This window comes from Variovorax davisae (assembly GCF_030316845.1).
Classification (GTDB): domain Bacteria; phylum Pseudomonadota; class Gammaproteobacteria; order Burkholderiales; family Burkholderiaceae_C; genus Variovorax; species Variovorax davisae.
In genome coordinates, this window is the sequence record NZ_JASZYS010000024.1 from 1 (window position 1) to 56,423 (window position 56,423).

Annotated in this window: 45 protein-coding genes and 1 pseudogene (1 of these 46 running past the window's edge); 23 read left to right on the forward strand and 23 right to left on the reverse strand. The window is 70.4% G+C overall.

Annotation, left to right across the window (positions count from 1 at the left end):
• Nucleotides 1-446, forward strand: a pseudogene (locus QTI33_RS33650) (hypothetical protein); the annotation flags it as partial.
• A 43-nt stretch (nucleotides 447-489) separates the two neighbouring features.
• On the opposite strand, the gene QTI33_RS33655 reads toward QTI33_RS33650, so the two are convergent.
• Nucleotides 490-1,194: a nucleotidyltransferase family protein gene (locus QTI33_RS33655; protein WP_286510986.1), complete on the reverse strand. Its 705-nt coding sequence runs from the start codon at nucleotides 1,192-1,194 to the stop codon at nucleotides 490-492.
• A gap of 14 nt (nucleotides 1,195-1,208) precedes the next feature.
• A complete protein-coding gene (locus QTI33_RS33660; protein WP_286510942.1) occupies nucleotides 1,209-1,598 on the reverse strand; it encodes an S-adenosylmethionine decarboxylase family protein in 390 nt (129 codons plus the stop codon).
• 101 nt (nucleotides 1,599-1,699) lie between these two features.
• Here QTI33_RS33660 and tkt point away from each other — a divergent pair, with 101 nt between their 5' ends.
• A complete protein-coding gene (gene tkt / locus QTI33_RS33665) occupies nucleotides 1,700-3,751 on the forward strand; it encodes a transketolase (protein ID WP_286510943.1) in 2,052 nt (683 codons plus the stop codon).
• A 41-nt stretch (nucleotides 3,752-3,792) separates the two neighbouring features.
• Nucleotides 3,793-4,794, forward strand: a complete 1,002-nt coding sequence (gap, locus tag QTI33_RS33670) for a type I glyceraldehyde-3-phosphate dehydrogenase (RefSeq protein ID WP_286510944.1) — start codon at nucleotides 3,793-3,795, stop codon at nucleotides 4,792-4,794.
• A gap of 54 nt (nucleotides 4,795-4,848) precedes the next feature.
• Here the strand turns inward: gap and QTI33_RS33675 are convergent, their stop codons facing one another.
• The 3 genes from QTI33_RS33675 to QTI33_RS33685 all read right to left on the reverse strand — a co-directional run bounded on the left by QTI33_RS33675 (nucleotide 4,849) and on the right by QTI33_RS33685 (nucleotide 6,827).
• Complete coding sequence (locus QTI33_RS33675; protein ID WP_286510945.1) at nucleotides 4,849-5,973, reverse strand: ATP-binding protein; 1,125 nt, start codon at nucleotides 5,971-5,973, stop codon at nucleotides 4,849-4,851.
• Between the two features lie 65 nt (nucleotides 5,974-6,038).
• Nucleotides 6,039-6,347 (reverse strand): putative quinol monooxygenase, encoded by a 309-nt coding sequence (locus QTI33_RS33680; RefSeq protein ID WP_286510946.1) that lies wholly within the window; start codon nucleotides 6,345-6,347, stop codon nucleotides 6,039-6,041.
• 60 nt (nucleotides 6,348-6,407) lie between these two features.
• Nucleotides 6,408-6,827 carry a VOC family protein gene (locus QTI33_RS33685; protein ID WP_286510947.1) on the reverse strand — a complete coding sequence of 140 codons (420 nt, stop codon included), beginning with the start codon at nucleotides 6,825-6,827 and terminating at the stop codon, nucleotides 6,408-6,410.
• A gap of 97 nt (nucleotides 6,828-6,924) precedes the next feature.
• On the opposite strand from QTI33_RS33685, the gene QTI33_RS33690 reads away from it, so the two are divergent.
• A complete protein-coding gene (locus QTI33_RS33690) occupies nucleotides 6,925-7,572 on the forward strand; it encodes a TetR/AcrR family transcriptional regulator (protein WP_286510949.1) in 648 nt (215 codons plus the stop codon).
• Between the two features lie 81 nt (nucleotides 7,573-7,653).
• Nucleotides 7,654-8,001: an FHA domain-containing protein gene (locus tag QTI33_RS33695; protein ID WP_286510950.1), complete on the forward strand. Its 348-nt coding sequence runs from the start codon at nucleotides 7,654-7,656 to the stop codon at nucleotides 7,999-8,001.
• A 17-nt stretch (nucleotides 8,002-8,018) separates the two neighbouring features.
• Here the strand turns inward: QTI33_RS33695 and QTI33_RS33700 are convergent, their stop codons facing one another.
• Nucleotides 8,019-9,821 (reverse strand): NAD(P)/FAD-dependent oxidoreductase, encoded by a 1,803-nt coding sequence (locus QTI33_RS33700; RefSeq protein WP_286510951.1) that lies wholly within the window; start codon nucleotides 9,819-9,821, stop codon nucleotides 8,019-8,021.
• 5 nt (nucleotides 9,822-9,826) lie between these two features.
• On the opposite strand from QTI33_RS33700, the gene QTI33_RS33705 reads away from it, so the two are divergent.
• The 3 genes from QTI33_RS33705 (at nucleotide 9,827) to QTI33_RS33715 (ending at nucleotide 15,823) form a co-directional block, all read left to right on the forward strand.
• Nucleotides 9,827-14,302: a DEAD/DEAH box helicase gene (locus QTI33_RS33705; protein WP_444814924.1), complete on the forward strand. Its 4,476-nt coding sequence runs from the start codon at nucleotides 9,827-9,829 to the stop codon at nucleotides 14,300-14,302.
• Between the two features lie 26 nt (nucleotides 14,303-14,328).
• Complete coding sequence (locus QTI33_RS33710) at nucleotides 14,329-14,748, forward strand: Lrp/AsnC family transcriptional regulator (RefSeq protein ID WP_286510988.1); 420 nt, start codon at nucleotides 14,329-14,331, stop codon at nucleotides 14,746-14,748.
• Between the two features lie 64 nt (nucleotides 14,749-14,812).
• Nucleotides 14,813-15,823, forward strand: coding sequence for an aldo/keto reductase (locus QTI33_RS33715; protein ID WP_286510952.1), 1,011 nt, complete (start codon nucleotides 14,813-14,815; stop codon nucleotides 15,821-15,823).
• A gap of 12 nt (nucleotides 15,824-15,835) precedes the next feature.
• Here the strand turns inward: QTI33_RS33715 and QTI33_RS33720 are convergent, their stop codons facing one another.
• Complete coding sequence (locus tag QTI33_RS33720) at nucleotides 15,836-16,843, reverse strand: bile acid:sodium symporter family protein (protein ID WP_286510953.1); 1,008 nt, start codon at nucleotides 16,841-16,843, stop codon at nucleotides 15,836-15,838.
• A gap of 70 nt (nucleotides 16,844-16,913) precedes the next feature.
• Between QTI33_RS33720 and QTI33_RS33725 the strand changes: the two genes are divergently transcribed.
• Nucleotides 16,914-17,819: a LysR family transcriptional regulator gene (locus tag QTI33_RS33725; RefSeq protein ID WP_286510954.1), complete on the forward strand. Its 906-nt coding sequence runs from the start codon at nucleotides 16,914-16,916 to the stop codon at nucleotides 17,817-17,819.
• Nucleotides 17,820-17,823: 4 nt separating this feature from the next.
• Here the strand turns inward: QTI33_RS33725 and QTI33_RS33730 are convergent, their stop codons facing one another.
• Entirely contained in the window at nucleotides 17,824-18,759 is a 936-nt protein-coding gene (locus tag QTI33_RS33730; RefSeq protein WP_286510955.1) for a LysR family transcriptional regulator, read from the reverse strand.
• 104 nt (nucleotides 18,760-18,863) lie between these two features.
• On the opposite strand from QTI33_RS33730, the gene QTI33_RS33735 reads away from it, so the two are divergent.
• Both QTI33_RS33735 and QTI33_RS33740 read left to right on the forward strand, forming a co-directional pair.
• On the forward strand, nucleotides 18,864-20,285 hold the full coding sequence (locus QTI33_RS33735; protein WP_286510956.1) for a M20 family metallopeptidase: 1,422 nt from the start codon (nucleotides 18,864-18,866) through the stop codon (nucleotides 20,283-20,285).
• 13 nt (nucleotides 20,286-20,298) lie between these two features.
• Nucleotides 20,299-21,282, forward strand: coding sequence for a tripartite tricarboxylate transporter substrate binding protein (locus tag QTI33_RS33740; RefSeq protein ID WP_286510957.1), 984 nt, complete (start codon nucleotides 20,299-20,301; stop codon nucleotides 21,280-21,282).
• 6 nt (nucleotides 21,283-21,288) lie between these two features.
• Here the strand turns inward: QTI33_RS33740 and QTI33_RS33745 are convergent, their stop codons facing one another.
• Together QTI33_RS33745 and QTI33_RS33750 are read right to left on the reverse strand one after the other, a co-directional pair.
• A complete protein-coding gene (locus QTI33_RS33745) occupies nucleotides 21,289-22,356 on the reverse strand; it encodes a pirin family protein (protein ID WP_286510958.1) in 1,068 nt (355 codons plus the stop codon).
• A 126-nt stretch (nucleotides 22,357-22,482) separates the two neighbouring features.
• Nucleotides 22,483-22,962 carry an FKBP-type peptidyl-prolyl cis-trans isomerase gene (locus tag QTI33_RS33750; protein WP_286510959.1) on the reverse strand — a complete coding sequence of 160 codons (480 nt, stop codon included), beginning with the start codon at nucleotides 22,960-22,962 and terminating at the stop codon, nucleotides 22,483-22,485.
• A gap of 398 nt (nucleotides 22,963-23,360) precedes the next feature.
• On the opposite strand from QTI33_RS33750, the gene QTI33_RS33755 reads away from it, so the two are divergent.
• The 3 genes from QTI33_RS33755 to QTI33_RS33765 all read left to right on the forward strand — a co-directional run bounded on the left by QTI33_RS33755 (nucleotide 23,361) and on the right by QTI33_RS33765 (nucleotide 33,819).
• On the forward strand, nucleotides 23,361-30,011 hold the full coding sequence (locus tag QTI33_RS33755) for an autotransporter-associated beta strand repeat-containing protein (protein WP_286510960.1): 6,651 nt from the start codon (nucleotides 23,361-23,363) through the stop codon (nucleotides 30,009-30,011).
• Nucleotides 30,012-30,194: 183 nt separating this feature from the next.
• Nucleotides 30,195-31,493, forward strand: a complete 1,299-nt coding sequence (locus QTI33_RS33760; protein ID WP_286510961.1) for an NRAMP family divalent metal transporter — start codon at nucleotides 30,195-30,197, stop codon at nucleotides 31,491-31,493.
• A 37-nt stretch (nucleotides 31,494-31,530) separates the two neighbouring features.
• Entirely contained in the window at nucleotides 31,531-33,819 is a 2,289-nt protein-coding gene (locus QTI33_RS33765; RefSeq protein WP_286510962.1) for a helicase C-terminal domain-containing protein, read from the forward strand.
• Between the two features lie 118 nt (nucleotides 33,820-33,937).
• Here QTI33_RS33765 and QTI33_RS33770 read toward each other — a convergent pair whose 3' ends face one another.
• Nucleotides 33,938-34,117, reverse strand: a complete 180-nt coding sequence (locus QTI33_RS33770; protein ID WP_286510963.1) for a hypothetical protein — start codon at nucleotides 34,115-34,117, stop codon at nucleotides 33,938-33,940.
• 89 nt (nucleotides 34,118-34,206) lie between these two features.
• Here QTI33_RS33770 and QTI33_RS33775 point away from each other — a divergent pair, with 89 nt between their 5' ends.
• Both QTI33_RS33775 and QTI33_RS33780 read left to right on the forward strand, forming a co-directional pair.
• Entirely contained in the window at nucleotides 34,207-35,409 is a 1,203-nt protein-coding gene (locus tag QTI33_RS33775) for a M20 aminoacylase family protein (RefSeq protein WP_286510964.1), read from the forward strand.
• Between the two features lie 36 nt (nucleotides 35,410-35,445).
• The gene (locus tag QTI33_RS33780; RefSeq protein ID WP_286510965.1) at nucleotides 35,446-36,417 is read left to right on the forward strand and encodes a tripartite tricarboxylate transporter substrate-binding protein; all 972 of its coding nucleotides are present in this window, start codon (nucleotides 35,446-35,448) and stop codon (nucleotides 36,415-36,417) included.
• A 6-nt stretch (nucleotides 36,418-36,423) separates the two neighbouring features.
• On the opposite strand, the gene QTI33_RS33785 is transcribed toward QTI33_RS33780, so the two are convergent.
• A complete protein-coding gene (locus QTI33_RS33785; protein ID WP_286510966.1) occupies nucleotides 36,424-37,338 on the reverse strand; it encodes a c-type cytochrome in 915 nt (304 codons plus the stop codon).
• A complete protein-coding gene (locus tag QTI33_RS33790; RefSeq protein ID WP_286510967.1) occupies nucleotides 37,335-38,267 on the reverse strand; it encodes a VOC family protein in 933 nt (310 codons plus the stop codon). The genes QTI33_RS33785 and QTI33_RS33790 overlap by 4 nt, the downstream gene beginning before the upstream one ends.
• Before the next feature lie 97 nt (nucleotides 38,268-38,364).
• On the opposite strand from QTI33_RS33790, the gene QTI33_RS33795 reads away from it, so the two are divergent.
• Nucleotides 38,365-39,027: a TetR/AcrR family transcriptional regulator gene (locus QTI33_RS33795; protein WP_286510968.1), complete on the forward strand. Its 663-nt coding sequence runs from the start codon at nucleotides 38,365-38,367 to the stop codon at nucleotides 39,025-39,027.
• Here the strand turns inward: QTI33_RS33795 and QTI33_RS33800 are convergent.
• The 5 genes from QTI33_RS33800 to QTI33_RS33820 all read right to left on the reverse strand — a co-directional run bounded on the left by QTI33_RS33800 (nucleotide 39,024) and on the right by QTI33_RS33820 (nucleotide 41,619).
• The gene (locus QTI33_RS33800) at nucleotides 39,024-39,344 is read right to left on the reverse strand and encodes a hypothetical protein (RefSeq protein WP_286510969.1); all 321 of its coding nucleotides are present in this window, start codon (nucleotides 39,342-39,344) and stop codon (nucleotides 39,024-39,026) included. The two genes, QTI33_RS33795 and QTI33_RS33800, sit on opposite strands and share 4 nt — an antisense overlap.
• A 91-nt stretch (nucleotides 39,345-39,435) precedes the next feature.
• Nucleotides 39,436-39,606 (reverse strand): hypothetical protein, encoded by a 171-nt coding sequence (locus QTI33_RS33805; RefSeq protein WP_286371840.1) that lies wholly within the window; start codon nucleotides 39,604-39,606, stop codon nucleotides 39,436-39,438.
• A 35-nt stretch (nucleotides 39,607-39,641) separates the two neighbouring features.
• A complete protein-coding gene (dbpA, locus tag QTI33_RS33810; protein WP_286510990.1) occupies nucleotides 39,642-41,051 on the reverse strand; it encodes an ATP-dependent RNA helicase DbpA in 1,410 nt (469 codons plus the stop codon).
• A complete protein-coding gene (infA, locus tag QTI33_RS33815) occupies nucleotides 41,048-41,317 on the reverse strand; it encodes a translation initiation factor IF-1 (protein ID WP_028249914.1) in 270 nt (89 codons plus the stop codon). Before infA ends, dbpA begins: the two co-directional genes overlap by 4 nt.
• Before the next feature lie 53 nt (nucleotides 41,318-41,370).
• Nucleotides 41,371-41,619, reverse strand: a complete 249-nt coding sequence (locus tag QTI33_RS33820) for a hypothetical protein (protein ID WP_286510970.1) — start codon at nucleotides 41,617-41,619, stop codon at nucleotides 41,371-41,373.
• 390 nt (nucleotides 41,620-42,009) lie between these two features.
• Between QTI33_RS33820 and QTI33_RS33825 the strand changes: the two genes are divergently transcribed.
• Entirely contained in the window at nucleotides 42,010-43,086 is a 1,077-nt protein-coding gene (locus tag QTI33_RS33825; protein ID WP_286510971.1) for a S1C family serine protease, read from the forward strand.
• On the opposite strand, the gene QTI33_RS33830 is transcribed toward QTI33_RS33825, so the two are convergent.
• On the reverse strand, nucleotides 43,083-44,138 hold the full coding sequence (locus QTI33_RS33830; protein ID WP_286510972.1) for a sugar phosphate isomerase/epimerase family protein: 1,056 nt from the start codon (nucleotides 44,136-44,138) through the stop codon (nucleotides 43,083-43,085). The two genes, QTI33_RS33825 and QTI33_RS33830, sit on opposite strands and share 4 nt — an antisense overlap.
• 165 nt (nucleotides 44,139-44,303) lie before the next feature.
• Between QTI33_RS33830 and QTI33_RS33835 the strand changes: the two genes are divergently transcribed.
• Nucleotides 44,304-45,185: a gamma-glutamyl-gamma-aminobutyrate hydrolase family protein gene (locus QTI33_RS33835; RefSeq protein WP_286510973.1), complete on the forward strand. Its 882-nt coding sequence runs from the start codon at nucleotides 44,304-44,306 to the stop codon at nucleotides 45,183-45,185.
• An 18-nt stretch (nucleotides 45,186-45,203) separates the two neighbouring features.
• On the opposite strand, the gene QTI33_RS33840 is transcribed toward QTI33_RS33835, so the two are convergent.
• Both QTI33_RS33840 and QTI33_RS33845 read right to left on the reverse strand, forming a co-directional pair.
• Complete coding sequence (locus QTI33_RS33840; protein ID WP_286510974.1) at nucleotides 45,204-45,377, reverse strand: hypothetical protein; 174 nt, start codon at nucleotides 45,375-45,377, stop codon at nucleotides 45,204-45,206.
• An 11-nt stretch (nucleotides 45,378-45,388) separates the two neighbouring features.
• On the reverse strand, nucleotides 45,389-48,319 hold the full coding sequence (locus QTI33_RS33845) for a DNA topoisomerase III (RefSeq protein ID WP_286510975.1): 2,931 nt from the start codon (nucleotides 48,317-48,319) through the stop codon (nucleotides 45,389-45,391).
• Nucleotides 48,320-48,569: 250 nt separating this feature from the next.
• Between QTI33_RS33845 and QTI33_RS33850 the strand changes: the two genes are divergently transcribed.
• The 4 genes from QTI33_RS33850 to QTI33_RS33865 are packed head-to-tail and all read left to right on the forward strand — an operon-like array spanning nucleotide 48,570 to nucleotide 54,256.
• A complete protein-coding gene (locus QTI33_RS33850; RefSeq protein ID WP_286510976.1) occupies nucleotides 48,570-49,175 on the forward strand; it encodes an SET domain-containing protein in 606 nt (201 codons plus the stop codon).
• A gap of 2 nt (nucleotides 49,176-49,177) precedes the next feature.
• Nucleotides 49,178-49,975: a biotin--[acetyl-CoA-carboxylase] ligase gene (locus QTI33_RS33855; RefSeq protein ID WP_286510977.1), complete on the forward strand. Its 798-nt coding sequence runs from the start codon at nucleotides 49,178-49,180 to the stop codon at nucleotides 49,973-49,975.
• Nucleotides 49,976-49,980: 5 nt separating this feature from the next.
• Entirely contained in the window at nucleotides 49,981-50,163 is a 183-nt protein-coding gene (locus QTI33_RS33860) for a sporulation protein (RefSeq protein ID WP_286510978.1), read from the forward strand.
• A 55-nt stretch (nucleotides 50,164-50,218) separates the two neighbouring features.
• Nucleotides 50,219-54,256: a Pls/PosA family non-ribosomal peptide synthetase gene (locus QTI33_RS33865; protein ID WP_286510979.1), complete on the forward strand. Its 4,038-nt coding sequence runs from the start codon at nucleotides 50,219-50,221 to the stop codon at nucleotides 54,254-54,256.
• A 13-nt stretch (nucleotides 54,257-54,269) separates the two neighbouring features.
• Here the strand turns inward: QTI33_RS33865 and QTI33_RS33870 are convergent, their stop codons facing one another.
• Both QTI33_RS33870 and QTI33_RS33875 read right to left on the reverse strand, forming a co-directional pair.
• Nucleotides 54,270-55,688 carry a sensor histidine kinase gene (locus QTI33_RS33870; RefSeq protein WP_286510991.1) on the reverse strand — a complete coding sequence of 473 codons (1,419 nt, stop codon included), beginning with the start codon at nucleotides 55,686-55,688 and terminating at the stop codon, nucleotides 54,270-54,272.
• A 78-nt stretch (nucleotides 55,689-55,766) separates the two neighbouring features.
• A protein-coding gene (locus QTI33_RS33875) for a response regulator (protein ID WP_286510980.1) crosses the window boundary here: on the reverse strand, nucleotides 55,767-56,423 show its 3' portion. 18 nt of this gene lie beyond the right edge of the window; the window shows 657 of its 675 coding nt (coding positions 19-675); its start codon lies beyond the right edge, outside the window; the stop codon is at nucleotides 55,767-55,769.

Sequence of the window (56,423 nt, forward strand, 5' to 3'; positions counted from 1 at the left end):
CGAACGCCCTGACGGAGGTGGGCACGGTCACGGGCATCGGCCGCAATCCGACCTCGATCGCCAACTCCAAGGGCGAGCCGAGCGGCAACACGCAGACCCAGGTGCTGGTGAACTCGCGCACCGACCGCAAGGTCTCGTGGGTGCGTTTCTCGGGCAACAGCGGCAGCATCGTGCGCACCTTGCAGGACACGCGACTGGCCGACCCGATCGCGATCGAGGACGCGGACAACTTCGCCACCATGGGCTACGTGGTGAGCGTGGCCGACTATGCCGGCAAGGCGCTGCGCAACTACCGCTACGGCCCGGTCATCTTCACCGACGGCAAGGCCTGCGCGACCGCCACCAGCTGCCCGGTGACGCCAACCGGCGGCGTGGCGATCGAGTACGGCGGTGCGATGGCCTTCGAGGGCAAGCCCTTCCAGGTGAAGACCAGCAACGTGCCCTGATCGGCAGACTCTGGCCCTCGGCCAACGCCGCGAACGGCCCGCTTCAAGCGGGCCGTTTTTCTTGGTTCAGCGCCGCGAGCCGCTGTGGTGTCCCGACGTCGGTCCACGGCCCGTCATACAGCTCGGCGCTGATGACGCCCGCCGCCATGCCGGCGCGCAGCAGCGGTGCCAATGCGGCCTTCGTGCCACCGGGGTTGCCGGGCGGCATGGCGCAGAACGGCGGTGCGAACAGGCCGGCCCGGTACAGCGCGATGGTCGAGAAAGTGTGCTTGTGCGCCGCCTCCGACAAGGCGCTGCCGTCGGCGGCGATGCCGAAGTCCCCCAGCGGGTTGTGCGCCGGATTCGCGACCAGCCACAGGTGCGCGAGCCGGCCGCTGGCCGCAAAGCGCTCGACCGCCTGGGGGGTGAAGGCGAAGCCCGGGGCGAACACGTCGCCCGCCACCACCCAGAACACCTCGCCGAGCATCGGCAGCGCCCGCACGATGCCGCCTGCGGTCTCGAGCGCGCCGCCGAAGTCCCGCCCTTCGTGCGAGTAGCGCAGCGTCGAGCCCTCGTGCCGGGCGCCGAAGCGTGCTTCGATCTGCTCGCCCAGCCAGGCCGTATTGACGACCACGTCGCCGAAGCCGCCGGCGGCCAGCGCTTCCAGCGGCCACTGCATCAGCGGCCGGCCATGCACCTCCAGCAGCGGCTTGGGCACCTGATCGGTCAGCGGCCGCATGCGCTCGCCGCGCCCGGCGGCCAGGATCATCGCCTTGACGGGACTCATGCGGCGACCGCGCCGATCTGCCCGCGCAACAGGCTGTGCCGCTCGGCGCGGCCGGGCAGGAACAGCGCCTCGAGGGCCGCCATCAGCTCCTTGGCCTTGGCCGAGTGGTCGGCGCCGAAGTTGCAGACATAGACATCGATCGTCACGCCGCGCTGCTCCGGCCAGGTGTGGACGCACAGGTGCGACTCGGCCAGCAGCACGGTGGCCGTCACGCCGCCAACGCCTTGCGGCGTCGATGGAAAGGCATGGAACAGCCGCCCGACGACTTGCAGGCCGGCGGCTTCCGCGCGCGCGACGCAGGCCGCGCCAAGGGTGGCGGCATCCACCAGCCAGTGCGCATCGCAGCGGCAATCGAGAAGGTCGGCAGTCAGGTGGAGCCCTTGCATGGACCGGCACTCTAGCAGCCCGTTCCAGCCCATTCCGGGCCCGTCCCACCCCGCCCGTTAAAATACCGGGTTCCCCCTAACCTGCCCCCAGAAAGCCACAGATGGCCAACCAAGCCTTGATGGCCAACGCGATCCGCGCGTTGGCAATGGATGCCGTTCAACTCGCCAACTCGGGCCATCCCGGTGCACCGATGGGCATGGCCGACATGGCGGTTGCGCTGTGGGGCGATCATCTGAGGCACAACCCGACCAACCCGCATTGGTTCGACCGCGACCGCTTCGTGCTGTCGAACGGGCACGCCTCGATGCTGATCTACTCGGTGCTGCATCTCACCGGCTATGCGCTCCCCATCGAGGAACTCAAGCGCTTCCGCCAACTGCACAGCAAGACCGCCGGCCATCCCGAAACCGGCATCACGCCCGGCGTCGAGACCACCACCGGCCCGCTGGGCCAGGGCCTCACCAACGCGGTCGGCTTCGCGCTGGCCGAGAAGCTGCTCGCGGCCGAGTTCAACCGCAAGGGCCACGAGATCGTCGACCACCACACCTACGCCTTCCTGGGCGACGGCTGCCTGATGGAAGGCATCAGCCACGAGGCCGCCGCGCTGGCCGGCGCCTGGAAGCTGGGCAAGCTGATCGCGCTCTACGACGACAACGGCATCTCGATCGACGGCCAGGTCAAGCCCTGGTTCATCGACAACACCGAAGAGCGCTTCAAGGCCTACGGCTGGCACGTGATCGGCCCGATCGACGGCCACGACGCCAAGGACGTCTCCAAGGCCATCGAGAAGGCGAAGAAGAACGGCGACCGGCCGACGCTGATCATCTGCAAGACCCAGATCGGCAAGGGCAGCCCGAACCGCGCCAACACCGCCAAGGCGCACGGCGAGCCGCTGGGCGCCGACGAGATCGGCCTGACCCGCAGCGCGCTGCACTGGACGCACGCGCCCTTCGAGCTGCCGGCCGCGGTCTACGAGGAATGGGACGCCAAGGCCGCCGGCGCCAGGAACGAAGCCGAGTGGAACGACAAGTTCGCGGCCTATGCGAAAGAGTTCCCCGACCTGGCCGCCGAATTCACCCGCCGCATGAAGGGCGAGCTGCCGAAGAACTTCCACCAGACCGCCTTCGACACGGTGGTGGCGGCCCACACCAAGGCCGAGACCGTGGCTTCGCGCAAGGCCTCGCAGCTGGCGCTCGAATCCTTCACGGCCGCGCTGCCCGAGCTGCTGGGTGGCAGCGCCGACCTGACCGGCTCGAACCTCACCAACACCAAGAGCACGCCGAGCCTGCGCTTCGACAGCCATGGCGCCGTGGTCCGCAGCGAAGGCAACGAGCAGATCCCCGACGGCTCGATCGGGCGCCACATCAACTACGGCGTGCGCGAGTTCGGCATGGCGGCCATCATGAACGGCGTCGCGCTGCACGGCGGCTTCATTCCCTACGGCGGCACCTTCCTGACTTTCAGCGACTACAGCCGCAACGCGATCCGCATGGCGGCGCTGATGAAGCAGCGCGTGATCCATGTCTTCACGCACGATTCGATCGGCCTCGGCGAAGACGGCCCGACCCACCAGTCGATCGAGCATGCGGCCTCGCTGCGGCTGATCCCCAACCTCGACGTCTGGCGCCCGGGCGACACCGCCGAGACGGCCGTGGCCTGGGCCGTGGCGCTGCAGAACGCCGACCGCCCGACGGCGCTGCTGCTGTCGCGCCAGAACCTGCCCTATGCACCCAAGAAGGACCTGAGCGACATCAGCAAGGGCGCCTACGTGCTGTCCGAGCCCGAAGACGTCGGCCTCAAGAACAAGAAGCTCAAGGCGGTCATCATCGCCACCGGCTCCGAGGTGCAGCTGGCGCTGCGCGCCCAGGAACTGCTGGCGGCGAAGAAGATCGGCGTGCGCGTGGTCTCGATGCCCTCCACCACCACCTTCGACCGCCAGGACGTGGCCTACAAGAAGAGCGTGCTGCCCAAGGGCACGCCGCGCATCGCGGTCGAGATGGGCTGCACCGACGGCTGGTGGAAGTACGGCGTCGCGGCCGTCGTCGGCATCGACACCTACGGCGAGTCGGCACCGGCCGGCGTGCTGTTCAAGCATTTCGGATTCACGGCAGAGAACGTCGCTGCCACGGTCGAAGCGGCGCTCGCGCGCTGACATCGGCCGCCCCAGTTTTCAACCTCCAGGAGCAAAAAGACATGACTATCAAACTCGGCATCAACGGTTTCGGTCGGATCGGGCGCAACGTGCTTCGCGCGGCGGTACAGAACTTCAAGCACGACATCGAAGTGGTCGCGATCAACGACCTGCTCGAGCCCGACTACCTGGCCTACATGCTCCAGTACGACTCGGTGCATGGCCGCTTCCAGGGCGAAGTCACGGTCGAGGGCAACACGCTCGTCGTCAACGGCAAGAAGATCCGCCTGACGCAGGAACGCGACCCGTCCAAGCTCAACTGGAGCGATGTCGGCGCCGACATCGTGCTCGAATCGACCGGCCTGTTCCTGACCAAGGACACGGCACAGAAGCACATCGACGCCGGTGCCAAGAAGGTGCTGCTGTCGGCCCCCAGCAAGGACGACACGCCGATGTTCGTCTACGGCGTCAATGACAAGAAGTACGCCGGCGAAGCCATCATCAGCAACGCCAGCTGCACCACCAACTGCCTGGCGCCGCTGGCCAAGGTGCTGAACGACAAGTGGGGCATCAAGCGCGGCCTGATGACCACCGTGCATGCCGCCACGGCCACCCAGAAGACCGTCGACGGCCCGAGCAACAAGGACTGGCGCGGCGGCCGCGGCATCCTCGAGAACATCATCCCGTCGAGCACCGGTGCGGCCAAGGCCGTGGGCGTGGTCATCCCCGAGCTCAACAAGAAGCTCACGGGCATGAGCTTCCGCGTGCCGACCTCCGACGTCTCGGTGGTCGACCTCACGGTCGAGCTGGTCAAGGACGCCACCTACCAGGAAATCTGCGCCGAGATGAAGGCCCAGAGCGAAGGCGCGATGAAGGGCGTGCTCGGCTACACCGAAGACAAGGTCGTCGCCACCGACTTCCGCGGCGACCCGCGCACCTCGATCTTCGACGCCGATGCCGGCATTGCGCTCGACGGCACCTTCGTCAAGCTGGTGAGCTGGTACGACAACGAATGGGGCTACTCGAACAAGTGCCTGGAGATGGTCCGGGTGATGGCCAAGTAAGCCACCGCCAGCCCATGAAGAACGCGCCCTCGGGCGCGTTTTTTTCTGGCCTCGTCAGTCGATCGTCCTGCGGCTGCCGACCCAGGCTTCGAATTCCTGGTCCTCGAAGCGGTAGAGGCCGTGGTCGACCCGGGCCATCGCCTGCATCTTGGGCCCGGTCAGGCGGCGCAGGGCGCTTCGGGGCACGCTGGCCGTGACGTCCTCGCTGCCCATCAGCGCGCGCAACTGCGTCAGTGCGGCGGCGCCATACAGGTCCTGCACGCCGCGCGCGGCCAGCAGCAGGACCGCGCGATCGGACCGGTTCATGGCCTTCCAGGCCCTCGCGTGGCCACTGTCGTCGTGCACGCGCGCCAGCGTGTGCTGCAGCGCCAGTTCGGGGCCCTGGCCCTGGTACAGCAGGTAGCGCTCGACATACCAGCGGAAGAATTCGGGCGTTTCCTTCAAGGCCTGGAACGCCTGCCTGGCATCGGCCAGGGCCAGCGGCTGCTTGGCCAGCCGCTGGACCTGGGCCACCGTCGCCGCGACGAAGGCATCGCCCAGCAGCGGGAACGGCTCCACCGGCGCCCAGTTGTAGAACGGCGCCGATGCCCGCGAGAACATCTCGCGCAGCGCCGCTTCCGACGAGCCTGCGAACAGGACCTTGACGCTGGCCTTGCGAATGTCCAGCCCCGCGCGCAACGAATGCGCCACCTGCCGGTGCTCCGGCGCGGCGAGCACCTGCGCCTCGTCGATCACCAGCAGCAGCCGCTTGCGGGTCTTGTCGACCGCCTGCAACGCCGCCTGGATCGCCGGAACCGCCAGCTTTTCCTTGTCGGCCAGGTCCAGTTCGAGCGTGCCCTCGATGCCCAGGGGCAGCTTGCCGCCGGCCTTCATCTTGCGGATGGGTGTCGACAGGTCTTCCCAGAACTGCGCCAGGCCCCTGGGCTTGGCGGCCGAGAGGATGGCCGTGGCGATCGCCTGGCCCGGATGGTCGGCGTCGTCCCAGAGGTTGGTGTAGGCGGCCAGGTGGCTGGCGGCTTCGGCGGCCGGCAGCAGGTCGTGCTTCAGGAATTCGCTCTTGCCCATGCGGCGGCGGGCGAACAACCCGCGGGCCGACACCAGGCCGAGGTCGAAGGCCTGCAGGTAGCCCCCGGCGAGCTCGGGGCGGGCAAAGTGCCAGGGGTCTGATGGCGTGCGCATCCGACAAATTCTGGCACGATTTTGTCAATTGACAGAAATGTGGAAATTTCTGTCGGAATCGAGCCTCAGGCCGGCTCGAGCACGTGGATCAACCGGCTCTCGGTCCAGTCCTTGACCTTGGCGCCGTAGGCGGCCATGTGCGGCGCTGCCGCGTGGGCCTGCAGGTCGGCCAGCGTTTCCCACTTCTCGACCACGACGAAGGTGTCGGCGCCGAAGCTGCCACGCGAGGCCGGCATGCCTGCCGCGTCGATGGTCGCGGTGTACTCGATGCAGCCCTTCTCGGCCAGCACCGCGGGCCGGTTAGCCCGGTAGGCCTCGAGGATCAGCGCGCGTTGGCCGGGCTTGGCGGTGATGACGGCGACGACATGGATCATGGACGATGGCTCCTTTGGAATGAACCATCGAATCTACGGGCAAAGCGGCGCGCCCGCCTGTCACATCGGCGCGGGCACCTGCACCATCCACAGGATGCCGAAGCGGTCCTCCACCATGCCGAAGGCCGGCGACCAGAAGGTCTTGCCCATCGGCATCTGCACCTGGCCGCCCTCGCCCAGGGCGTCGAACAGCCGGCGGGCTTCGGCCTCGTCGGCGGCGCTCAGCGACAGCGCGAAGCCCTTGAACGCGGCCTGGCCCTTGGCGAAGCCATCGGAGGCCATCAGCATGGTCTCGCCGATGTTGAAGCTCGCGTGCATCACCTTGTCGTCCGAGCCCGGCGGCACCTTGTCGGCCGGGATCGGATCGGGACTTTCCTTGAAGCGCATCAGCATCGTGACCTGGGCGCCGACCGCCTTGCGATAGAACGCGAGCGCTTCCTCGCAGCGGCCGTCGAAGAAGAGATAGGACTGGACTTGCATCGTGACTTTCCTTTCGGTGAGCGGTGGAAGCGGATGTTTGTGTACAACGTCCACAAAAGATAGCAAACATAATGGACGCTGTCCACATGAAAAATCGATGAGCTCCTCCACCGTTCCCCCTGCTTCCGTGCGCAGCACCTACCGCCATGGCGACCTGCGCCGGGCCCTGCTCGAATCGGGCGTCGAACTGGCGCGCGCCGGCGGCCCCGAGGCGGTGGTGCTGCGCGAGGCGACGCGCCGTACCGGGGTGGTGCCCAACGCCGCCTACCGGCACTTCGCGAGCCGGCAGGCGCTGCTGCAGGCGGTGCGGGCCGCGGCGCTGGCGGCGGTGGCACGGGCCATGGAGGCCGAACTGGCGACCCTGGCCCCGACGCCCGATCCCGCCGCCTACGCCCGGGCCAGCGTGCGCGCCGTGGGCACCGGCTATCTGCGCTTCGCCCGGGCCGAGACCGGCCTCTTCCGCACCGCCTTCGCGACGCCGCTCGACGTCGAGGACGCGCTGCCGGACGCCAAGGGCGGCGCGAGCGGCCTCAACCCCTTCGAATTGCTCGGCGCCGCGCTGGACCGACTGGTGCAGGCCGGCGCCATGCCGCCCGCGCACCGACCGGGGGCCGAGTTCCTGGCCTGGTCGGCGGTGCACGGCCTGGCCCTGCTGAGCATCGACGGCCCGCTGCGCGGCCTGCCGGTGCCGGAGGCGGAGGCGCTCGGCCAGCGGCTGCTCGACATGGTCGAGAAGGGCCTATGAATACGGGGTGTAACCCTAAAATACTTGTACTTTAGTACTCCAAAAGCTAAGTTTGCACGCTCTTGAATGGAGCGTGTACGGATGGCGATGCTGATCTTGATGACCCCCACCGGCCAGACCACCCAGGTGCCGGTGTCGGAGCCCGGCATGACCATCGGCCGAGCCGAGCACAACCACGTGGTGCTGGCGTCGCCGCGGGTCAGCCGCTTCCACGCCAGGCTGAGCACCGAAGGGCCGCTGGTGATCCTGCGCGACCTGGGCAGCCGCAACGGCACCTTCGTGAACGGCAAGCGCGTCGAGCTGCAGGTGCTGGCCAATGGCGACAACATCGACATCGCCGGCTACTGGATGCGCTTCCTGGCCCCGGAGCAGGAGGTGATCGGCGATGAAAGCGTCCGCTTGATGAGCGAGCGCGGCGACCTGGCCTGAGACCTCCCGGGCCGCGCTCAGCGGGTGTGATGCACCGGCGCGGTCTCGTACACCGGCGTCGGCAGCCCTTCCATCCGCGCCTTCAGCTGCAGCGCCAGGAACTGCGAGTAGTGGCGCGACTGGTGCAGGTTGCCGCCATGCACCCACAGCTGCGGCACCTGGGTGGGCTTCCACATGTTGCGCAGCTCGCCCTCCCAGGGACCGGGGTCCTTGGGCGTGTCGGAACCCAAGCCCCAGACCTTGCCGACCTTGTCGGCCATCTCGGGCGAGATCAGCTCGGCCAGCCAGCCGTTCATCGAGCCGTAGCCGGTCGCGTAGACGACCAGGTCGGCCGGCAGCTCGCTGCCGTCGCTGAGCGTCACCGACTTCGGGTTGATGCGCTCGATGGTCACGCCGCTGCGCAGCTTGATGCTGCCGTTGGCGACCAGCTCCGAGGCGCCGACGTCGATGTAGTAGCCCGAGCCGCGGCGCAGGTACTTCATGAAGAGGCCGGAGCCGTCGACGCCGAAGTCGAGCAGGAAGCCGGCCTTCTCGAGCCGCGCATACAGGTCGGCGTCGCGCCGCTTCATCTCGTCATACACCGGCACCTGCATCGGCGCCATGATCTTGTAGGGCACGGAGGCGAAGATCAGGTCGGCCTTGTCGGTCGTGACGCCGGCCTTGAGCGCGGCCTCGGAGTAGAGCCCGCCGAGCGCCAGCTCCATCAGCGAATCGGAGGGCGCGATGTGGGTCGAGCTGCGCTGGATCATGGTCACGTCGGCGCCGTGCTCCCACAGGGCGGCGCAGATGTCGTGGGCCGAGTTGTTGGAGCCCAGCACCACGCACTTCTTGCCGCGCCAGGCCTCGGGCCCGGGGTGCGCGCTGGAGTGGTGCTGCTCGCCCTCGAAGGTTTCGGCGCCCGGGATCTTCGGCAGGTTCGGATAGCCCGACACGCCGAGCGCGAACACCAGCTGCTTCGGCCGCAGCGTGATCTCCTTGCCGTCGCGCTCGACGCTGACCACCCATTCCTTGTTCGCCTCGTCGAAGCGGGCCTTCTTCGCGATGGTCGAGCCCCAGTAGTTGAGCTCCATCACCTTGGTGTACATCTCGAGCCAGTCGCCGATCTTGTCCTTGGGCGCGAACACCGGCCAGTCCTCGGGAAACGGCAGGTAGGGCAGGTGGTCGTACCAGACCGGGTCGTGCAGGCAGAGGCTCTTGTAGCGCCGGCGCCAGGAGTCGCCGGGGCGCGCGTTCTTCTCGACGATGAGGGTCGGCACGCCGAGCCGCCGCAGCCGGGCGCCGAGCGCGATGCCGCCCTGCCCGCCGCCGACGATCAGCACGTAGGGCTGCTCGGTGGAGCCCAGCGTCTCGGCCTCCTGCTGGCGCCGTTCGAGCCAGGTCTTGCGCTGCGGGTTGGCGCCGTGCTCCGCGCCCTTGACGCGGCGCTCGCCCTTGCGCTCCTCGAAGCCCTTGAGCTCGGTCATGGTGGTGAGCAGCGTCCAGGCCTTGCCGTTGCGCAGCCGCAGGTGGCCGCGCCCGCGCGCGACCGCGGTCTCGAACGTGAACCAGGCATCGACGACGCCGTCGGCCTCGGTGGCGTCGCCCTCGACCGCGAAGGCGCTCGGCCGGGTGTCGGCCAGTCGGGCCTCGAGCATCTTGCGGATCGCCTCGGGGCCCTCCTGCGTGCGGATGTTCCAGGTGAAGGCGACCAGGTCGCGCCAGTAGCTGTCGGGCTCGAAGAGGGCCACCGCGGCGTCGATGTCGCGCCGCTCCAGCGCGGACTGGAAATCGGCCAGCCAGGCGCTGGCGGTCTGCGTCGGATGGGCGGACAGGTCGGTCATCGTCGATGTCTCCTTCGTTCGCGGCCCGCGTGCGGGCCGGGCGAGAACGCTACGCCCATCGCGGGCCGGCGTCAAACGCCCGCCGCCTTGACATCCGCCGCCGCGCCCTGATCTCATGCAAGGCCGTGCATGACACTTTCCATCCCGCCGTTGCCCGCTGGTTCGACGCCACTTTCCCGGCCCCGACCGCGGCCCAGGCCGCCGCCTGGCCGGCGATCGCCGCCGGCCGCCACACGCTGATCGCGGCGCCGACCGGCTCCGGCAAGACGCTGACGGCCTTCCTGGCGGCGCTGGACGCCCTGGTGCGCCAGGGCCTGCAAGACGGCGGGCTGCCCGACCAGACCACGGTGGTCTATGTGTCGCCGCTGAAGGCACTGTCGAACGACATCGGCCTCAACCTGCAGGCGCCGCTGGCCGGCATCCGGGCCGAACTGGCGCGGCTGGGCCTGCCCGACGTCGAGATCCGCACCGCCGTGCGCACCGGCGACACGCCGGCGCGCGAGCGGCAGCAGGCGCTGCGCAAGCCGCCGCATGTGCTGGTCAGCACGCCGGAGTCGCTCTACGTGCTGCTCGGCTCGGTGTCGGGCCGCAAGATGCTGTCCACAGTGCGCACCGTGATCGTCGACGAGATCCACGCCATCGTCGGCAGCAAGCGCGGCAGCCACCTGGCGCTGTCGCTCGAGCGGCTGCAGGCGCTGTGCGACGAGCCGCTGACGCGCATCGGCGTGTCGGCGACGCAGAAGCCGATCGCCGAGATCGCGCGCTTCCTGGTCGGCGCCGGCGCGGTGGTCGATGGCGTGGCCGACTGCGCGATCGTCGACATCGGCTATGCCAAGCAGCGCGACCTGGCGCTCGAATTGCCGCCGACGCCGCTTGAGGCCGTGATGTCCAACGCCCAGTGGGAGCAGGTCTATGCGCGGGTCGCGGGCCTGGTGCACGCGCACCGCACCACGCTGCTGTTCGTCAACACGCGCCGGATGGCCGAGCGGGCGGCGCGGCACCTGGGCGAGATCCTCGGCAAGGAGGGGGTCGCGGCGCACCACGGCAGCCTCGCGAAAGAAACCCGCCTCGATGCCGAGCAGCGCCTGAAACGCGGCGAGCTGAAGGTGCTGGTGGCCACGGCCTCGCTCGAGCTGGGCCTCGACATCGGCGATGTCGACCTGGTCTGCCAGCTGGGCTCGCCGCGCTCGATCGCCAGCTTCCTGCAGCGCGCCGGCCGCTCCGGCCATGCGGTCGGCGGCGTGCCGAAGGCGCGGCTGTTCCCGCAGTCGCGCGACGAGCTGGTGGAGTGCGCGGCGCTGCTCGACTGCGTGCGCCGCGGCGAACTCGACGCGCTGCATGTGCTGCCGGCGCCGCTCGACGTGCTGGCGCAGCAGATCGTGGCCGAGACCGCCGCGCGCGAATGGGAAGAGGACGAACTGTTCGCCCTCGTGCGGCGCGCCTGGCCCTACGCCGCGCTGAAGCGAGAGGATTTCGCGGCCGTGGTCCGGATGCTGGCGGAGGGGTTTTCCACCCGCCAGGGCGCGCGCGGCAGCTATGTGCATCGCGACGCGGTGCACCACCTGCTGCGCGAGCGCAGGGGTGCGCGCATGACCGCGCTGACCTCCGGCGGCACCATTCCCGAGACTGGCGACTACACGGTGGTGCTCGAGCCGCAGGCGCACAAGATCGGCACCGTCAACGAGGATTTCGCGGTCGAGAGCCTGGCCGGCGACGTGTTCCAGCTCGGCAATGCCAGCTACCGGATCCTGAAGATCGAGCCCGGCCGGGTGCGGGTCGAAGACGCCCACGGCGCCGCGCCCAACATCCCCTTCTGGCTCGGCGAGGCTCCCGGGCGCAGCGATGAGCTGTCGTTCGGCGTGGCCCGCCTGCGCGCCGGGATCGAGGCGGCGTTGCAGGCCCACGGCGTCGAGGGTGCGATCGAATGGCTGGCGAGCGCGCTCGGCCTCGAAGCCGAAGCGGCGCGCCAGATCGTCGAGCACCTGGCCCGCACGCTGCGCGTGCTCGGCGCGCTGCCGACGCAGGAGCGCATCGTGATGGAGCGCTTCTTCGATGCCTCGGGCGGCATGCAGCTGGTGATCCATTCGCCCTTCGGCAGCCGGCTCAACCGGGCCTGGGGGCTGGCGCTGCGCAAGCGCTTCTGCCGCCAGTTCAATTTCGAGCTCCAGGCCGCCGCCACCGAGGATGCGATCGTGCTGTCGCTGTCGACCAGCCACAGCTTCCCGTTGGAAGAAGTCGCACGCTACCTGCACTCGGCCTCGGCGCTCGACGTGCTGGTGCAGGCGCTGCTCGACGCGCCGCTGTTCGGCGTGCGCTGGCGCTGGAACGCCACCACCGCGCTGGCGCTGCCGCGCTTCATGGGCGGGCGCAAGGTGGCGCCGCAGCTGCAGCGGATGAAGTCCGAGGACCTGCTGGCCGCGGTCTTCCCGGACCAGGTCGCCTGCGCCGAGAACCTGGCCGGCGCCCGCGAGATCCCCGACCATCCGCTGGTCGCGCAGACGCTGCAGGACTGCCTGTACGAGGCGATGGATGCCGAGGGCTGGCTGCGGCTGCTCAAGAAGCTGGAGTCCGGTGAGATCGAGTTGCTGGCGTGCGATGTGCCCGCGCCGTCGGCGCTCGCGGCCGAGGCGCTGAATGCCCGGCCCTATGCCTTTCTCGACGACGCGCCGCTCGAGGAGCGCCGCACCCAGGCCGTGCAGAACCGGCGCTATGTCGATCCGGAAAGCGCCGACGACCTGGGGCAGCTCGACACCGAGGCGATCGACGCCGCGCGCCAGGAGGCCTGGCCGCGGGCGCGCAGCGCCGACGAGATGCACGAGGCGCTCCAGGGGCTCGGCGTGGTCAGCGACGCCGAGGCTTCGGCCAACACCGGCTGGCCGGACTGGCTGCAGGCGCTGGCGGGCGACCGGCGGGCGACGCGGCTGGCGGTCGCCGCCGCACCGGGCGGCGGGCTGTGGGTCGCGGCCGAGCGATGGGCGCAGGTCCGCACGCTGTACCCTGATGCCGCGACGGCGCCCGCGATCGAGCCCACCTCGGATGCGGCGCCGCCGGCGGATGCCGACGACGCCCTGCGCGAGTTGCTGCGCGCGCGGCTCGGCGGCCTCGGCCCGGTGTCGGCGGCTGCGCTGGCCGCGTCGCTCGGGCTGCCGGGGGCCGACATCGATGCCGCCCTGGGGGCCTTGCAGGCCGAAGGCTCGGTGCTGCAGGGCCGCTTCACCCCCGGCACCCCGGCGCTCGAATGGTGCGAGCGGCATCTGCTGGCGCGCATCCACCGCTACACGCTGAAGCGGCTGCGGCAGGAGATCGAGCCGGTCGAGCCGCGCGACTTCGCGCGCTTCCTGTTCGAGTGGCAGCGGGTCGCGGCCGCCAGCCGGGTCAGCGGGCCCGAAGCGCTGGCCGGGATCCTGGCGCAGCTCGAAGGCTACGAGGCGCCGGCCGGGCTCTGGGAGGCCGAGCTGCTGCCGGCGCGTGTCAAGGACTACGCCCCGGCCTGGCTGGACGAACTCTGCACGGCAGGCCGCACGCTGTGGACGCGGCTGCGGCCGCTGGCCATCGAAGGCCGGTCGGGCGGCGGCACCTCGCTGCGCGCGGCGCCGATCCTGCTGCTGCCGCGTCGCAGCGCCGCGCTCTGGACCGGCCTCGCGCCGGCGCCGGGGAACGACGAAGGCCTCGGCTCCCGGGCCCGGCGGGTGGCGGTTTTCCTGGCCGAGCACGGCGCCTCCTTCTTCGACGAAATCATCCAGGGGACGCACCTCCTGAGCACCGAACTCGAGGACGCGCTGAGCGAACTGGTGCTGCGCGGCCGGGTGCATTGCGACAGCTACGCGGGCCTTCGCGCGCTGCTGATCCCGCCCTCCAAGCGCGCGTCGACGCACGGGCGGCGACAGCGCCGCACGGCGCTCTTCGGCATCGAGGACGCCGGGCGCTGGTCGCTGGTGCGCGCGCGTGCGCCGGCGGCGGCTGAGCCGCTCGCGCGCGCCGGCAGCGAGGCGGTCGAGCAGGTCGCGCGGATCCTGCTGCGCCGCTACGGCGTGGTCTGCTGGCGCCTGCTCGAACGCGAGGCCGCATGGCTGCCGGCTTGGCGCGACTTGGTGCGCGCCTACCGCCGGCTGGAGGCGCGCGGCGAGATCCGCGGCGGCCGCTTCATCGCCGGTGTGGCGGGCGAGCAGTTCGCCTTGCCCGAAGCCATCGGCCTGCTGCGCGAACTGCGGCGCCGGCCGCTCGACGGCGCCCTGGTCTGCCTGGCCGCCGCCGACCCCGCGAACCTGCTCGGTACCGTCATGCCGGGTCCGAAGGCCGCGCGGGTGGCGGGTTCGCGCGTGCTGTATCGCGACGGCGTGCCGATCGCCACCCTGGTGGCCGGTCAGGTCGAACTCTTGGAAGCCCTGGCGCCGCCGTTGGCGCAGGCCGCGCATCGGGCGTTGATGTCGGATGCGCCTTCGCGGGTGGCCGAGCTGGTGTCGCAGCAGGCCTCGGGGTAGGCCTTCGCTAGACTGGCGCGATGGACATCGACACGCTCGACCACCGCCTGATCGCCCTGCTGCGCCAGGACGCACGTCTGCCGGCGGCCGTGCTGGCGCAAAAGCTCGGCGTCTCGCGCGGCACGATCGCCAACCGGCTGCGCCGGCTGGAGGATGGCGGCGTCATCGTCGGCTATGCGGTGCAGCTGCGGCCGGAGGCGCGCGCGGACGAGATCCGCGCCTGGATGGGCATCCTGGTCGAAGGCAACCAGACCCGCACCGTCATCGCCAGTCTGCTCGGCGAGCCCGGCGTCGCCGCGCTGCACGACACCAACGGCCGCTGGGACCTGCTGGCCGAGCTGCGTGCCGCCTCGATGGCCGAGCTGTCGCAGGTGCTGGAGCGGATCCGGCTGCTGAAGGGGATTCGCAGCACGGAGACCAGCATCCATCTGGCGACCTACCGGTAGGCCGCCAGCGCGTCGGCGGCCGGATCACTATCATGACCGTCCGCCCCGAATCCGGAGTCTTTCGATGAGCATCCCCACCACCCGCCTCGGCCGCACCGGCCTCACCGTGTCGCGGCTCGCGCTCGGCACCATGACCTTTGGCCTCCAGACCGACGAGGCGGTGTCGCACCAGATCCTCGACCGCGCGACCGAGGGCGGCATCAACTTCCTCGACACCGCCGACGTGTATCCGCTCGGCGGCACCGTCGAGACCACCGGCCGCACCGAGGAGATCGTCGGCCGCTGGCTGCGGGCCAAGGGCGCCAGCCGGCGCGGCGACTTCATCGTCGCCACCAAGGCGGTCGGCAAGGTCGGCCCGAATCCCTGGGACCAGGGCGCCTCGCGCAAGCACCTGCTCGACGCCATCGATGCCTCGCTCAAGCGGCTGCAGACCGACCATGTCGACCTCTACCAGCTGCATTCGGACGACCGCGAGACGCCGCTCGACGAAAGCCTGGAAGCGCTCGATGTCATCGTCCGCTCGGGCCGCGCGCGCTACATCGGCGTGTCGAATTTCCTGGCCTACCGGCTGGCCCGCGCGATCGGCCGCGCCGAGCTGCACAAGCTCACGCGGCTGGTCTCGGTGCAGCCGCGCTACAGCCTGCTGTTCCGCGAGATCGAGCGCGAGCTGCTGCCGCTGGCCGGCGAGGAAGGCCTGGGCGTGATCCCGTACAACCCGCTCGCGGGCGGGCTCTTGACCGGCAAGTACAAGCCCGAGGCCAAGCCGGAGGCGAACACGCGCTTCACGCTCGGCACCGCCGGCGGCATGTACCAGGACCGCTACTGGAACGAGCGCAGCTTCGGCACCGTGGCGCAGCTGCACCAGCTGGCCGACGAAGCCGGCGTGCCGCTGGCGACGCTGGCCGTGGCCTGGGTGATGGCGAATCCGCTGGTCACGGCGCCGCTGCTCGGCGCCAGCCGGCCCGAGCAGCTCGATGCGACGCTGGCGGCGGCCGACTACAAGCTGGACGCCGGGCTCAAGCAGCGGCTGGACGAACTCACCGCCGAGTACCGCAAGGGCGACGCCCCGCGCTGAGCGGAGCGTCGGTCAGGCGGCGGGCTTGACCTTCTCGATCTCGGCCGCGGCCGCGTCGGCCTTGCGGCGCGCATAGCGCTGGGCGAGCACCGCGCAGACCATGAGCTGCATCTGGTGGAACAGCATCAGCGGCAGCACGATCGCGCCGACCGCGTGCGAGGCGAACAGCACCTTGGCCATCGGGATGCCGCTGGCCAGGCTCTTCTTGGAGCCGCAGAACACGATCGTGATCTCGTCGGCCTTGTCGAAGCCGAGCGCGCGGCTGGCCCAGGTCGTGACCAGCAGCGCCAGCGCCAGCAGCACGGCGCAGACCACCAGCAGGCCGGCCAGCGCCGACATCGGCACCTGCTTCCACAGCCCCTCGATCACGGCCGCGCTGAAGGCGGTGTAGACCACCAGCAGGATCGAGCCGCGGTCGACCAGCGTCAGCACCGAGGCGCGGCGCTTGACCCAGCCGCCGATCCAGGGCCGCAGCAGGTGGCCGGCGATGAAGGGCACCATCAGCTGCAGCAGGATGCGGCCGATGGCGTCGAAGGAGGCGCCGGCGGCGCCGTGCGGCACCACGATCAGGTTGACCAAGAGCGGCGTGATGAAGACGCCCAGCATGGTCGAGGCGGAGGCGCTGCAGATCGCGGCCGGCATGTTGCCGCGGGCCATCGAGGTGAAGGCGATCGCCGACTGGACCGTGGCCGGCAGCACGCACAGGAACAGCACGCCGGTGTAGAGCTCGGGCGTGACCAGCGGCGTCAGCACCGGCTTGAGCGCCAGCCCGAGCAGCGGAAACATGACGAAGGTGGCGCCGAACACCAGCAGGTGCAGCCGCCAGTGCGTGATGCCGCCCAGCACGGCCTCGCGCGACAGCTTGGCGCCGTGCAGGAAGAACAGCAGGCCGATCGCGACCGTGGTCAGGCGCTCGAAGAAATGGGCCGTGGCGCCGCTCGCCGGCCACAGGCTGGCCAGCGTGACGGTGGCGACCAGGGCCAGGGTGAAGTTGTCGGGAAGGTAGCGTGAACGTGCCATGGCCCCGATTGGACCGCGCCTGCATTCAAAAGAGAAATGGATTTATCGGATAGATATATGATTTGAGCGCATGAATGTAAGCCTGCGTCAGCTGCGTGTCTTCCGGGCCATCGCCGACGGCCGCAACTTCAGCCGCGCCGGCGACCTGGTCGGCCTGTCGCAGCCCGCGGTCAGCCGCTCGGTCCATGAGCTCGAATCGCAGCTGGGCCTGAAGCTGCTCGACCGCACGACGCGGGAGGTGGTGCTGACGGAGGCCGGCCAGTCGCTCGCGCTGCGGCTGGCGCGGGTGCTCGACGAGCTCGACCAGGCGTTGGCCGAGGTCCATGGCATGGCCGGCGGGCGGCGCGGCAAGGTCCGCGTGGCCAGCAGCCCGACCCTGTCGGCCAACCTGCTGCCGGCCTGCATCGCCGAATGCGCGCGGCGCGAGCCCGAGATCGAGTTCGTGCTGCTCGACCGCATCCAGCAGGACGTGCTGGACAGCGTGCGCGCCGGCGAGGTGGATTTTGGCGTGGTGGTGGAGCCGCCCGACACCGACGACCTGCAGGGCGAGCCGATCCTCGACGATCCGTTCTGCCTGGTGCTGCCGCCCGGCCACCGGCTGGCGGCCCAGCCCGCGCTGCGCTGGTCGGCGCTCGACGGCGAGGCGCTGGTGCTGCTCGACCATGCCTCAGGCAGCCGGCGCCTGATCGACGAGGCCCTGGCCCGGCACGGCGTGCGCTGCGAAATCCGCCAGCAGGTCGGGCATCCGACCACCGCCTTCCGCATGGTCGAGCAGGGCATCGGCATCAGCGTGATGCCGGCGCTGGCGGCCCCGCCGACCGGGCTCGCGGTGCTGGTGATGCGGCCGCTGCTGCCGCGGGTGCAGCGCTCGATCATGCTGGTGCACCGCCGCAACCGGGCGCCGTCGCCGCTGGCGCAGCGGGTGTGGGGGCTGATCCGGGAGGTGGCCGGCGACATGCGCGGCCGGGCGGCTTGAACCCTCAGCCTTTGCTCGCCCGACCCAGCTTGCGCCGGCTGGCGCGCGTGATCGCCTGCACCAGGTGCTGCACGAAGGCCTGCACCGGCTGCGTCAGGGTCCGGCCTTCGAGCGAGAGCAGCTGCAGCCGGCGCTGCTGCAGCGGCGCATCGGCGAAGGGCCGCGCCACGACCCGGCCCTCGTCGATCAGGTGCATCACCGTGAGGTAGCCCGACAGCAGCACGTCGGGCGTGCGCAAGAGCGGCAGTTGGGCCGACGAGAAGTTGCTGACGAACACCGGCCGGTATTGCACGCCGAGCACGCTGCAGGCCTGGTCGAAGAGCTGGCGCGTGGTCACGCCCTTGCTGCCCACGATCAGCGGATAGCGCACCACCTCGGCCACCTGCAGCACGCGCTGCCGTGCCAGCGGGTGGTCGGGCCGCAGCACCGCATGCACCGGCGCCGGCGCGGCGTGCTCGACCCGGAGGCCGGGCTCGGGGGCGACGACGTACTTGAGCACGATGTCGGTCTCGCCGCGCGCCAGCAGCAGGCTGACCTCGTCGGGCGCGCCGACGTGGAGTTCGATCCGGCTGCCGGGATTGGCGTCCCGGAATCCGCCCACCACGGCCGGCATGAAATGGGCGGCGAAGCCTTCGGTGCAGGCGATGCGGACGCGGCCGGCCTGCTGGCCACCGAGATCGCGCACCTGTTCGATCACCTGCTCGGCGTCGAGCACCGCGTTGCGCAGGTGCGCCGACAGCTGCAGGCCCGCGGCGGTGAGCGTCATGCCGCGGGCGCTGCGCTCGAACAGCGCCGTGCCCAAACCGTCCTCGAGCTTGGCGATCTGGCGGCTGACCGCCGATGCCGCGACGAACAGCCGCGCCGCCGCCTGGTTGACCGAGCCGCTGCGCGCCACTTCGAGGAAATGGCGCATCGGGATGCTGAGGAGGGTGGGTGTCATGGGTCGAGTATTGCCTTCAAGGCAATAGCAGTGTGCCAAAACGATGATGGAAGCAAAGCGCTTCAGGCCTTGTACTTGCAGCACGTCCACGAAACGCAAGCAACATGACACGCACCGACGCCCTCGCCTCCGCGGCCGAATACTTCGACGACGGCGGATTCTTCGCCGATCTGCAGCGGCGCATCGCCTTTCGCACCGAGAGCGACACCGGCGCCGCCACGCCGGCGCTCGAAGCCTACCTGCGCGACGAACTGGTGCCGCCGCTCGAAGCGCTCGGCTTCGATTGCGAGCTGATCGCCAATCCGGTCGTCGGCGGCGGCCCGTTCCTGATCGCCCGCCGGATCGAGGACGCGGGGCTGCCCACGGTGCTGAGCTACGGCCACGGCGACGTCGTGAGCGGGCAGGACGCGCACTGGGCCGAAGGGCTGACACCCTGGTCGCTGACCGTTCGCGGCGACCGCTGGTACGGCCGCGGCACGGCCGACAACAAGGGCCAGCACACGGTCAACCTCGGCGGGCTCGCCGCTGTGCTGCGCGCCCGCGGCGGGCGGCTGGGCTACAACGTGACCTGGCTGATCGAGATGGGCGAGGAAGCCGCCTCGCCTGGGCTGCAGGCAGTCTGCGCGCAGCAGCGCGAGAAGCTGCGCGCAGACCTGCTGATCGCCTGCGACGGGCCGCGCGTGAGCGCGGACCGGCCGACGCTGTTCCTGGGCTCGCGCGGCGCGGTCAACTTCAGCCTGCGCGTGCGCGCCCGGCCGCGCGGCTACCACTCGGGCAACTGGGGCGGCGTGCTGGCCAATCCGGCGACCGTGCTGAGCCATGCGGTGGCCTCGCTGGCCGACGCGCACGGCCGCATCCTGGTCGAAGCGCTGCGGCCACCGCCGATCCCGGCCTCGGTGCGCGCGGCGCTGGCGGGCATCGCCATCGGCGGCGGCGCCGAGGATCCGGCCCTCGATGCGGGCTGGGGCGAGCCGGGACTGAATGCGGCCGAGCGGCTGATGGCGTGGAACACGATCGAGGTGCTGGCGCTCGGTGCCGGCTCGGCCGAACGGCCGGTCAACGCGATCCCGGGCGAGGCGGTGGCGCACTGCCAGTTGCGCTTCGTGGTCGGCACGCCGTGGCAGGAGCTCGCGCAGATCGTGCGGGCGCATCTGGATGCGCGCGGCTTCGGGCAGGTCGAGGTCGCGGTCACGCTGGCCGGCGCCGCGACCCGGCTCGATGTCGAGAACCCGTGGGTCGACTGGGCCCAGCGCTCGATCGCCGACAGCTGCGGCCAGCGCGCCGACCTGTTGCCGAACCTGGCGGGCTCGCTGCCGAACGACGTGTTCGCCGGCCTGCTGGGGCTGGCGACCTTGTGGGTGCCGCATTCCTACCCGGCCTGCGCGCAGCACGCGCCCAACGAACACCTGCTGGCGCCGCTGGCCCGCGAGGGCCTGCAGCTCATGGCCGGCCTGTACTGGGACCTCGGCACCGACGCGCCCTGGCAGGCCGGTGCGCTGCCTTCGACTTCCCTTTCTTCACGTTGAGCCACGATCACCCATGACCCCGACCCTCTCCCGCCGCGGCCTGACCGCGTTCGCCCTGGCCGCCGCCACCACCCTCGCCTTGCCCGGCTGGGCCCAGGACGCCTGGCCGGCCAAGCCCGTGAAGCTGGTGGTTCCCTTCCCGCCCGGCGGTGGCACCGACCTGGTGGCGCGGGCCATGGGCCAGAAGCTCGCGGAACGGCTGAAGCAGCCGGTGGTGATCGACAACAAGCCCGGCGCCTCGACCATCATCGGCACCGACGCGGTGGCCAAGGCCGCGCCCGACGGCTACACGCTGCTGCTGTCGGGTTCGACCAGCTACAGCGTCAATGCGGCCCTGCGCGCGATGCCCCACGACCCGGTGCGCGACCTGGCACCGATCGCGATCGTGGCGCGCACGCCGCTGGTGCTGGTGGTCAACGGCAGTGCACCGTGGCACTCCGTGGCCGAACTGGTCGCCGCGGCCAAGGCCAGGCCCAAGGGCATCCGCTATGCGACCTTCGGCAGCGGCTCCGGCCCGCACCTGGCCGGCGAGCTGCTCGCGTTGGCGGCCGGCGTGCAGCTGCAGGACGTGCCGTACAAGGGCAGCAGCCAGGGCGCCATCGCCCTGATCGGCGGCGAAATCGAGATGGGCATCGACACCGTGGCTTCGGTCGCACCGCATGTGCGCTCGGGCAAACTGCGGGCGCTCGGCATCGTGGGCGCCACGCGCTCGAGCCTGCTGCCCGAGGTGCCGACCCTGGCCGAGTTGAAGCTGCCCGAAGCCACCTTCGATGCCTGGTACGGCTTCGCCGCGCCGGCCCGTACGCCGCAGCCCGTGATCGACCGGCTGGTGCGCGACGTCGGTGCGACGATGGCCGATCCCGCCGTCCAGGCCCAGCTGCGCGCGCAGGGCATGGAGCCGGTGGTGATCGGCGCGGCGGCCTTCCGCAGCCAGATGGAAAACGAGATCGCGCGCTACCGGGCGCTGGCGCACCGCGCCGGGATCGCGCCGGAATAGAGCTGACTAGCGGCCCGCGGCCTGGTTCTGCGGCCTTTCTTCGCGCCCACCCGGGTGGCGCGCGAAGCGGGCCGGATCGCGGCCATGCACCGGCGCCTCATCGGGCCAGGGCCAGCCGCCGAACTGGGTGCGGCGGTAGTCGGCCATGGTCTGCGCGATCTCGGCCTGCGTGTTCATCACGAAGGGGCCGTACTGCGCCACCGGTTCGCCGATCGGGCGGCCCTGCAGCACCAGGAACTCGCTGACCTCCTCGCCGTTGACCAGTTCGACCGCAGCGTCGGCGCGCAGCTCGATCGCCGCGTGGCCGTCGACCGCCTGGCCGGCGACCGCGACCGAGCGGCCCTTGAAGAAGTAGAGGCTGCGGCGCGTGCCCTCGCCGCTGGCCGCCGGCAGCGTCCAGCGCGCATGGGGCTCCATGCGCAGGGTCCAGATCGCCACGTCCGCATCGGCGCGGGCGGCCCAGGAATCCGGCGGCGGCGCCAGCGGGCCGCCGGCACCCGGCTCGCCGTCGATCGGCGCGATCCGGCCCGCGATGCTCGCGACCTCGGTCTTGCGGCCTTCGGCATCGGTGGCGGTGAAGTTCGGGATGTCCTCGGCCCAGAACATCGTGAAGTGCGGCTCGGCCATCTTGCTGCGCGCCGGCAGGTTCAGCCAGATCTGGAACAGCTCCAGCGGGTTGGCGGCGTCGGCCTTCAGCAGGGGGAACATCTCCGAATGCACGATGCCCTTGCCGGCCGTCAGCCACTGGACGTCGCCGCCGCCGAAGCGGGCGGTGGCGCCCAGCGAATCCGAGTGATCGACCAGGCCCTTGCGAACGATGGTCACGGTCTCGAAGCCGCGGTGCGGGTGCCCCGGGAAGCCGGGCACGGGATCGCCGTGGTACATGCTCCAGCCGTCCTTGCGGCTGAAGTCCTGGCCCAGGTCGCGGCCGGCCAGCGGCGCGTCCGGGCCCATCTGCGGGTTGGCCCGCGGGTAGGCGTCGTCGTGGTAGGCGCAGAACAGGAAGGGGTCGATCGTCGCCCAGGGGAAGCCGAGGGCTTGGATCTGGACGATGGGGCTGGCGGCGGTGGTCATGGTGGCGCTTTCGTGGGGCTGGCGATGGGGCGTGTCCACGGCAGATGGGGCCGGCGCCGGGCCGTGAAAGCCCCGGCCATGGAACGCAGTGGCATCGCCGTTGGAACGCCCGCCCCGGGGCCGCGCTCAGTGATGGTGGCCGTGCTCGCCGTGGACGTGGCGGTGGGCGATTTCTTCGTCGGTCGCGGCGCGCACCCCGGTCACGGTCAGGCTGAACTTCAGCGCCTTGCCGGCGAGCGGGTGGTTGCCGTCGAGGATCACCTGGGGGCCCTTGATCTTCATGACGGTGAAGTGCTGCGGCTCGCCCCGGTCGTTGCGTCCTTCCAACTGGCCGCCGACCTTGACGCCGGGCGGGAACTCGCTCTTGGGGATGGTGCGCACCAGCGACTCGTCGCGGGCGCCGAAGGCGTCCTCGGGCTGCAGGTTCAGGGTGGTCTGGAAGCCGACCTCCTGGCCGTCGAGCGCCGCCTCGATCCTGGGGAAGGTGTTCTCGTAGCCGCCATGCAAATAGACCATCGGGTCGCGGCCCTCGTCGATGAGCTTGTGGGTGAGGGCGTCGCTCACCTTGTAGCGGAGGGTGACGGCGGTGTTGGCGGTGACTTTCATGGTGTCTTGCAAATGGGTGGCGTCCCGGCAAGGCCGGTCCGGGGTTGCAAGTCTACGGGCGCGCAGCGCCCGCACGCTTCCCGCGCGGCAGATAGCCGTCCGCCGGTCCGACCGATCGAGAACCGATTTCCGCCCGCCACATCGTTCGCCCAACGGCCGGATTGCAAACTTATTTCTCATTAATGGAGCTCGGGTATAGCCGAAAGTAGTTACATCTCAGCACCAAATCTCTAACAATATGTATCTTTAGTTAACATTTCTCGAGACTTCCAATGAATTGTGTCCACCGCGTCGTCTTCAACCGCAGCAAGGGCGTGTGCCAGGCCGTGTCCGAGGTTGCCACCGGATCTCACGGAGGGCGCGATGCCGTGTCGACCGTGGAGTCGCCGATGCCGCGCATGTCAGCGCTCGCTTCGATTTGCGCGCTGGCGATCGCGTCGATGGCGCCGGGCAGCGTCTGGGCGGACGGAGGGGCTGGCGGGGCGAGCTACACCAACGTCGGCGGTACCCGCGCTGCCGGCGGTGCCGGCGGGACGCTGGCGCAGCCGACGGGCGCCATCGGCGTCACCGGGCCGGTCGTGGACAACGGCAGGACCTACACGGTAGGCGGCGGCGGCGGCGGTGGGGCGATGCTGACGACCGGCGCCACCGCGGGTAATGGGGCTGCGGGCGGCAACGGCGGCGGCAACACGCCGGTGGCTTCCGGCGGCGCCGGCGGCGTGGTGGCCGCGGCTTCCCGCATCACCAGCGCCAGTTCCACGGTCGCCACTGGCACCACCGGCGCCACCGGCGGCGCGGGTGGCGCGGCGACGACCGCGGTGCTTGGCTACATCGACGGCGGCGGTGGCGGCGGCGGCGGCGGTGGGGCGGGCGTGGTCTTCTCCGGGACCGGCACGCTGACCGTCAACAACACGCTGACCGGTGGCGTGGGCGGTGCGGGCGGCGCTGCCGGAGCGATGGGTTCCGGCGGGGACTGGGGCTGGGGCGGCGGCGGCGGCGGCGGCCAGGGCGGGGCGGGCCTGCTGACGACCAGCGGCGGCAACGTCACCGTCAACGCGAGCCGGGCGGTGCGAGGCGGAGCCGGTGGCGCGGGCGGTGCGACCGCTGTGGGTTCCGGCGGCGCCGGCGGCGACGGCGGCACCGGCGTCCAGGTGACGGGCGGAGGCACGCTCACCAACGCCGGGACCATCGCCGGTGGTGCCGGCGGCGCCGGTGGGTTGTTCACCCAGACCGGCGGAAGCCTCGGCCTGGCCGGTGCGGGCGGCGTCGCGATCAAGGCGAATGGCGGCGCGACGATCATCAACAGCGGGACGATCACGGGCGGCCTGGCGGGGACGGGCGCCGGCGCGGCCGGGGTCCGCGCCGATGCGATCCAGTTCTCAGGCATCGGCAACACGCTGACACTCCTGTCCGGTTCCACCATCACGGGCAATGTCGTCGCGACCGCAGGCGGCAGCGACAGCCTGGTCCTGGGCGGCAACACGAGCAGCAGCTTCGACGCCAGCCAGATCGGCAACACCGCCCAGTACCGCAATTTCGCGGCCTTCCAGAAGACGGGCACCAGCACCTGGACCCTGACCGGCACGACGACGGCGCTCACGCCCTGGACGATCCAGGCCGGCACCCTGGCGATCGCTTCGGACGCAAGCCTGGGCGCCACCGCGGGCAGCCTGACCTTGGCGGGCGGCACGCTGCGGACGACCGCCAATGTGACGTCGAACCGCGCGGTCAACCTCGGCACGGGCGGCGGCACGTTCAACACGGACGCCGCCACGACCCTGACGCTGGGCGGCGCCATCACCGGCAGCACCCGCCTGACCAAGGCCGGCAGCGGCACGCTAGTGCTGGCCGGCACCGACACCCACAGCGGCGGCACGACCATCACGACCGGCACGCTGCAGGTGGGCAACACCACCACGGCCGGCACGCTGGCCGGCGACGTGACGGACAACGCCGCGCTGGTCTTGGCCAACACGGCGGCGCCGATCGCGGGCGTGATCTCGGGCAGCGGCACCGTGACCAAGACCGGCAGCGGCACGACCGTGCTGACGGGCAACAACAGCTACACGGGCGCGACGACGATCTCGGCCGGCACGCTGCAGGTCGGCAATGGCGGCGTCACCGGCGCGATCACCGGCAATGTCACCAATACCGGCGCGCTGGTCTTCAATCGCTCCAACACGCTCACCTACGGCGGCGTCATCTCGGGTGCCGGCACGGTGACCCAGAACGGCACCGGCACGACCGTGCTGACCGGCACCAACACCTACACCGGCGCCACGACGATCGCGTCCGGCAGCACGCTGCAGCTCGGCACCGGCCCGAGCGGCGGCACCAGCGGCGCGATCAGCGCTTCGAGCCCCGTGACGAACAACGGCACGCTCGCCTTCAACCGCAGCAACAATTTGACCTTCAGCAACGTGATTTCCGGCAGCGGCGGCGTGAGCCAGATCGGCACCGGCACGACCACGCTCAGCGGCGCCAACACCTACGGTGGCGGCACCACGATCTCGGCCGGCACCTTGTCGGTGGCGAACAACGGCAACCTCGGCAACATCGCCGGCGGCATCACCTTCAATGGCGGCACCCTGAGCACCACCACGGGCTTCACGTCGAGCCGCGCGGTGACGCTGAACGCCGGCGGCGGCACGGTCAACACCAACGCGAACACGCTGACGCTGAACGGCACCCTCTCCGGCAGCGGCCGCCTGACCAAGGCCGGCAGCGGCACGCTGGTGCTGGCCGGCACCGACACCCACAGCGGCGGCACGACCATCACGACAGGCACCCTGCAGATCGGCAACGCCACCACGGCCGGCACGCTGGCCGGCGACGTGACGGACAACGCGGCGCTGGTCTTGGCCAACACGGCGGCGCCGATCGCGGGCGTGATCTCGGGCAGCGGCACCGTCGCCAAGACCGGCAGCGGCACCACCGTGCTGACGGGCAACAACACCTACATGGGCACGACCACGATCTCGGCCGGCACGCTGCAGGTCGGCAATGGCGGCGCCACCGGCGCGATCACCGGCAATGTCACCAACACCGGCGCGCTGGTCTTCAATCGCTCCAACACGCTCACCTACGGCGGCGTGATCTCGGGTGCCGGCACGGTGACCCAGAACGGCACCGGCACGACCGTGCTGACCGGCACCAACACCTACAACGGCGCGACGACGATCGCTTCCGGCACCCTGCAGATCGGAAACGGCGGCGCCACTGGCGCGATCACCGGGTCGGGTGCCCTGGTGAACAACGGCACGCTGGCCTTCAACCGAAGCGACAACGTCACCTTCAGCAAGGTGATTTCCGGCACCGGCGGCGTGAGCCAGATCGGCACCGGCACGACCACGCTGAGCGGCGCCAACAGCTACAGCGGCGGCACCACCATCTCGGCCGGCACCTTGTCGGTGGCGAGCAACGGCAACCTCGGCAACGCCACCGGTGGCATCACCTTCAACGGCGGCACCCTGAGCACCACCGGGGGCTTCACGTCGAGCCGCGCGGTGACGCTGAACGCCGGCGGCGGCACGGTCAACACCAACGCGAACACGCTGACGCTGGGCGGCGCCCTCTCCGGCAGCGGCAGCCTGACCAAGGCCGGCACCGGCACGCTGGTGCTGGCGGGCACCGACACCCACAGCGGCGGCACGACCATCACGACCGGCACGCTGCAGATCGGCAACGCCACCACCGCCGGCACGCTCGCCGGCAACGTGACGGACAACGCGGCGCTGGTCTTCAACAACACGGCGGCGCCGATCGCGGGCGTGATCTCGGGCACCGGCACCGTCGCCAAGACCGGCACCGGCACCACCGTGCTGACCGGCAACAACACCTACACGGGCACGACCACGATCTCGGCCGGCACGCTGCAGGTCGGCAACGGCGGCGCCACCGGCGCGATCACCGGCAACGTCGCCAACACCGGCACGCTGGTCATCAATCGCTCCAACACGCTCACCTACGGCGGCGTGATCTCGGGTGCCGGTACGCTGACCCAGAGCGGTGGCGGCACGACCGTGCTGACCGGCACCAGCACCTACACCGGCGCCACCACCGTCACGGCCGGCACCCTGCAGGTCGACGGCGCGCTCGGCAACACCGCCGTCGGCGTCGCGAGCGGTGCCACGCTGGCCGGCAGCGGCTCGATCGCGGGCACCGTGACGGTGGCCAACGGCGGCACGCTGCAAGGCCGCAGCGGTCAGACGCTGACCACCGGCGCGCTGACGCTGGGCAGCAGCGCGAACGTCAATGTGGCGCTCGGCGCGCCGAGCAGCAGCGCGCTGTTCCAGGTCAATGGCGCCCTCACCCTCGACGGCCAGGTCAACGTCACCGACTTCGGCGGCTTCGGTCCCGGCATCTACCGGTTGATGAACTACACCGGCGCGCTGACCGACAACGGTCTGCTGGTCGGCAGCACGCCGAGCGGCACCTCGCTGTCGGTCCAGACCGCCGTCGCGCAGCAAGTCAACCTGGTCAACACGACCGGCCAGACGCTGCACTTCTGGGACGCCGGCGGCGCGGCCCACCTCAACAACGGCGCCGTCGACGGCGGCACGGGCACATGGACGGCGACCTCCGGCAACTGGGCCAACCAGGACGGCAGCCTCAATGCCCCGATGTCGCCGCAACCCGGTTTCGCGGTGTTCCAGGCGACGCCGGGCACGGTCACGGTCGACACCACGCAAGGCGCGATCGCCGTCACCGGCATGCAGTTCGCCACCGATGGCTATGTGCTCCAGGGCGGCCCGGTCCAGCTGGACGGCACGCAGGCGATCATCCGTGTCGGCGACGGCAGCGCGACGCCGGTCACTGCCACGGTCGGCACCGTGCTCGCGGGCGCGGCCAAGCTCGAGAAGACGGACTCGGGCACGCTGGTGCTTACCGGCGCCAACAGCTACGGCGGCGGCACGCTGATCTCGGGCGGCACGCTGCAGCTCGGCAACGGCGGCAGCAGCGGCTCGATCCTCGGCGACGTCGCCAATGAAGGCACGCTGGCCTTCAACCGCAGCGATGCCGCGACCTTCGCCGGTGTCATCTCGGGCAGCGGCGGCGTGCAGCAGCTGGGCACCGGCACCACCACGCTCACCGCCGCCAACACCTACACCGGCGGCACCGTGATCACGGCCGGCACGCTGCAGCTCGGCAACGGCGGCGCCAGCGGCTCGATCACCGGCGACGTGACCAACAACGGCACACTGGCTTTCAACCGCAGCGACGCCGTGGACTTCGCCGGCACGATCAGCGGCAGCGGCGGCGTGAGCCAGCTCGGCGGCGGCACGACCACCCTCGCCGCCACCAACAGCTACGGCGGCGGCACCCTGATCTCGGCCGGCAAGCTGGTCGGCAGCGCCGGCAGCTTCGGCACCGGCGCGATCGTCGACAACGCGGCGCTCGAGATCCAGCAGGCCACCGATGCCACCTTCGCCAACGCGATCTCCGGCAACGGCAGCTTCACCAAGAGCGGCGCCGGCGCCCTCGACCTGACCGGCGACAGCAGCGCCTTCACCGGCAGCACGCTGGTCAAGACCGGCACGCTGGCGGTCAACGGCTCGCTCGGCGGCGCGCTGACGATGGCCAGCGGCACCACGCTGAAGGGCAACGGCACGGTCGGCACGACCGTGATCCAGTCGGGCGCGACCGTGGCGCCGGGCAATTCGATCGGCACCCTGCACGTGGCCGGCGACCTCACGCTGGCGGCGGGCTCGACCTACCAGGTCGAAGCCGCCGTCGACGGCCGCAGCGACCTGATCCGCGCCACCGGCGCGATCCACCTGCAGGGCGGGGCGCTGGCGGTGCTGGCCGACGGCAACTGGAATCCGACCACCACCTACACCATCCTCAACGCCGGCACCGGCGTGACCGGCAACTTCGGCGGCATCACGACCAACTTCGCCTTCCTCGATCCGACGCTCAGCTACAGCGCGCAGAACGTGGTGCTGAGCCTGAAGCGCAACGACACCAGCTTCGAATCGGTCGGCAGCACGCCGAACGAGAGCCAGGCCGGCGGCGCGGTCGACGCCTCGGGCTCCGGCGCGCTCTACAACGCGGTGGTGAAGCTCGATGCCGTCACGGCCCGCACCGCGTTCGCGCAGCTCGGCGGCGAACTGCATGCCTCGCTCAAGTCGATGGCCATCGAGGACAGCCGCTACGTGCGCGACGCCGGCCTCGACCATGCCCGGCGCTCGCTCGGCGGCGTCGCCACCGGCACCGACACCGCCGCGAAGGACGGCGTCTGGGCCTATGCCTTCGGCGCCCGGGGCGACATCCGCGGCGACGGCAACGCATCGAAGATCGACGGCTCGACCAGCGGACTGCTGATCGGCGGCGACACGCGGGTCGGCGACGACTGGCGCGTCGGCGCGATGGGCGGCTACAGCAGCGGCAGCACCGACCTCGACGCCCGCGCCTCGTCGGCCAGCAGCGACAGCTGGCACCTGGGCGTCTATGGCGGCCGCCAGTGGGGTCCCCTGGGCCTGCGTCTCGGCGCGAGCTACAGCGACAGCAGCATCGACACCCGGCGCGGGGTGGTGTTCGGCAGTTTCGCCGACCTGCCGACCGCCAGCTACAAGGCGCAGACGGCGCAGCTGTTCGGCGAACTGGGCTGGCGCATCGATGCCGGCGCGGCCGTGGTGGAGCCCTTCGCCGGCCTCGCCTACGTCAACCTGCACACCGACGACTTCACCGAGCGCGGCGGCTTCGCGGCACTGCACGCAGCGGGCGACAGCACCGACATCGGCTACAGCACGCTGGGCGTGCGCGCCACCACCGACGTCGAACTCGGCGGCGCGAAGATGACGCTGCGCGGCATGCTGGGCTGGCGCCACGCCATCGGCAGCACCAGCCAGTACGCCTCGATGGCGCTGGCGTCGCAGTCCACCTTCGTCGTCGCCGGCGTGCCGATCGCCAAGGATGCCGCGGTGGTCGAGGCCGGTGTCGACTTCTCGCTGCGCAAGGACCTGACGCTGGGCGTCTCCTACCTGGGCCAGGCTGGCAACGGCGTGACCGACAACGGCGTCAAAGCCAGCCTGCTGTGGAAGTTCTGATGTAGCGCTGGCGCGCCAGGGCGCGGCCAGGCACACGCGGGCCGGCGACAGCTTTGGGGCTGCGCCGGCCTTGTCCATTTCGCGGAACCGATGCCGTCCCACAGCGCGCGGGGGTGCGCGCCGATGCGTCTCGCCGGCGGGCGCGGCGATGCTGTCGCACCCTGTCCTCACGGAGCGCCAGCCATGAGCATTCCCTCGCTGCCCGCGGTCCCGCCGCCCGCCAAGGCCGCTGAACAGCGCTGGTGGTCCAAGCTGGGCCCGGGCCTGATCACGGGCGCCGCGGACGACGACCCGAGCGGCATCGCTACCTATACGCAGGCTGGCGCGCAGCTTGGCTACGGTGTCGGCTGGACCCTGCTGCTGACCTATCCGCTGATGATGGGCATCCAGCTGGCCAGCGCCCGCATCGGCCGCGTCACCGGCCGGAACCTCACCGAGACCTTTGCGCGCTTCTGTCCGCGCTGGATGGTGGCGTCGCTGGTGCTGCTGCTGCTGGTCGCCAACGTCATCAACCTCGGCGCCGACCTCGGTGCCATGGGCGACTCGGCGGCGCTGGTGCTGCCGGGCCGGCCGGCCTGGTATGCCGTCGGCTTCGGCATCGTGTCCTTGCTGCTGCAGGTCTTCCTCCCCTACGAGCGCTATGTGCGCGTGCTCAAGTGGCTCACGCTGTCGCTGTTCGCCTACGTCGGCGTGGTGTTCGCGGTCGACGTCGACTGGGCCGCCGCGCTGCGCGGCACCTTTGCGCCGGACTTCCACTGGAGCCGCGCCTACGTCACCACCGTGGTCGCGATCCTCGGCACCACGATCAGCCCGTACCTCTTCTTCTGGCAGGCCTCGCAGGAGGTGGCGGAGATCCACCGCGTGGCCGACGACCAGCCGCTGCGCGTCGCACCGGCGCAGGCGCGCGCCCAGCTGCGCCGGCTGCGGCTGGACACCGCGGTCGGCATGGGTTTCTCGAACCTGATCGCCTTCTTCATCATCACCGCCGCCGCTGCCACGCTGCATGCCCATGGCCAGAGCCAGATCGAGACCACCGCCCAGGCCGCCGCCGCGCTGAAGCCGATCGCCGGCGAGTTCGCCTTCTGGCTGTTCGCGCTCGGCGTCCTGGGCACCGGGATGCTGGCGCTGCCGGTGCTCGCCGGATCGGCGGCCGAGGCGGTCGCCAGCTACTTTCACCTGCGCAAGGGGCTCGACCTGACGCTGGCGCGCGGCCGCAGCTTCTACGCCATCCTGGCGGCCGCGATGCTGCTGGGCGTGGGCATCAGCCTGTCGGGGCTGAATTCGATCTCGGCGCTGTACTGGGCGGCGGTGATCAACGCCGTCATCTCGGTGCCGGTGATGGTGGCGGTGATGATCGCGGCGTCGAGCCCCAAGGTGATGGGCCCGATGGTGCTGCCGCGCAAATGGCGGCTGCTCGGCTGGCTGGCGACTGCGGCGATGGCGGCGGCATCGGTGGCCCTGGGGGTGGTCTCGGTCACATAGCGGGGTGCGGCCGGGCGCTGTATATTCATCCAGCCCCATGGCCGCCCTCCCTTCCTCTTCCGCCGCCGCGCCGCTCGCGGTCTCGGTCCGCACGCTCTGCGCCTTCGCCGCCAAGGCCGGCGACCTCGACCTGCGTTTCGTGCCGGCCCCGAGCGGCCAGGAAGGCCAGGCGGGCCACCGGCTGGTGCAGGCCCGCCGCAGCCTGGACTATGAAAGCGAAGTCGGCCTGTCGGCCCGCTTCGGCCGGCTGCTGGTGCGCGGACGGGCCGACGGCTGGGACCCGCGGCGACGGCGGGTCGAGGAGATCAAGACCTTTCGCGGCGACTTCGCCCGCATCAAGGCCAACCACCGCGCGCTCCACTGGGCCCAGGCCCGCAGCTACGCCTGGATGCTGTGCGAGCGCGATGCGCTGGCGGCGCTCGATGTCGCACTGGTCTACCTCGACCTCGGCACCGAAAAGGAAACGGTGCTGGAGGAAAGCTGGACCCGGGCCGCCCTGCAGCAGCACTTCGAGGCGCTCTGCGCGCGTTACCTGGCCTGGGCCGAGCAGGAGTCGGCCCACCGCGCGGCGCTCGATCCGGCGCTGGCGGCGCTGGCCTTTCCGCACGGCGGCTTTCGCCCCGGCCAGCGCGAACTGGCCGAGGCGGTCTACCGCTCGGCCGTCTCGGCGCGTCCGCTGCTGGCCCAGGCGCCGACCGGCATCGGCAAGACCATCGCCACCCTGTTTCCGCTGCTCAAGGCGCGGCCGGCGCGCCAGCTCGACAAGATCTTCTTCCTGACCGCCAAGACCTCGGGCCGCGCGGTCGCCCTCGGCGCCCTGCAGACCCTCGAGCGCGCCCGGGCGCCGCTGCGGGTGCTCGAACTGGCGGCCCGCGAGAAGGTCTGCGAGTACCCCGGGCGGGCCTGCAACGGTGACGACTGCCCGCTGGCGCGCGGCTTCTACGATCGCCTGCCGGCGGCCCGCAGCGAAGCCATCGCCGCCGCCTGGCTCGACCGCGAGGCGCTGCGCGGCATCGCGCTCGCCCATGAGGTCTGCCCGTACTTCCTCGCCCAGGAAATGGTGCGCTGGAGCGACGTGGTCATCGGCGACTACAACTACTACTTCGACGGCAGCGCCTTCCTGCATGCGCTCGCCAAGGACGAGGAATGGCGCGTCGCCCTGCTGGTCGACGAAGCCCACAACCTGCTGGACCGCGCGCGCGGCATGTACTCGGCGCAGCTCGACGCCGACGCGCTCGAAGCGGTGCGCGCCAAGGCGCCGCCGTCGCTGCGCAAGCCGCTGGGCGCCCTGGCGCGCGAATGGCAACTGATGCAGCGCGAGCAGGTCGCCCCCTACCAGCCGCACGACCAGATTCCCGAGCGCTTTGCGCGGGCCTTGCAGGAAGCGGTCTCGCTCATGGCCGAGCATTTCTCGGCCCGCCCCGACGAGCCGCCGGGCGCGCTGCAGCAATGCTTCTTCGACCTGCTGCAGTTCGCCCGGCTGGCCGACAGCTTCGCCAAGCATTCGGTCTTCGAGGCGACGCTGGGCACCGGCGGCACGCGCGCCCTGGCGATCCGCAACCTGGTGCCGGCGCCCTTCCTGCAGGCGCGCTTCGCCGATGCCGCCTCGGCGGCCTGCTTCTCGGGCACGCTGGCGCCCTTCTCGTTCTACCGCGACACGCTGGGCCTGCCCGAGAACACGGCGACCCTGGACGTGGGCTCGCCGTTCCGCAGCGAGCAACTCGACGTCCGGGTGGCGATGGACCTGTCGACCCGCTTTCGCGACCGCGGCCGCTCGCTCGACGCGCTGATCGACATCGTGGCGGCGCAGTTCGCGCGCCGCCCGGGCAACTACCTGGCCTTCTTCAGCAGCTTCGACTACCTGGACAACGCCGCGGCGGCCTTCGAGCGGCGCCACCCGGGCGTCCCGGCCTGGCGCCAGTCGCGCGGCATGCGCGAGGCCGAGCGCGAGGCCTTCCTGGCGCGCTTCGCCGCCGGCGGCCGAGGGGTCGGCTTCGCCGTGCTCGGCGGCGCCTTCGGCGAAGGCATCGACCTGCCGGGCGACCGCCTGGTCGGGGCCTTCGTCGCCAGCCTCGGCCTGCCGCAGCACAACGAGCCGAACGAGGTGATGCGCGAGCGCATGGACGCGCTGTTCGGCGACGGCTATGCCTACACCTACGTCTATCCGGGCCTGCAGAAGGTGGTGCAGGCGGCCGGGCGCGTGATCCGCAGCGAGACCGACGCCGGTGTGCTCTACCTGCTGGACGACCGCTTCGCGCGGCAGGAGATCCGGGCGCTGCTGCCGGCCTGGTGGCAGGTGGAGCCGGTGTTCGTCGGCGCCCGCTGAGTCTTCAGGTTCTCAGCCGTCGCTGCAGAGGATGTCGGCGAAGCGCGCCCCGGCCGCGGCCTTGTTGCCCACGGTTGGCGCGCGACAGCCGGCCCGGCAGGCTTGCCTGGCGGCGCCCTCAGGCGGCATCGGTCCGCTTGGCGACCTCGCTCAGCTGGAGTTCGATGCGGAAGAGCCGCTCGTTCAGGATCGCGGTCTGCAGCCGCAGCGCCTCGATGATCGCGCGGGTCGGCGCGTCGGGGGCATGGGTCGACAGCTCCTGCAGTTCGTGCAGCTTGTTGCGCAGTTCGTTGCTCATGGCAAGGCTCCATCGGGGTCGGTATCGCGCATCGTAGTCGGCCTGCGTCAGAATGCGCTGCTATCGTTTTCTCGTACACCCAGAACCCCATGAAGCTCGCCGAATCCTTTGCGGACGTCTCCCGCTTCGTCGCCATCCGCCGCGACATCCACGCCCATCCCGAACTCGGCTTCGAGGAGCACCGCACTTCCGAGAAGGTGGCGAGCCTGCTCGAGGAATGGGGCATCGAGGTGCACCGCGGCATCGCCGGCACCGGGCTGGTCGGCGTGTTGCGCCGCGGCGACGGCCCGCGGACCATCGGCCTGCGCGCCGACATGGACGCCCTGCCGCTGCACGAGGCCAACGAATTCGCCCACAAGTCGACCCATGCCGGGCGCATGCACGCCTGCGGCCATGACGGCCACACCACGATGCTGCTGGCCGCCGCCTGGCACCTGGCGCAGCAGGGCGCGGCCTTCGACGGCACCGTGCATTTCATCTTCCAGCCGGCCGAGGAGATGGGCAAGGCCGGCGCGAAGAAGATGATCCAGGACGGCCTGTTCGAGCGCTTCCCGTGCGACGCGGTGTTCGCGCTGCACAACTTCCCGGTCGGCGACGTCGGCCGCTTCGCGCTCAACGAGGGCGCGCTGATGGCATCGAGCAACACCTACAAGATCACGCTGCGCGGCCGCGGCACGCATGCCTCGATGCCGCACACCGGCCTCGACCCGGTCGGTGCGGTGGTCGCGCTGGCGCAGGCGCTCGCCACCATCGTGCCGCGCACCATCGCCAGCACCGAGCGCGCCCTGCTCGCCGTGACGCAGCTGCAGGGCTCCGATGCGCCGAACGTGATCCCCGATGTCGCCTCGGTCGGCGGCACGGTGCGCACCTTCTCGATCGCCGCGCTGGACCTGATCGAGGCGCGCCTGCGCACCGTCGCCGAGGGCATCGCTGCGGCCCACGAATGCACGGCCGAGGTGAGTTTCGTGCGCGCCTCGCCGCCGGTCGTCAACCATCCGGCCGAGGCCCGCTTCGCCGCCGAGGTGATGCGCGAGGTGGTCGGCGCCGACATGGTCAGCGACGACTTCCCGGCCGTGATGGGGGCCGAGGATTTCGCCCACATGTTGATGGCGCGCCCCGGCTGCTATGCCTTCCTCGGCAACGGCGACGGCGACCACCGGCTCGACGGCCACGGCCCGGGCCCGTGCATCATCCACAACACCTCGTTCGACTTCAACGACCAGATCATCCCGATCGGCGCCAGCTACTTCGTGAAGCTGGTGGAGCGCTGGCTCCCGGCCGGCGGCCGCTGAGCGCAACCTTCCCTTCCACGACAAGAAAGCAAGCAGATGTCGAATCCGTTGACCCGTCGTTCCCTGACCGCGGCCGCCGCCTGGCTGGCATTGGGCGCCGCGCTGCCGGCCCGCGCGCAGCAGCGCGTGATCCGCATCGTCGTGCCCTTCGGCACCGGCGCCGTGCAGGACACCGTGGCGCGTGCCTTCAACAACGAGCTGGGCGCGGCGCTCAACGCCTCGGTGATCGTCGAGAACCGCGCCGGCGCCGGCGGCACGGTCGGCGCGGCCCTGGTGGCCAAGGCGCCCCCGGACGGCAACACGCTGGTGCTGGCGGCGGCCAGCCACCACATCGCCGGCTTCCTCTACAGCAAGCTGCCCTACGAGCCGCTGAAGGACTTCGTCGGCGTCGCCAACCTCGGCAACGCCGGCTACGTGCTGGCGGTGGCGAGCGACCTCGGGGTTGCGAACACCGCCGAATTCATCCAGCGGGTCAAGGCCAACCCCGGCAAGTACAACTACGCCTCGGCCGGCAACGGCAGCGCCACGCACCTCGCGATGGCCTCCTTCCTGGCCAAGGCCGGCCTGGAGATGACCCACATCCCGACCAAGTCGACCGGCGAGGCGGTCAACGAGGTGCTGGCCGGGCGCGTGCAGGCCGTGATCTCGTCCAGCGTCGGCGTGATGGGGTTCCAGAACGATCCCCGCATGAAACTGCTGGCCTCCACCGGCCAGGCGCGCAGCCAGTTCCTGCCCACGCTGCCCACCGTGGCGGAGAGCGGCCTGCCGGGCTATGCCTTCGACTCCTGGATCGGCCTGCTCGCGCCGGCCGGCACGCCCAAGGCCGAGGTCGAGCGCCTCAACGCGGCGACCAACAAGGTGCTGGGCGATCCGGCGATCCTGGAGCGCTTCAAGCGCCTGGGCGTCGAGCCGCGCAGCCAGAACGCCGAAGAATTCCAGAAGCTGCTGCGCGCCGACTGGGACGCGATGGGCGCGGTGGTCAAGGCGTCGGGCGCCAAGGTCGACTGAGCCGGCCTAGCCGTGCGGGCTCGGCGGCAGGCTCTTCAGGTACAGGTAGAGCGCCTGCACGTCGATGTCGCTCATCTCGCGCAGCGATCCGAAGGGCATCACCCGCACCGGCGTGCCATCGGGCCGCGCGCCGCTCTTGAAGAGCTGCTGGAAGGCGGCCGCGTCGGCATAGCGCGCCATGGCCGTGCCCTCGCCGGGCGTCAGGTTGGCCGCTGCGGGCCAGTCGGGCGGCCCGCCGGGGATCTTGCCGCCATTGAGCTTCTCGCCATGGCAGCCCAGGCACATGTTGGCCACGTAGGCGCCGTGCTTCAGGCTCACGCCTTCGGGCACCGGCGGCTCCGGCGGCCGTCCGTGGTCGATCTTGGCGGCGGCATCCTGCATCAGGCCGAAACCATAGAAGGCGCGCACCGGCAGCGGCAGCTCGATCACCGGACCGCCGCCGCTCGCCGGCGGCATGTGGCGCAGGTGGGCGACCAGCGCGGCCAGGTCCTCGTCGGTGAAACGGTTGTAGTCCTCGCTCGGCATCACCATCAGGGCCCGGCCCACCGGGTTGACGCCGTGGCGGATCGAGCGCTCCCAGTCGGCCGGCGTGTAGCCGGCGACCACGCTGCCCGGGCCCGGGCTGATGTTGGGTCCGGCGATGCGCATGCCCTTGGCGTCGTCGAGGAACACCTTGCCGCCGCCGTGGGCGCCATGGCAGTCGACGCAGCCGCGCGAGGCGAACAGGTAGCGGCCGCGTTCGATCGCGGCGGCGTCGTCGCGCCAGGCCACGCCCTTCACCGGGATGTCGAGCTTGCGCTCCATCTTCCGGCGCGCCAGCTGGTCGCCGGCGAACAGCGCCGCTGCGGCCAGCGCCACCAGCAGCGCCAGCGCCAGCAGGATGCGTTTCAGCCAGCGCCGGCCCGTGTGCGAGGCGGTCATGCGACCCCCATCTTGCGGGCGATCAGCCCCGCGGCCATCTTCAGCTGCAGGCGCAGCCTGGGCTTGTGGCCCCAGGCGCTGGTGACGTCGGTGTGGTGGGTCTGCCAACCCACCGGATCGATGGTCCGGGTGCCGGCGCCGATCTCGAAATCGAAGCCCGAGGGCGTGACGCCGTAGAAGGAGAAGGTGCCGTCCGGATCGGGGTGCTGGCCGAGCTCCAGGCTCAGCGGCACCCGGTGGCGCCGGGCCCGCTCGAAGGCCACGCCGATGTCGCACAGCCGCTCGGCCTGCAGCATGAAATGGTGGATGCGCTTGGCCAGCGGCATGTCGAACAGCGCCAGCGAGTGATGGCGCCGGTTGCAGTGCAGGAAGGTGCCGCGGATGTCGATCGGCCCGACCCGGGTGGCCAGCCGCTCGGTCACGCCGAAGCCGAGCAGGCCGGCATAGAAGGCCTCCATCGCCGCCAGGTCGTGCGCCACCAGCACCGCGTGGCCCAGCCCGAGCTCGCCGGTGCGGAAGCCCTCGGGAAAGGCGGCCGAGGCAAAGGGTGCGGCGGCGGTTTCCGGCGCGGTGAACAGTTCGACCGCATTGCCGCAGGGGTCGACGCAGCGATGCATCCGCTGGACCCGGCGGGCGCTGCGCAGCGCCGGTTCGGCCGCCGCCACGCGCTGCCCGGCGGCCTGCAGGCGGCGCACCAGCCGCTCCAGCACCTCGTCGCTCGCGCATTCGAGGCCGATGGCCGCGAGGTCGTCGGCGGGCCCCTCGTGCGCGATCAGCCGCTGGCAGGCCGCGTCGAGCTGCCAGCCGAGGCTGCCGTCGCCGTTGGTCGACGGCGCGGGCAGCCCGAGCATCTGTTCGCAGAACGCGGTCCAGCGCGCGGGGCGGCGCACTTCGAAAACCAGGTAACCAAGGCGGAGATCGGCAGGCATGGCAAACTCTCTCTCGAATGGATGGAACGATCAAAAATGGTCAATGCGTATGAAAATGGATGATGGCGTAAGTTTCGGCCTGCCGTCCATATCACCTTTGCCAGAGGACCTGGCCGAAAGTGTGTGGCGGCCGCCCGGGCCCGGCCTGCTCAAGCGCGAGCGCACCCGCGTCCAGCTGGTGCAGGCGGCGATCAAGGTCTTCAGCGCCCGCGGCTATGTCGACGCCACGATGCAGGAGATCGCCGCCGTCGCGGCCATGACCACGGCGACCGTCTACAACCATTTCAAGACCAAGGAAGAGGTGGCCGGCGGCGTGGCGCTGCTGCTGGCCGACACGCTGTGCCGGCGCATCACGGCCAGCCAGCAGGGCGTGGAGGAAGGCGCCCGGCGGATGGCCATCGGCGTGCGGCGCTACATCTGGCTGGCCGAGGAGAGTCCGCACTGGGCGCGGATGATGCTGGACGTCTCGGTCGCCGCGCCGCAACTGCTGATCGAGATCCGCGACTACGCGCTGGCCGACCTGCGCCTGGGCGTCCGGCAGAAGGCCTTCCGGATCCCGAACGAGACGGCGGCGATGGACCTGATCAACGGCAGCGTGTCGCAGGCGATGCGCACGGTGGCCCACGGTGCGGCGCCCGCGCACCACGGCCGCGATGTCGCCGTCTGCGTGCTGCGCGGGCTGGGCATGGACTGGGCCGAGGCGAAGGCGATGGCGCACCGGCCGCTGCCGCCGTTCCCGCCGATGAGGACACCGTCCTAGGCCGACGCCGCGTCGAGCGGCGGGCAGGCCCAGCCCAGCAGCTCGGCCAGCCGCCGCACGATCCATTCGGCTTCGGCGCCCGACACGCCGGCGTCCGGCAGCGCCAGTCCGGCATGGATGCGGCGCAGGATCTCGTCCTCCGAGGGCACCTCGACGTGATGCAGGACCTGCGCATGCCCCACCAGGTGGCTGGCCAGGTCCTCGCAGATCTCGTAGCGCTCGCGCACGACCGCGATCGGCTCGGCGAGGCGCTGCCGGGGGTCGGTGTAGACGGCGAAGAACGAGGGCGGGATGTCGATCTGGTAGTCGTCGGACATGGGTGGCGGCAAACGATGAAATGAAAAACGCGCCCGGGGGCGCGTTTCGAGAGTGCATGCGCCGCGGGGGCGCAGACGACCCGGTGGGCGATCAGCCGCCCTTCTTGGCCCGCTTGCCCGGGTTCTTCTTGCTGCGGGTCGCGGTGCCGCGCTCCAGGCTCACCTTTTGGCCGCCACCCGACTTGGGGACGTTGTAGCCGGGTTGCGGAACGGGCTTGGGGGTGGCAATGCGGTCTGCCTCGGTGCGGATTTTCTTGGGCATGGAAAGCTCAGGTGATAAGAAATCGAAGGACGTAATTAAGCCACATCGTCGAGCAGCCGCACTTTGACGGTCTTGCCCTTGACGCGGCCGGTGGAAAGCTTGTGCGCAGCCTCGCGCGCGATGCGCCGGTCGACCGCCACGTAGGTGGAGAATTCGTTGACGTTGATCTTGCCGACCTGGTCGCGCGTGAAGCCGGCCTCGCCGGTCAGGGCGCCCAGCACGTCGCCGGCGCGGATCTTCTCCTTGCGGCCGCCGACGATCTGCAAGGTGGCCATCGGCGGCTGCAGCGGGCCGGCGGCATCGGCCGTGAGTTCGGCCAGCGGATGCCATTCGGATTCGCGGCCCTGCAGCTGCTCGATCTTGCCGACGCTGCCCATCTCGTCCATGCTCGCCAGGTTCAGCGCTAGGCCGTCGGCGTCACCGCGGCCGGTGCGGCCGATGCGGTGGATGTGGACTTCGGAGTCGGGCGTGACGTCGACATTGATCACCGCCTCGAGGTCGGCGATGTCGAGGCCGCGCGCCGCGACATCGGTCGCCACCAGCACCGAGCAGCTGCGGTTGGCGAACTGCACCAGCACCTGGTCGCGCTCGCGCTGCTCGAGTTCGCCGAACAGGGCCAAGGCGCTGAAGCCCTGGGCCTGCAGCACCTGGACCAGGTCGCGGCACTGCTGCTTGGTGTTGCAGAAGGCGAGCGAGCTCTGAGGCCGGAAGTGGTTCAGCAGCAGGCTGACCGCGTGCAGCCGCTCGGTGTTCTTGACCTGGTACCAGCGCTGGCGGATCTTGCCCTCTTCGTGCTGGGCCTGCACCGTGATCTGCTGCGGGCTCTTCATGAACTGCGCCGCGAGCTTCTGGATGCCCTCGGGGTAGGTGGCCGAGAACAGCAGCGTCTGGCGCTCCTTGGGGCACAGCCGGGCGACCTTCACGATGTCCTCGAAGAAGCCCATGTCGAGCATCCGGTCGGCTTCGTCGAGCACCAGCGTGTTCAGCGCTTCGAGGTTGAGGCTGCCGCGGTCGAGGTGGTCCATGATGCGGCCGGGCGTGCCGACCACGATGTGGGCGCCGTGCTCCAGGCTGGCCAGCTGGCCGCGCAGGGCGACGCCGCCGCAGAGCGTGACCACCTTGATGTTCTCTTCGGCCCGGGCCAGGCGGCGGATCTCGGTCGTCACCTGGTCGGCCAGCTCGCGCGTCGGGCACAGCACCATGGCCTGCACCGCGAAGCGTCGCGGGTTCAGGTTGGTCAGCAGGGCCAGCGCGAAGGCGGCCGTCTTGCCGCTGCCGGTCTTGGCCTGGGCGATCAGGTCCCGGCCGAGCAGCGCCACCGGCAGGCTGGCCGCCTGGATCGGCGTCATCTGCAGGTAGCCGAGCTGCGTCAGGTTCGCGAGCGCCTGCGGCGACAGCGGCAGCGCGGCGAAATCGGTGGCGGGACCGGTCACGGGGAGGGTCAGCGGCGCTGCGAGTTGTTGCCGCTGTTGACCGGCGGCGGACCGCGGCGTTCCAGGTGCCGGAAGGTGATCCGGCCCTTGGTCAGGTCGTAGGGCGAGAGTTCGAGCGACACCTTGTCGCCGGCCAGGATGCGGATGTGGTGCTTGCGCATCTTGCCGCCGCTGTAGGCGATCAACTGGTGGCCGTTGTCGAGGGTGACGCGGTAGCGGGAGTCAGGCAGCACTTCGGTCACTGCGCCGTTCATTTCGATCAGTTCTTCCTTGGGCATGAATTACCTTTTGAATGGGTTGTCGTGATTGGATAGGAAATCGGTGTGCCGAATCAAGCGGCGCAATGCGTGCGCGGTGCGCCGCGTTCGCGGATCCAGCCCAGGCCCTGGTCGACCGCGTAGCGGACGGCCGCCGCGTGACTGGCAAAACTGGGCGTGAAACGCATCACGCGGTCGTGCGTGCCGCTGCCGCGGCCGGATCGGATCGAGACCGATGCCGCATAGCGGCCGTCGTCCAGGTCCTTGATGAGCGGCGAGACAAGGTACTTGCCCACTGCGATGCTGTGTTGAATGATGTCCATCGAAAGCCTTGGCACCCGCGACGCCGCGGAATGCCGAAATTGAGATTGAATACAACGAGCGCAGGCCGGCCGGAAATGGCGCCCACCGGAGCGGACAGCGCGCTGTTCGCTTCAACAAAGTACGAAGGCAGTGGTGGCAAATCTTGGGCGCCCGGTCTGGCGCTCCAACACACTGTGGAGCCGGCTTGTCGTGAGGGGCCCGGAGATCTCCAGAATCTCCAGCCCGGCCGGCCAATGACGAAAGTGCTTCGTCGTTAAATCGAAACGAACCCCGGATTATATCCGATCTGGCATGACAGTTGCTATTTCGGCTTTGTGACAGTCCGCCAGGCGCTTGCGGGCCCGGCGCTTGGGGCGCACCATGGCGCCATCGTTCCAAGGAGCGCCGCCATGCAAAACCACCCCTTCGCCACGCGGCCGATGGCGCCGCCGCGGCGCTGGCGCTCCCCATGGGTCGGGGTTCTGGTGGCCGCGCTGGCATGGCTCGCCCCGGCGCAGGCGGCCACCCCGGCGACTGCCGTCGATGCCGCCCGGGCCGAGGCCCAGGTGCAGGCGCTGCAGCGTGCCGGCGACGCGGTGGTCGCGCTCGAGGTCACGGCCACCGAGGGGGCCACCTCGGCCGAGAACCTGGGCCGGCAGCGCAGCGGGTCGGGCGTGGTGATCGGTCCCGACGGGCTGATCCTCACGATCGGCTACCTGCTGCTGGAGGCCGAGACCATCGAAGTCCTGACCCAGGACGACCGCCGGCTGCCGGCGCGCCAGGTGGCCTACGACCTGGCGACCGGGTTCGCGCTGGTGCGACCGCTGGTGCCGCTCCCCGGCATCGAGCCGGTGCCCCTGGCCGGCGTCGTCGGGCTGCGGCCGGGCGAGCCGCTGCTGGCGGCCAGCGGCGGCAGCGGCGGCGCCGAGGTGGCGTTCACGCGCCTGGTGGCGACCCGGCCGTTCTCCGGCAACTGGGAGTACCACATCGACGTCGCCCTCTTCACCAGCCCGCCGATCGCCAACCACAGCGGCGCTTCGCTGTTCAACCGCAACGGCGAACTGGTCGGCATCGGCAGCCTGCTGGTGCGCGAGGCGGGTGGCCCGAACCGGCTGCCGGGCAACATGTTCGTGCCGGTCGAGCTGCTGCGGCCGATCCTGGCCGAGATGCAGTCGACCGGGCGCACCCGGGCAAGTGTTCGGCCCTGGCTCGGGCTCTCGTCCTTCGAGCGCGACGGTCATGTGCAGATCGTGCGGGTCGACCGCTGGGGTCCGGCGCTGGAGGCCGGCCTGCAGCCCGGCGACGTGGTGCTCGAGATCGATGGCGTCCGGGTGGCGACGCTCGAGGCCTTCTACAAGCAGCTCTGGACCCGGCCGGACGCCGAGGCCGACGTCCAGCTCACCGTGCAGCAGGGCACGCAGATCCGCAAGGTCAAGGTGCATGCGGTCGACCGCATGCAGACCTTGCGCAAGCCGCAGGGGATCTAGCCGATCCCGAGCATCTTCCGGTTGGCCGCCAGGTCGGCGCCGCCGCCGGCGAAATCGTCGAAGGCCCGGTCTGCGACGCGGATGATGTGGCGCCGGATGAACTCGGCGCCTTCGCGCGCACCGTCCTCCGGGTGCTTGAGGCAGCACTCCCATTCGAGCACCGCCCAGCCCGGGAAGTCATAGGCCGCCATCTTCGAGAAGATGGCGCCGAAGTCGACCTGGCCGTCGCCCAGCGAACGGAAGCGCCCGGCGCGGTCGATCCACGACTGGAAGCCGCCGTACACGCCCTGCTTGCCGGTCGGATTGAACTCGGCATCCTTCACGTGGAAGATCTTGATGCGCTCGTGGTAGTGGTCGATGTAGTCGAGGTAATTGAGCTGCTGCAGCACGAAGTGGCTCGGGTCGTACAGCAGGCAGGCCCGCGGATGGTTGCCGACCCGCTCGAGGAACATCTCGTAGCTCACGCCGTCGTGCAGGTCCTCGCCCGGATGGATCTCGTAGCCGCAGTCGACGCCGGCCTCGTCGAAGGCGTCGAGGATCGGCTTCCAGCGCCGCGCCAGTTCGTCGAAGGCCTCCTCGATCAGCCCGGCCGGGCGCGGCGGCCAGGAGTAGAGGTAGGGCCAGGCCAGCGCGCCCGAGAAGGTCGCGTGCGCCGTCAAGCCCAGATGGGCCGAGGCCCGGGCCGCGTCGTGCAGCTGTTGCACGGCCCACTGCTGGCGCTTGGCCGGGTCGCCACGCACCTCGGGTGCTGCGAAGCCGTCGAAGCCGGCGTCATAGGCCGGATGCACGGCCACCAGCTGGCCCTGCAGGTGGGTCGACAGCTCGGTGATCTCGAGGCCGTGGCGGGCCAGCGTGCCCTTGACTTCGTCGCAATAGGTCTTGCTCTCGGCCGCCTTGCGGAGGTCGAAGAGGCGCGCATCCCAGCTCGGTATCTGCACGCCTTTGTAGCCCAGGCCCGCGGCCCAGGCGGCGATGGCGTCGAGCGAGTTGAAGGGCGCGGTGTCCGCCGCGAACTGGGCCAGGAAGATGGCCGGCCCCTTGATCGTCTTCATGTGCTTGTCTCCGGGTCGTGAGGCATCGATGATGCCATCGCGGCATGCCGTCCGACAGGGCGGCAGCTTCGCCGTCCGAGTGCATGGGGCGGCGGAAGGCGACACAATGGCCACTGCCACTCCACATCGGAGCGCCGCGGGGTTCTCGCGACGCACAGAGAGCCAATGTCACAAACCGTTTCGGGGCGCCTCAAGATCGGCTTGTCCGCCTGCTTCTCCCACGCCGACCCGGCGCGCTCGCTGTTCACCAACAAGACGCTGCAGTACGTGGAGCAGTCGATCACGCACTGGCTGATGTCGGCCGGCGCGATGGTGGTGATGGTCCCCTGCCCGACCGGCGCGACCGCGCGCGGCGACACCAAGCTGTCGCACTACGCCGAATGGCTCGACGGCGTCGTGATGCACGGCGGCGCCGACGTCTGGCCCGGCAGCTATGGCGAGGTGCCGCTCAAGGACGCCTGGGTGGGCGACCGAATCCGCGACCTCTACGACCTGGCACTGGTCGAGGCCTTCGAGCAGGCCGGCAAGCCGATCTTCGGCGTCTGCCGCGGCTTGCAGCTGATCAACGTGGCCTTCGGCGGCACCCTCTACCAGGACATCGAGGCCCAGCACCCGAACGCCCTGCGGCACCGCGACGCCGAGACCTACGACCAGAACTTCCACGAGATCAGCATCACGCCCGGCTCCCGCCTGTCGAAGCTCTACCCGGGCATGGAAAGCGCGCGCGTCAACAGCATCCATCACCAGGGCGTGAAGGACCTGGCGCCCGGCTTCGAGGTCGATGCGTGGAGCATCCCCGACCGCATTCCGGAGGCGATCCGGCGCCGGGTCGACCGCGGCCGCAGCTACATCGCCGCGACCCAGTGGCACCCGGAGTTCCACACCTACGGCGCCACCGACACGGTCGACGACTCCGCCATCCTGCAGGACTTCCTGTGGGCCTGCGCCACCGCCAAGGTCAGCCCGAAGGGGCCGCTGCGCAGCGCGCCCGGCCGCATCCGCAACCGTGCGGCCCGGCTTCTGCGGCAGGCGCTGCTGATGCGCTGAGGCGTTGGCCGGCCGCCCTCAGCGGCTCTGGTTCTTGACGTTGCTGACGTTGGCGTCGATCGTGCCGAACACGGTGATGCCGCTGCTGCCCGCGGCGCTGCCGCCGCCGCCGGCGCTCGAGGCACCGCGTGCGGCGCAGCCCACCGCCAGGCAGAGGGTGGCGGCGAACGCCACCGCAAGCACTGTCTTCATGCGAGTCCCCTTCATGCGCCGAGGTGCTTGCCGACGATGCCGGCCAGCTCGAACATCGTCACCTGGTCCTTGCCGAACACCGGCTTCAGCTTGGCGTCGGCATTGATGGCGCGCTTGTTCGCCGCGTCCTGCAGGCCGTTGGCCTTGATGTAGTCCCACAGCTTCTTGATGACCTCGGTGCGCGCCACCGGCTCGGCGCCGATCACCGCGGCCAGCGCCTCGCTGGGCTTGAGTCCGGCGCCCGGCTTGCGCGGCGCCTTGGGCGCGGCGGCCTTCTTGGCGGCGGGCAGCTTCTTGGCCGCCGGGGTCTTCGCCGCCGCTTTCTTCGCCGCCGGCGCCGCCTTCGCGAAAGTCTTGCGCGGCGGGAACTTGCTGGTCCGCGGCTCGAACTCGAACGCCACCTTGCCCTCGTCCTTGTTCCAGGCCAGGAAGGCCTTGAAGGGGCGGCGCGTGCGCATCGAGACGAACTTGTCGAGCAGGTCGGTCTTGCCGGTGGCCAGCAGCTTCTCGACCTGGGCGCGCTCGATCGGCTGCTGCAGGATGATCTTGCCGGTCTTGAAGGTGCAGCTCGGCGTCGCCTGGGTGTTGGTGGGCACCGATTTCTCGCAGACGTAGTTGCTGCCGTGCTCGAACACCGGCGCGCCGCAGATCGGGCAGGGCCCGACGGTGTCCTGCTGGCTGAAGTCGACGATCTCGCCGGTGTCGGCGTTCTTGTCGTCGCCGAAGTCGAACTCCAGCTTCCAGTTCTTCGCTTCCTCGTCGAACTTGAGAATGATCTCGGAAGTGAAAGGCCAGCCGGCCTTCGAGCGGAAGCCTTCCAGCGGGCCGATGTGCTTGTCGCGCAGCAGCGCCTCGGCCTCGGCCACCTCGAAGGTGCGCCCGGCCGGCGACTTGCCGAACGAGAAGCCGCAGGGTTCCTGCCCGGGCTTGCCGGTGCAGCTGTAGCGGCGGTAGTTCTCCTTCACGACGCCGCCGCAGTTGGGGCATGGCGTCGCCAGCGTGGCGTAGTCGCCGGGCACGGTGTCGCGGTCGTATTCCTTGGCCTTCTTGACGATGTGCTCCGTCATCTCGGCGATCTCGCGCATGAAGGCCTCGCGGCTCAGCTTGCCGTGCTCCATCTGCGCCAGCTTGTATTCCCATTCCCCGGTGAGCTCGGCCTTGGAGAGTTCCTCGACGCCGAGCCCGCGCAGCAGGGTCATCAGCTGGAAGGCCTTGGCGGTCGGGATCAGCTCGCGGCCTTCGCGGATCATGTACTTCTCGGCCAGCAGGCCTTCGATGGTGGCGGCGCGCGTGGCGGGCGTGCCCAGGCCCTTCTCCTGCATGGCCTCGCGCAGCTCGTCGTCGTCGATGGTCTTGCCGGCGCCTTCCATCGCGCCGAGCAGCGTGGCTTCCGAATAGCGCGCCGGCGGCCGGGTCTTCAGGCCCTTGGGGTCGGCCGCCTCGACCTTCACCAGCTCGCCCGGCTTGACCGGCACCAGCCGCTTGCCGTCCTTGTCGTCGTCCTTCTCGTCGTCCTCGGCTTCCTTGCCCCAGATCGCCAGCCAGCCGGCCTTCACGAGCACCTTGCCGTCGGTGCGGAACGGGTATTTCTTGCCGCCCTGCTCGACCGTGCTGATGCGGGTCGTGACCTGGTATTCGGCGCTCGGGAAGAACACCGACATGAAGCGCCGCACGACGAAGTCGTACAGCTTCTGCTCGGCGTCGGACAGGCCGCTGGGCGCCTGCAGCGTCGGGATGATCGCAAAGTGGTCGCTGACCTTGGCGTTGTCGAAGATGCGCTTCGACGGCTTCACGTAATTGTTGTCGACCGCCTGCTGTGCGAAGGGCGCGAGGTGCTTCATGCCGCTGTTGGCGAGCATCTTCATCGTGTCCTTGACCACCGGCAGGTAGTCCTCGGGCAGCGCCCGCGAGTCGGTCCGCGGGTAGGTCAGCGCCTTGTGGCGCTCATAGAGGCTCTGCGCCAGCGCCAGCGTGGTCTTGGCGCTGAAGCCGAAGCGGCCGTTGGCCTCGCGCTGCAGCGAGGTCAGGTCGAACAGCAGCGGCGACGCGCTGGTGGTGGGCTTGCTTTCCTCGGTCACCGAGGCCGGCTTGCCGCGCGCGGCGTCGGCGATCTCGCGCGCCTCGCGTTCGTTCCAGACCCGGTCGGCGCGCTGCTCGGGGTCGGGCACGCCGTCGGGCCCGGGCGGCGGCTTCTTCCAGTTCGGGTCGAACCACTTGCCCGGGTAGGTGCCGGCCTCGGCCAGGAAGCTGCCGTGCACCTCCCAGTAGTCGCGGCTGACGAACTTGCGGATCTTCTCCTCGCGCTCCACCACCACCGACAAGGTCGGCGTCTGGACCCGGCCCACGGTGGTCAGGAAGAAGCCGCCGTCGCGCGAGTTGAAGGCGGTCATGGCGCGCGTGCCGTTGATGCCGACCAGCCAGTCGGCCTCGGAGCGCGAGCGGGCGGCGTCGGCCAGCCCCTGCATCTGCTGCTCGCTGCGCAGCTGGTCGAAGCCGTCGCGGATCGCCTGCGGCGTCATCGACTGCAGCCACAGGCGCTTGACCGGCTTGCCCAGCGGCGCCTTGCCGCCGGCGTACTGCTCGATCAGGCGGAAGATCAGCTCGCCTTCGCGGCCCGCGTCACAGGCGTTGACCAGCTGGGTCACGTCCTTGCGCTTGGCCTGCTTGACCACCGCGTTGAGGCGGGTCTTGGTCTTGTCGACCGGCTTCAGGTCGAAGCGCGGCGGGATCACCGGCAGGTTGGCAAAGCTCCACTTGCCGCGCTTGACGTCGAACTCCTCCGGCGCCTGGATCTCGACCAGATGGCCCACGGCACTGGTGACGACGTACCTGTCGTTCTCGAAGTGCTCGTCGTGCTTGTCGAACTTGCCGGCCACCGGCGTCAGCGCGCGCACGATGTCCTGCGCCACCGAGGGTTTTTCTGCAATCACCAACGTTTTCATCAACCAATCCTATTCATTCAGTCCACTCCCGCATCCTCCCGAGATGGGTGCCCCTCCCGCGCCATTCAACACGAGGCGGGACGGGGCCACCAGGCCGCCGCCGGGCCGCCCCAAGGCGGCCTGCGCCCCATCGGGGGGGGGCGAACCACACGAAGCGGGGAGCGTAGGGGCGACATCTTTACAATCGGGCGCTTCTCGCGTGCGTACGCGCACGCGCATGCGTACATATTCAAACTAACAGACTTCGGCGATGCCTTCCAAATCCCCCATTTCCGGCGGCCGCCGAATCCAGACCCGCCGCTCGGGCGTCCACGGCAACGGCGTCTTCGCCGTGCAGGATATTGCAGAAGGCGAAACGCTCATCGAATACAAGGGCGAGATCATTTCGTGGAAGGAAGCCCTGCGGCGCCATCCCCACGATCCGACCCAGCCGCAGCACACCTTCTACTTCCACGTCGACGACGACCGCGTGATCGACGGCAATGTCGACGGCAACGCCGCGCGCTGGATCAATCACTCGTGCGAACCGAACTGCGAGGCCGACGAGCAGAAGGGCCGGGTCTTCATCAAGGCGCTGCGCAACATCGCGGCCGGCGAAGAGCTGAACTACGACTACGGCCTGATCATCGACGAGCCGTACACCAGGAAGCTGCTGTCCGAGTTCCCCTGCTGGTGCGGTTCGACGGACTGCCGCGGCACGCTGCTGGCGCCGAAGGACGACGACGCGGCCAAGAAGAAAAAGAAGAAGAAAAAGGCCAAGAAGGTCGAAAAGAAGGCGCAGAAGCAGGCCGACAAGAAGTCCGGCAAGGCCGACAAGAAAAAGAGCGCCAAGGCCGAAAAGTCCGACAAGCGCTGAGCATGCCCTCCCCCTGGTTCGAAGACGAGATCACGCAGAGCCTGGCGCCGCTGCTGCCCGGCATCGGCGTCGAGGTGGTGGCCGAGATCGGTTCCACCAACACCGAGCTGATGCGCCGTGCGCGCGAGGGCCGCAACGCTGCCGTGCTGCTGGTGGCCGAGCGCCAGACCGCGGGCCGCGGTCGCCTGGGGCGTCCCTGGCAAAGTGCCCAGGACGCCCGCGAGCCGAGCTCGCTGACCTTTTCGCTCGGCCTGTCGCTGGCCCCGCGGGACTGGTCCGGCCTGTCGCTCGCGGTCGGCGTCAGCGTGGCCGAAAGCCTGGACCCCTCCGGCGCCGCCGGCCTGGCCCTCAAGTGGCCCAACGACCTGTGGGTCGGCGAACGCAAGCTCGGCGGCATCCTGATCGAGACCGCCCTGCTCCAGCCGGATGTGGCCGAGCGCTACCTGGTGATCGGCATCGGCATCAACATCGGCGCGCGCGAGGCGGCGGGCCTCAGCACGCCGCCCGCCTGGCTGAAGCAATGGCGGCCGGACGCGGCGCCGGGCGAGGTGCTGCGCGAGATCGCCGCCCCGCTGGTGCGCGACGTGCTGCTGTTCAGCGACAGCGGCTTCGTGCCCTTCGCGGCCCGCTTCGCCGCCCGCGACGTGCTGCGCGGCCGCGAGGTGCGGCTCAGCGACGGCACCGAGGGCTTCTGCGAAGGGGTCGGATGGGGCGGTGAGCTGATGGTCCGCACGGCCGCGGGCGTCCAGATGATCAGCAGCGCCGAAGTCAGCGTCCGGCCGCGTCCCGGGCCGCGATAGATCCCATGCGCCTGGTCGTCATCCTTCTGCTCGTCGCCAACCTGGGCTATTTCGCCTGGACCCGCGGCGCGCTGGCCCTCTTCGGCGCCGAGCCCGCGCGCTTCAGCGAGACCGAGCCGCAGCGGCTGCAGCAGCAGGTCCGCCCGGAGATGCTGCAGATCCGCAAGGTCGAGCCGACCAAGCCCTAGCTGGCGCGCCGAGGCCAAGGCGGTGCGCAGCGCGCCGCTGCATCAGATCCCGTCCATGTTTCGCCCGAACCTTGCTCATTTTCCCCACGCCGAACCGTTCGACGCTGCTCCCATTCTTCGCGGCCCCGAGCGGCCGGAACTGATTCGAACCGAGGTCCTGTCGGCGTTGTTCGAGGCCACGGCCCGGCGCGTGCCGACCCGGACGGCGCTGGTCTTCGGCGAGCGGCGCCTCGGCTACGGCGAACTGGACGAACAGGCCGAGCGTTGCGCATCGAGGCTCGTCGACGACGGCATCGGCCCCGGGCAGATCGTCGGCCTGTGGCTGCCGCGCGGCATCGAGCTGCTGGTGGCGCAGCTGGCGATCGCGAAGAGCGGCGCCGCCTGGCTCGCGCTGGATGCCGACACGCCGGTCGAACGCATCGCCGCCTGCCTGGACGATGCCGGCGCCGCGGGCATCGTGAGCTGCAGCGCCTTCGCCCCCCGGCTGGCGGCGATCGGCCGGCCGCTCTGGGCCGTCGAGGCGCTGCTGGCCGAATGCGTCCCGGCGGGCGCGCTGCGGCGCCGCGCCGCAGCGCTGCCCGAGCACCCGGCCTACGTGATCTACACCTCGGGCTCGACCGGGAAGCCCAAGGGCATCGCCATCAGCCAGCGCAGCATCTGCCACTTCCTGCGCAGCGAGAACGCGCTGCTGGGCGTGCGCCAGGACGACCTCGTCTACCAGGGCTTTTCGGTCGCCTTCGACATGTCGTTCGAGGAGATCTGGCTCAGCTACCTGGTCGGTGCGACGCTCTGGATCGCACCGAAGGCGCTGGCCACCGATCCCGAAGCGCTGCCGCAGGCGCTGGCCGCGCACCGCATCACCGTGCTGCATGCCGTGCCCACCTTGCTCGCCCTCTTCGGGCAGGACGTGCCGAGCCTGCGCCTGGTCAACCTCGGCGGCGAGGCCTGTCCGCCCTCGCTGGTGGAACGCTGGGCCCGGCCCGGGCGCCAGCTGTTCAACAGCTACGGCCCGACCGAGACCACGGTGTCGGCCAGCCTGGCCGAACTGGAGCCGGGCGACCCCGTCACCATCGGCCTGCCGCTGCCCAACTACGCGCTGCTGGTGATCTCGACCGACATGGCAGCCGGCCCCCGGCTGCTGCCGCGCGGCGAGATCGGCGAGCTGTGCATCACCGGGCCCGGCGTCGCGGTGGGCTACCTGGGGCGGCCCGAGCTGACGGCCGAGAAATTCCTCCCCAACCCCTGGTCGCGCGACGCCGACGATGCCCGGCTCTATCGCACCGGCGACCTGGCCCGCATCGATGAATTCGGGCGCGTCCAGTGCCTGGGCCGCACGGACGACCAGGTCAAGATTCGCGGCTTTCGGGTCGAGCTCGGCGAGATCGAGGTGCTGCTGGCGCAGCAGCCCGGTGTAGGCACTGCGGCCGTGGTGCTGCGCGAGGTGCAGGGCGTCGACCAGCTGATCGCCTTCCTGGTGCCGGAGGGCAGCGCCGAGCTCTCGGCCCCCGCATTGCGCGCGGCGCTCGGCGCCCGGCTGCCGCCCTACATGGTGCCGGGCCGGATCGAGCTGCTGGCGCGAATGCCGCGGCTGAGCTCCGGCAAGATCGATCGCAAGGCCCTGAAGGCGCAGCCGCTCGCGGAAGCCGCCGTGCCGGCCGGCGATTCGGACCAGCCGGAGACGGCCGCCGAGGCCGCGCTGTTCGCGGCGCTGGCCACGCTCTTTCCCGGCTCCGCGATCCGGCGCGATTCGGACTTCTTCGACCAACTCGGCGGCCATTCGCTGCTGGCGGCGCGGCTGGCGTCGATGCTGCGGGCCGATCCGCGCTTCACCCGGATCACGGTGCGCGAGATCTACCGGCAGCGCACGGTCGGCGCCATCGCGGCCGCGCTGGAGGCCAGCGCCATCCAGCCGGCCGACCGCGTGCCCGACTGGACGCCGCCTCCGGCCTGGCGCCGCTGGCGCTGCGGCCTGGCGCAGGCGCTGGCGATCCCGGGGCTGGTCGCCGTTCGCATGGCGCAGTGGCTGGCGCCGTTCTTCACTTACCACTTCCATACCGGCAGCCCGGGCGATTCGGTCCCTTACGCGGTGGCGGTGTCGGTGGCCGCCTTCCTGGTCGCCACGGTGCTCGAGTTCGTCCTGGCCCTGGCCGGCAAATGGCTGATCGCCGGCCGGTTGGCGCCGGGCCGCTACCCGCTCTGGGGCCTCACCTATTTCCGCTGGTGGCTCGCCGACCGGCTGGTCGATGCGGCGCCCACCTATCTCATCAGCGGTTCCTCGCTCCACGCCTGGTGGCTGCGCGCGCTGGGCGCGCGCATCGGGCGCGACGTGGTCATCGGGTCGGTCAAGCTGCGCGCGCCCGACCTGTTCTCGGTCGGCGACGGCGCCAGCATCGGCAACGCGGTCAACTTCGAGAACGCGCGCGTGATGGGCGGCGAGCTGCTGATCGGGCCGATCGCCATCGGCGCCCAGGCCCATGTCGGCTCCTACGCGGTGCTGGAAGGCCACACCCGGATCGGGGACTGGGGCCATCTCGACGCCCAGTCCGCGCTGGCCGAGGGCCAGGCGGTGCCGGCGGGGCGCATCTGGAGCGGCTCGCCGGCGCGCGATGCGGGTGCCTTCGATGCGGCTTCACTGCGCCCGCGCCCCGCCGCCAGCCGGCGTCGGCGCATCGGTGAAGGGCTGTTCTTCTTCACCGGTGCGCTGCTGGTGGCGGCGCTGTTCTTCCTGCCCCTGTTCCCCAGCTTCATGCTGATCGACGTGCTGGACGACTTCGAACGCTTTCCGTGGCTGGAGACGAACGTGGTCGCGCTGCAGCTGCTGAAGTACTTCGTGCTGGCGCTGCCGGCGGCGGCGGTGATGATCGTGCTCACCGCGCTGGTCTCGGCCGGCATCCGCTGGAGCGTGCTGCCGCGCCTGGAGAGCGGCAGCTGGCCGGTGCACAGCAACGTCTATTGCGGCAAATGGCTGGTCAACCAGATCCAGGAGTCGAGCCTGGCAGTGCTGCACGGCGTGTACGCGACGCTGTTCGCGCCCTGCTGGTACCGGCTGCTCGGCGCCAAGGTGGGACGCAACGCCGAGATCTCGACCGCGCTGGGCGTGGTGCCCGACATGCTCACGCTCGGCGAGGGCAGCTTCATCGCCGATGCGGTGCTGCTGGGGGACGAGGAGATCGACGGCGGCTGGATGTCGATGCGCCCGACGGTCATTTCGCGCCGCAGCTTCATCGGCAACGGGGCCTACATCCCGGACGGCACCACCCTGCCCGAGAACGTGCTGATCGGCGTGCTCGGCCGCGCGCCCGATCCGGCCGCGGTCCGCAGCGGCGACACTTGGGTCGGCTCGCCGGCGCTGCGGCTGCCGGCGCGCGAAGTCGTCACCGGGCATCCGGAGGCACTGACCTTCAACCCCTCGCCCATCCGCAGGCTCGGACGCGGCCTGGTCGAGGCCTTCCGCATCGTTGCGCCGCATGCCATCGTGATCGCCGCCGGCTACACCATCGTGCTGGCCGTGATGCCCTCGGCGGCCGCCGGCCACTGGGGCGCCGTGGTCGCGTACCTGACCGTCGATGGGCTGATCTTCGGCCTCGCGACCTTCGTCTTCGTCCTGCTGTTCAAGTGGCTCTTCATCCGCCGCTACCGGCCGCTCGCGGTGCCGATGTGGACGCCCTTCGTCTGGCTCTCCGAGGCCGCGACCAATCTCTACGAGGGCATCGCGGTGCCCAACTTCATGCACTACCTGCGCGGCACGCCCTGGCTGCCGCTCGCCTTCAACCTGCTGGGCGCGAAGATCGGCCGCGGGGTCTACCTGGACACCACCGACCTCACCGAGTTCGACTGCGTGCGCATCGGCGACCACAGCGAACTCAATGCCCAGTGCTGTCCGCAGACCCACCTGTTCGAGGACCGCGTGATGAAGATCCAGCAGGTGGACATCGGCGCCCGGGTCAACATCGGCCCGCGCAGCATCGTGCTCTACGGCGCGACGGTGCACGACGGCGCGCAGCTCGGCCCGCTGACGCTGGTGATGAAGGGCGAGAGCATCCCGCCGTCGTCGCGCTGGAGCGGAAACCCCGCCGCGCCGGTGGCCGCCTGACCGGCCGCGGCCGTCAGGCGTGCGGGCCCGAGCCGGACGCGTGCCGGCCGCCGTCGCGGGTGTCGATGCGCAGGCTGACCAGCGTGCCGGGCGGCCGCTGGCCCGGATGGGCATCTTCGAGGCGGACGGTGGCGCTGTGCTGGCGGGCGATCTCCAGCACGATCGGCAGGCCCAGGCCCGAGCCGTCGGCCTCGTTGCCGAGCACCCGGTAGAAGGGCTGGAACACCAGCTCGCGCTCGTGCGCCGCGATGCCGGGCCCGTTGTCTTCCACCTGCAGCACCAGGACCTGGCCGAAGGGGTCGGCCAGCACCCGCGCCGTGACGACGCCGGGCCGCTCGGGCGCCGACGGCGTGTAGTTGAGCGCGTTGTCGACCAGGTTGCGCACCAGTTCCTTCAGCAGCGTCGGATTGCCCTCGAACACCACGCCGGGCGAACCCGTCTCGGCGCCCTCGTAGCCGAGGTCGATGCGCTTGTCGATCGCCCGCGGCACGGCCTCGCGCACCACCTCGATCGTGAGCCGGGCCAGGTCGCAGGGCTGGCGCCCGATGTTGGCGCCGCTGCCCTCCGCCCGGGCCAGCGACAGCAGCTGGTTGACGGTGTGCGTGGCGCGCACGCTGGCGCGCCCGATCTGCTTGAGCGACTGCTTGAGTTCGTCGGCGTTGGCGCCCTCGCGCTGGGCCAGGTCGGCCTGCATCCGAAGGCCGGCCAGCGGCGTCTTCAGCTGGTGGGCGGCGTCGGCGAGAAAGCGCTTCTGCGTCCCGATCGAGTCGTTGAGCTTGTTCAGCAGTTCGTTGACCGACAGCACCAGCGGCACGACCTCCAGCGGCACCGAGGATTCGTCCAGCGGGCTGAGGTCGCCGGGCTTGCGCTCGCGGATCCGCGCCTCGACCACCGACAGCGGCTTGATGCCGCGGACCAGCGCCAGCCAGATCAGCAGCACGGCCAGCGGCAGGATCGCGAACTGCGGCAGCAGCACGCCCTTGATGATCTCGGTTGCCAGCACCGACTGCTTCTCGCGCGTCTCGGCCACCTGGAGCAGGGCCAGCGGCACATCCGGCGGCTGGCCTGCCACCCAGAGCGAGGCGATGCGCACCTTCTGGCCGTGCATCTGTCCGTCGCGCAGGTAGACCACGCCGGGCACCGGCGGGTCGTCCGTGCCCGGGAACGGCACCTCGCGCTCGCCGCTCAGCAGCGTGCCGTGGACGTCGAGCAGCTGGTAGTAGACGCGGTCGATCTCGTCGCTGCCGAGGATCTCGCGCGCCGGCTGCGGCAGCGCGAACTTGATCTGCCCGTTGTCCGTGTCGACCAGCCGGGCCAGGGTCTGGATGTTCGACTCCAGCGCCCGGTCGAAGGGCGCATTGGCGATGCCCTGCGCCACCAGCCAGGTCACGCCGATGCTGACCGGCACCAGCAGCAGCAGCGGCGTGAGCATCCAGTCGAGGATCTCGCCGAACAGGGAGCGCTGGGCGCGCTGGAAGAGTTTGACCAAGCGGGTGCGGCGCGCCGGCGGTCAGGAGGGGATCTTCTCGAGGCAGTAGCCGAGCCCGCGCACGGTGGCGATGCGCACCGGCCCCTTCTCGATCTTCTTGCGCAGCCGGTGGATGTAGACCTCGATGGCGTTGAGGCTCACCTCCTCGCCCCATTCGCACAGGCGCTCGACCAGCTGGTCCTTGCTGACCAGCCGGCCGGCGCGTTGCAGCAGCACCTCGAGCAGGCCCAGTTCGCGCGCCGACAGCTCGATCATCTTGCCGTCGATGGTCGCCACCCGGCCGGCCTGGTCGTAGACCAGCGGGCCGTGCTTGATCGCGTTGCTGGTGCCGCCCATGCCGCGCCGGGTGAGGGCGCGCACGCGGGCTTCGAGCTCCTGCAGCGAGAAGGGCTTGGCCATGTAGTCGTCGGCGCCGTAGTCCAGGCCCTTGACCCTTTCCTCGACGCTGTCGGCCGCGGTCAGCACCAGAACCGGCAGCTGCGAACCGCGCGCACGCAGCCGCTTGAGGATCTCGAGGCCGTGCAGGTTGGGCAGGCCGAGGTCGAGGATCAGCAGGTCGAATTCGCTGTTGGTCATCAGCGCGGCATCGGCCTGCGTGCCGGTCGCCACGTGGTCGACCGCCGAGCCCGAGGTGCGCAGGCTGCGCAGCAGGGCGTCGGCCAGCACCTGGTCATCTTC

Excerpts from the sequence above, each read along its gene's own strand:
- QTI33_RS33655 (WP_286510986.1), bottom strand. The coding sequence starts at position 1,194 with ATGATCCTGGCCGCCGGGCGCGGCGAGCGCATGCGGCCGCTGACCGAT.
- QTI33_RS33660 (WP_286510942.1), bottom strand. The coding sequence starts at position 1,598 with ATGCAAGGGCTCCACCTGACTGCCGACCTTCTCGATTGCCGCTGCGAT.
- tkt (WP_286510943.1), top strand. The coding sequence starts at position 1,700 with ATGGCCAACCAAGCCTTGATGGCCAACGCGATCCGCGCGTTGGCAATG.
- gap (WP_286510944.1), top strand. The coding sequence starts at position 3,793 with ATGACTATCAAACTCGGCATCAACGGTTTCGGTCGGATCGGGCGCAAC.
- QTI33_RS33675 (WP_286510945.1), bottom strand. The coding sequence starts at position 5,973 with ATGCGCACGCCATCAGACCCCTGGCACTTTGCCCGCCCCGAGCTCGCC.
- QTI33_RS33680 (WP_286510946.1), bottom strand. The coding sequence starts at position 6,347 with ATGATCCATGTCGTCGCCGTCATCACCGCCAAGCCCGGCCAACGCGCG.
- QTI33_RS33685 (WP_286510947.1), bottom strand. The coding sequence starts at position 6,827 with ATGCAAGTCCAGTCCTATCTCTTCTTCGACGGCCGCTGCGAGGAAGCG.
- QTI33_RS33690 (WP_286510949.1), top strand. The coding sequence starts at position 6,925 with ATGAGCTCCTCCACCGTTCCCCCTGCTTCCGTGCGCAGCACCTACCGC.
- QTI33_RS33695 (WP_286510950.1), top strand. The coding sequence starts at position 7,654 with ATGGCGATGCTGATCTTGATGACCCCCACCGGCCAGACCACCCAGGTG.
- QTI33_RS33700 (WP_286510951.1), bottom strand. The coding sequence starts at position 9,821 with ATGACCGACCTGTCCGCCCATCCGACGCAGACCGCCAGCGCCTGGCTG.
- QTI33_RS33705 (WP_444814924.1), top strand. The coding sequence starts at position 9,827 with ATGTCTCCTTCGTTCGCGGCCCGCGTGCGGGCCGGGCGAGAACGCTAC.
- QTI33_RS33715 (WP_286510952.1), top strand. The coding sequence starts at position 14,813 with ATGAGCATCCCCACCACCCGCCTCGGCCGCACCGGCCTCACCGTGTCG.
- QTI33_RS33720 (WP_286510953.1), bottom strand. The coding sequence starts at position 16,843 with ATGGCACGTTCACGCTACCTTCCCGACAACTTCACCCTGGCCCTGGTC.
- QTI33_RS33725 (WP_286510954.1), top strand. The coding sequence starts at position 16,914 with ATGAATGTAAGCCTGCGTCAGCTGCGTGTCTTCCGGGCCATCGCCGAC.
- QTI33_RS33730 (WP_286510955.1), bottom strand. The coding sequence starts at position 18,759 with ATGACACCCACCCTCCTCAGCATCCCGATGCGCCATTTCCTCGAAGTG.
- QTI33_RS33735 (WP_286510956.1), top strand. The coding sequence starts at position 18,864 with ATGACACGCACCGACGCCCTCGCCTCCGCGGCCGAATACTTCGACGAC.
- QTI33_RS33740 (WP_286510957.1), top strand. The coding sequence starts at position 20,299 with ATGACCCCGACCCTCTCCCGCCGCGGCCTGACCGCGTTCGCCCTGGCC.
- QTI33_RS33745 (WP_286510958.1), bottom strand. The coding sequence starts at position 22,356 with ATGACCACCGCCGCCAGCCCCATCGTCCAGATCCAAGCCCTCGGCTTC.
- QTI33_RS33750 (WP_286510959.1), bottom strand. The coding sequence starts at position 22,962 with ATGAAAGTCACCGCCAACACCGCCGTCACCCTCCGCTACAAGGTGAGC.
- QTI33_RS33755 (WP_286510960.1), top strand. The coding sequence starts at position 23,361 with ATGTCAGCGCTCGCTTCGATTTGCGCGCTGGCGATCGCGTCGATGGCG.
- QTI33_RS33760 (WP_286510961.1), top strand. The coding sequence starts at position 30,195 with ATGAGCATTCCCTCGCTGCCCGCGGTCCCGCCGCCCGCCAAGGCCGCT.
- QTI33_RS33765 (WP_286510962.1), top strand. The coding sequence starts at position 31,531 with ATGGCCGCCCTCCCTTCCTCTTCCGCCGCCGCGCCGCTCGCGGTCTCG.
- QTI33_RS33770 (WP_286510963.1), bottom strand. The coding sequence starts at position 34,117 with ATGAGCAACGAACTGCGCAACAAGCTGCACGAACTGCAGGAGCTGTCG.
- QTI33_RS33775 (WP_286510964.1), top strand. The coding sequence starts at position 34,207 with ATGAAGCTCGCCGAATCCTTTGCGGACGTCTCCCGCTTCGTCGCCATC.
- QTI33_RS33780 (WP_286510965.1), top strand. The coding sequence starts at position 35,446 with ATGTCGAATCCGTTGACCCGTCGTTCCCTGACCGCGGCCGCCGCCTGG.
- QTI33_RS33785 (WP_286510966.1), bottom strand. The coding sequence starts at position 37,338 with ATGACCGCCTCGCACACGGGCCGGCGCTGGCTGAAACGCATCCTGCTG.
- QTI33_RS33790 (WP_286510967.1), bottom strand. The coding sequence starts at position 38,267 with ATGCCTGCCGATCTCCGCCTTGGTTACCTGGTTTTCGAAGTGCGCCGC.
- QTI33_RS33800 (WP_286510969.1), bottom strand. The coding sequence starts at position 39,344 with ATGTCCGACGACTACCAGATCGACATCCCGCCCTCGTTCTTCGCCGTC.
- QTI33_RS33805 (WP_286371840.1), bottom strand. The coding sequence starts at position 39,606 with ATGCCCAAGAAAATCCGCACCGAGGCAGACCGCATTGCCACCCCCAAG.
- infA (WP_028249914.1), bottom strand. The coding sequence starts at position 41,317 with ATGCCCAAGGAAGAACTGATCGAAATGAACGGCGCAGTGACCGAAGTG.
- QTI33_RS33820 (WP_286510970.1), bottom strand. The coding sequence starts at position 41,619 with ATGGACATCATTCAACACAGCATCGCAGTGGGCAAGTACCTTGTCTCG.
- QTI33_RS33825 (WP_286510971.1), top strand. The coding sequence starts at position 42,010 with ATGCAAAACCACCCCTTCGCCACGCGGCCGATGGCGCCGCCGCGGCGC.
- QTI33_RS33830 (WP_286510972.1), bottom strand. The coding sequence starts at position 44,138 with ATGAAGACGATCAAGGGGCCGGCCATCTTCCTGGCCCAGTTCGCGGCG.
- QTI33_RS33835 (WP_286510973.1), top strand. The coding sequence starts at position 44,304 with ATGTCACAAACCGTTTCGGGGCGCCTCAAGATCGGCTTGTCCGCCTGC.
- QTI33_RS33840 (WP_286510974.1), bottom strand. The coding sequence starts at position 45,377 with ATGAAGACAGTGCTTGCGGTGGCGTTCGCCGCCACCCTCTGCCTGGCG.
- QTI33_RS33845 (WP_286510975.1), bottom strand. The coding sequence starts at position 48,319 with ATGAAAACGTTGGTGATTGCAGAAAAACCCTCGGTGGCGCAGGACATC.
- QTI33_RS33850 (WP_286510976.1), top strand. The coding sequence starts at position 48,570 with ATGCCTTCCAAATCCCCCATTTCCGGCGGCCGCCGAATCCAGACCCGC.
- QTI33_RS33855 (WP_286510977.1), top strand. The coding sequence starts at position 49,178 with ATGCCCTCCCCCTGGTTCGAAGACGAGATCACGCAGAGCCTGGCGCCG.
- QTI33_RS33860 (WP_286510978.1), top strand. The coding sequence starts at position 49,981 with ATGCGCCTGGTCGTCATCCTTCTGCTCGTCGCCAACCTGGGCTATTTC.
- QTI33_RS33865 (WP_286510979.1), top strand. The coding sequence starts at position 50,219 with ATGTTTCGCCCGAACCTTGCTCATTTTCCCCACGCCGAACCGTTCGAC.
- QTI33_RS33870 (WP_286510991.1), bottom strand. The coding sequence starts at position 55,688 with ATGCTCACGCCGCTGCTGCTGCTGGTGCCGGTCAGCATCGGCGTGACC.